This window comes from Streptomyces sp. NPDC002835 (assembly GCF_053591995.1).
In genome coordinates this window covers 115,343-170,624 of record NZ_JBSFUW010000007.1, presented here as the reverse complement: position 1 = coordinate 170,624, position 55,282 = coordinate 115,343, and the positions used below count along the sequence as shown (strand labels likewise).

Genomic DNA, 55,282 nt, shown 5'->3' with positions numbered 1-55,282 from the left:
AGCCCCGCCACCAGCGGCGCGATCTCACGGGTGTTGAAGTACGCCGACAGGAACGCCACGAAGTTCGACGTGCCGAGCTGGTTGAGCGCCGCGTACCCCTGCAGACCGACCTCGGTGCCGGTGAAGAACGACAGGAACGCGATCACCCCGACGGTGCCGCCGACGACGGCCAGCGCGCCCCGGCCGAAACTCACCTCGGCCAGCAGCCGCAGCGTCTCCTTCTTGTAGCGGCGCAGCGTACGGCCGGTCCAGGCCAGCGAACGGCCGTAGAAGACCAGCTGCCTGCCCAGCTCCTCCAGTTGCGGAGGCAGCAGGCGGTTCATCAGCGGCATGCGCTCAGCCCCTCTGCGGAACGATCTGGAAGTACACGGCGGTCATCACGAAGTTCGTCACGAACAGCAACATGAAGGTGATGACCACCGACTGGTTCACCGCGTCGCCGACCCCCTTCGGACCGCCCTTCGCGGTCAGCCCCTTGTACGAGGCGACGATCGCGGCGATCCCGCCGAACACCAGGGCCTTCAGCTCCGCCGCCCACAGGTCGGAGAGCTGGGCGAGCGTGGTGAACGAGGCGAGATAGGCGCCGGGGGTGCCGTTCTGCAGCACCACGTTGAAGAAGTAGCCGCCCGCCACGCCGACGACCGAGACCAGGCCGTTGAGCAGCACCGCCACCAGCATCGTGGCCAGCACCCGCGGCACGACGAGCCGGTGGATCGGGTCGATGCCCAGCACCTGCATCGCGTCGATCTCCTCACGGATCTTGCGCGCGCCGAGATCCGCGCAGATCGCCGTACCGCCCGCCCCCGCGATCAGCAGCGCCGTCACGATCGGCGACGCCTCCCGCAGCACCGCGAGCACCGACGCCGCACCCGAGAACGACTGCGCGCCCAACTGCCGGGTGAGACTGCCGATCTGCAACGCGATCACCGCTCCGAACGGGATCGACACCAGCGCCGTCGGCAGGATCGTCACACTCGCCACGAACCACGCCTGCTGGATGAACTCCCGCAGCTGGAACGGCCGCTTGGGGATGGTGCGCAGCACGTCCAGCGCCATGGCGAACAGGCTGCCCGAGTGCCGCAGTGCCCCGGTCGGTGACAGGCTCATGCGCCGGCCACCTTTCCGCGTACCCGCCGCAGCCGCTCACGGTCGGCGATCGCCTCCCAGCGGGGCGGCCGTTCGACGCCCTTGGTCGGCAGCAGCCGCGGCGTCAGCTCGGTCACGGCCGGAGCCGCCTCCTCGCCCGGCCCGAGCTGCTCCAGCTCCTGCTCGATCTGCGCGGCGTCCTTCTCCTCCGCCATCCCGATCGGCCCCTGCATCCGCCCGTTCAGGAACTGCCGCACCACCGGCTCCTCGCTGGTCAGCAGCTGCTCACGCGGCCCGAACATCACCAGCTCCCGCCGGAACAGCAGCCCGATGTTGTCCGGCACCTGCCGGGCGGAGGCGATGTCGTGTGTGACGATCAGGAACGTGGCGTCGATCTGCGCGTTGAGATCGACGATCAGCTGGTTCAGATACGCCACCCGGACCGGGTCGAGCCCGGAGTCCGGCTCATCGAACAGGATGATCTCCGGGTCGAGCACCAGCGCGCGGGCGAGCCCGGCGCGCTTGCGCATACCGCCGGATATCTCACCGGGCAGCTTGTCCTCCGCGCCGATGAGCCCCACCATGTCCATCTTCTCGAGCACGATCCGCCGGACCTCGCTCTCCGGCTTGCGGGTGTGCTCGCGCAGCGGAAACGCGATGTTGTCGTACAGGTTCATCGACCCGAACAGCGCGCCGTCCTGGAACAGCACGCCGAAGAGTTTCCGCACGTCGTAGAGCTCGTGCTCGCGCAGGCTGGTGATGTCCTGCCCCGCGATCCGTATCGACCCGCGCTCGGGCCGCAGCAGCCCCACGAGCGTCTTCAGGAACACGGACTTCCCGGTGCCGGAGGGCCCGAGCATGACGGACACCTCGCCCGCGGGCAGGGTCAGGGACACGTCCTGCCAGATGACCTGGTGCCCGAAGGACTTGGTGAGCCCTTCCACACAGATCTCGACACCCATCCGGTACACCCTTCGTCCGTGGTCCGTGGAGCGGTCCGACATCTGCTCTACGGGGAGGGGCGGGGGGTCCGTCGCGACGGAACGAAGTTTTTTTGCGGGGAGGTTTCGGGGATGGGTCACGCCTGCGGCGGGCTGTTCCCCACCCCGCCCCTTCTCCGTAACCGGGCTCCGCCCGGACCCGCGCCTCAAACGCCGGCGGGGCTGGGGTTGCGAGCCGGCGGGGCTTGGGTGGCAACCGGTCTTGTCGGGGCTCCGCCCCGAACCCCGCGCCTCAAACGCCGGCGAGGCTGAAGTTGCCCGAGCCGGCGGAGCCGGATGTGCCCGGCTCGGGCTCGTTGCCGCGCAGCGGCATTTCCAGCCCGGCCTGGGGGTCCCTCCCACGGCCGCCAGGCCGTAGGGGGAGATTGAGGCCACCGCGCGGAGCGCGGTACCGGGCCCGGGCGGAGCCCGGCCCGCCCACCTGGCGGCACGGGGCCCAGGGCGGAGGCCCCCCACCTGCCGCCCGGAGGGCGGTAGCGGGTCCGGGCGGAGCCCGGTTTCGGGAAGGGGCGGGTAGGGGACAACCCCCCGCCGCGCGCTACGGCAGCGCCGGCGCCCCCGTAGCCGACGGCAGCGCATCCGGCAGCACCCCGGACGGCGTCGGAACCGCCACGGACGGAACGGACGGAACCGACGGCACCGGCAGCGACGGCGTCGGCAACGCGGGCACCAAGTCCTCCGTCACCTCGCCCACCGGCGTGGACAGCGGCAGCGCCGGCAGCGACGGCAGCGGCAGACCGCGCCGGCCGGCCGGCCGGTGGGCGCTCGGCCCCTCGTCCGGGGCGGCGGGCGCCGCGGACGGAGCGGCCACGCCCGACGACGGCCCACGGCCCGGCGCCGGCGCGGGCGGCGACTCGCCCGCGTCCGTGACGGCCGGCGACGGCCGCGTCGTCGGCCCCTCGCCGTCGTGCGCGTACGGCAGGACGAAGCCGGCCACCACCAGTGTCGCCGCCGTCGACGCGAGCGCGACGGCCTGCGCGTTGCCGCCGCCGCCCGGCCGGCCACGGCCGCAGAGCCACAGCGCGAGCCCCAGCGTGGCGGCGAGCGAGTTGCGCAGTGTGCGGCGGGCGCGGGCGAGCAGGGACTCGACGGTGCGGTAGCTCAGGCCCATCTTCGAGGCGACCTGCCCGACGTCCAGGTCCTCGGACTTCAGCCACAGGGCCTCCGCCTGCCGGGCGGGCAGCTCCGAGCTGCGCACGGCGAGCCACCGCGCCTCCGCCCGGTCGCAGACGGCCTCGTCCACGGGGACCGGCCCCGGGGGATGCAGCCGGGGGCTGGTGCGGACCTGGGCCTCCCGGTTGACCTGGCGGTGGCGGTCCACGCACAGCCGCATCGTCACGGTCGTCAGCCACGCGCCGAGCCGGTCGTCGTCGAGGTGGGGGTGCTCCGCGGCGCGCAGCATCGCCTCGTGCACGGCGTCCTCGGCGTCCTCGGGGGTCATCGAGCGGCGGCGGGCCACCTTGAGCAGGTCCTCCCGGTGGCTCCAGGCACGCTGCCAGCGTTCCTGGGACTCCTGCCCCGGCCGCCCACCGGGCTGGGCAGGCTGCATCTCCGTAGCCATGAGGGCCCCCTCGCTCGCGCACCCGCCGGCTGACGTCCCTGTCCGGCGGGTGGCGACATTACCGCCCGGTATCCGGGCTTGTGGAGGGGGCTGCGGCCATCGAGTCCGTTCCGTTGCTGGTCAGTCCGCCGGAGCCGGGCAATTCCACGTCCGGGAGCGGCACGGAGGGCACGGAGGGCAGCCCCGCCTCCGCCGGCCCCGGCTCGTCGGCCGGCGCACCGGTCGGCCGGGCCGACGCGGACGGAGAGGCGGCCGGTGACGGGTCCGGGGAGGCCGGGGGAGCGGGCCGGGGCCTCGCCGTACGCGCGGGCCGTGGCTCGGGCGCGGCCGTCGCGGCGGGCGCGGCCGTGGGCGTCCGTGCGTACGAACCGCCCTGGTCGGGGACCACCCGGTGCCCGCCGAGGTAGTACGCGTACCAGGCCAGTACGGTCCGCAGATACGCGGTGGAGTGGTTGTAGCCGAGGACTGCCCGCTCCAGGTCGCCCGGCTCCGCCAGGTTCCGCCCGCCCGCGCACAGGTAGCGTCCGGCGGCGAGCGCCGCGTCGAAGACGTTCTGCGGGTCGGACCGGCCGTCGCCGTTGCCGTCCGCGCCCCAGGCCGCCCAGGTGCCGGGGATGAACTGCATCGGCCCGACGGCCCGGTCGTAGCCGGTGTCCCCGTCGTACGCCCCGCCGTCGCTGTCCCGTATGAGCGCGAAACCGTTGCCGTCGAGCCGTGGGCCGAGTATCGGCGGGCGGGCGGTGCCGTCGGCGGTGACCCGGCCGCCGCGGGCCTGCCCGGACTCGACCTGCCCGATCGCGGCGAGCAGCTCGCGGCGCAGACCGCAGCCGGGAACGCCGTCCGCGAGTGCCGTCTCGGCCGCCCGGTACGCGGCGAACACGGTCGCCGGGATCGTCCCGGCCACCGCCCCCGCCGCCGCGCCGGGCGCCGCCTCGACCACCCCGGCGGTCACGCCGGGCGACGTCCGCAGCGGCGGGAGTTCGGTGCGGTACGGGCTGTCGCCGGAGACGCTGGGCCCCGGCGGCAGCGGGGGCCGCTGCCCTGCCGTGGCGACGGTGGCCCCCGGCCCCTGCGAGGCGGTGAGCGCCGCCATGGCCGCGGTGACGACCGCGGTCGTCCTGACCCCTCTGCGCGTACGTCCTGTCATGATGCAGTCCCCTCCCTGTGCCGCCGGCCCCGACGGAACGGGGGACCGGCGCGGCGTCCGTCGTCTGCTCTACGCGGCACCACCGCGGATCCGTCGCGGCGTGGCGTGCGTCTTTCGTCCGGGCCGGCGGCACAGGGCGCGGGCCGGGGCCGGGGGGACAGGACCTAACGTGGAGGCATGGTGCGTCTGAGAGTGGAGTTCACGACCGAGCCGTTCGATCTGGACGAGCCGCCGCCGCACGCCGTGGCGGTGCGCGAGGTCGTGCAGGCGGCGGAGCTGGACGCGGTGGACGTCGGTCCGTTCGGCAACACGGCCGAGGGCGGCGCCGAGCAGGTGCTCGGCACGGTGGACGCGCTGCTGCGCAAGGCGTTGGAGAACGGCGCGACCCGGGTCTCCCTGCAGGTCAACGTGGTGGAGGGCGAGGGATGACCGCCCTGGACCACGCCCTCGCGCAGGCCGTGAAACCGCTGGTCGACGCCATGGGCGGGGTGCTGCTCGAGCCCGGTGAGGCCGCGGCGGACGACGTCATACTGAGCTGGGAGGGCGAGGAGGTCCTCGCCGTACGTCTCCCGCAGCTCGCGGACTCCCTGGACCACATCCTGGCGGCACTGGAGCGGCAGCACGGCAGGCCGCTGGCGGAGCTCGACCGCCGGACCAAGCAGTCGATCGTCAGGACGCTGGAGTCGCGGGGCGCGTTCTCCGTGCGGCACGGCGTGGAGACGGTGGCGGGCGCGCTCGGCGTCAGCCGCTTCACCGTCTACAACTACCTGAACCGTGAGAAGAGCCCGTCGGAGGGCTGACGTCCGGGACGGTCCCGCTCAGTGGCAGCACAAGGAGCCGGCCCCGACGGTTGTCGGGGCCGGCGCCTTGTGTGTGCCCGACCGGCGTGTCAGGGAGCGCCGGGCGCGGCCGCGTCGGCGGCGGGCAGACCGCTCGTCGCGGACAGGTCCCCCGCGGCCGGGATGTCGGCCAGGCCGGGCAGGCCGCCGAGGCCGGGAAGCACACCGGCCGCCGGAGACTGCACGGCGGGCAGCTCCCCGGTCGCCGGCAGCTCACCCGTCGCCGGCAGGTTCGTCGTTGGGCAGCTCGCCCGCGGCGGGAAGGCCGCCGGCGATGTCGTCGAGCATGGCGTGGACCGAGCCGAGGGTGCCGTCGACCTTGCCGAGGAGGCTTGCCAGCAGGTTGTCGAGGGCGGTGTCGAGGCCGCCGAGCGGGTCGTCCACCGCGGCGGAGGCGGCTTGCGCGGTGGCGGCGGGGCCGCGGCCTGCGCGGGGGCGGCGAGGGCGACGACGCCCAGGCCGAGGAGGGCGCTTGCCGCCGTACAGGCGGTGCAGCGGCGAACACTTTTCATCTGATGCTCCTGCAAATCCGACATCGTTGTCGGGGGTACGGGGAACCGTAGGCGACGCTCCCGTCGAATACGGACGTTTCCGAAGCTGAGCGCTGCCGTGCGGCGCGGCCCGGTGTGCTGCTGCAACGGTGGCGACGGCTCGACCGGGCCCGCGGCGCGGCCGGCGCGGCCTCGTCTCCCCGCCGTCAGTATTTGTAACCCCAAGTTTTCAACAAAGTGTTGACGTCGCGTTGCCGGAGGGCGTTAGCTATCCGCAGCCCGTCCGACGCACCGCGATGAACAAGCCACGGAGGCTCCCGTGACTTCACTTCCGAACCCGGGTCTCGCCCGGTTCAACGCCTCCGAGGACAGTGCGGCCCTGGCCGCCCTGCACGAGGTTTGTGCCAGTTCGGCATGGGGGAGCAAACTGCTCGCCCAGCGACCGTACGCCGACACCGAGGCCCTCTTCCGGGCCAGCGACGCCGCCACGGCGGAGCTGACCGCGGAGGATCTGGCCGAGGCGATGGCCGGTCACCCGCCGATCGGCCGGCCGAAGCCCGGAGACCCGACCTCCTCCCGCGAACAGAGCGGGATGGCCGGCGCCTCCGAAGCGCTGAAGGCCGAAATGCTCGAGCTGAACCTTGCCTACCAGGACAAGTTCGGCCATGTCTTCCTGATCTGCGCCACCGGCCGCACCGGGGAGCAGATGCGGGACGCCCTCCGCGAGCGGATCGACAACTCGCCCGACCGGGAGCGGGAGATCGTCCGCACCGAACTGGGCAAGATCAACCGCATCCGTCTGACCCGTCTCGTAGAGCAGGAGATGACCGCATGAGCACGGCAACCACCGCCTCGGTGTCCACGCACATCCTGGACACCAGCGCCGGCCGCCCCGCGGAGGGCGTCGCCGTCTCGCTGTCGGCCCGCAGCGGCCACGAGGCGCCGTGGGCGCCGCTCGGCGGCTCCGCCACCGACGCGGACGGGCGGTGCAAGGACCTCCCGGCACTGCCGGAAGGCACGACACACGTACGTCTCGACTTCGAGACCGAGGCGTACTTCACGCGTTCAATCACCACAGTGAAGCAAGCCGATGCGCAGCAGGACGCCCCCGCGAATCGGGACAGCGGTGCATCCGGTGTGTTCTTCCCGGAGGTGGCGATCACCTTCGCCGTCGTGCCGGGCGAGCACTACCACGTACCGCTGCTGCTCAACCCGTTCGGCTACTCCGTTTACCGAGGGAGCTAGCAGACATGCCCACGATTCTCGGCCAGAACCAGTACGGCAAAGCAGAGAACCGAGTCGTCAAGATCACGCGGGACGGCGACACCCACCACATCAAGGACCTGAACGTCTCCGTCGCCCTCTCCGGCGACATGGACGACGTGCACTACTCCGGCTCCAACGCCAACGTCCTGCCGACCGACACCACCAAGAACACGGTGTACGCGTTCGCCAAGGAGTACGGCATCGAGTCCGCCGAGCAGTTCGGCATCCACCTCGCCCGCCACTTCGTGACGAGCCAGGAGCCGATCCACCGGGCGCGCATCCGCATCGAGGAGTACGCCTGGGAGCGCATCGCGACCTCCGACGGCAACTCGAAGTTCATCGGAGCCGACGAGGTCAAGCACTCCTTCGTCCGCAAGGGCCAGGAGACCCGCACCACCCAGATCACCTACGACGGTGAGCAGTGGGAGGTCGTCTCCGGTCTGAAGGACCTGACCGTGATGAACTCGACCAACTCCGAGTTCTGGGGCTACGTCAAGGACCGGTACACGACCCTCAAAGAGGCGTACGACCGCATCCTGGCCACCCAGGTCGCCGCCCAGTGGCGCTACAACTGGACCTCGGACGAGGACCGGATGCCGAACTGGGAGAAGTCCTACGACCAGGCCAGGAAGCACATGCTCCAGGCCTTCGCGGAGACGTACTCCCTGTCGCTGCAGCAGACCCTCTACCAGATGGGTTCGCGCATCATCAACAGCCGGAGCGAGATCGACGAGATCCGTTTCTCGCTGCCGAACAAGCACCACTTCCTGGTGGACCTGGAGCCGTTCGGACTCAAGAACGACAACGAGGTCTACTTCGCCGCCGACCGCCCGTACGGCCTGATCGAGGCCACCGTGCTGCGGGACGGCGTCGAGCCGAGGATCCCGGTCGACATGACCAACCTCTGACGCGGGACCGGCCGCCCCCGCCCGCCCGCAGCAGGGTGGGGGGCCGGCCGGAACAGGAGGACTCGCATGGCACGACGGCTCGCACCCGGCGGCGCGGACACCGCGCCCGCCGCGCCCGGCCCCGACGCGAGTCCTCCCGCCCGGGCACGGACTTCGCCGGGCCCCGGAATCAGCGCCACAGCGCCCTCAGCGGTGCCGCCCGACCTGTTCTTCCACCCCCTCGGCACCCGCAGCCGCCCGGCCGCGGCACTCAAATCCTCCTAGGGTCCTGCCGTGCCCACATCGCCGCTCACAGAAGAAGGAAGCACCATGGCACCTCCGGCAGCTCACGACGGCGCTCCCGAGCGCATCGTCATCGAGAACTGTGCGATCGCCACCGTCGACGCCGACGACACCGAATACGCCTCCGGGCACGTCGTCGTCGCCGGCAACAGGATCGAGTCCGTCGGCGCGGGCAGGGCGCCGGACGGCCTGGAGGGCGTCGTACGCCGCGTCGACGGCACCGGCCACCTCGTCACCCCCGGCCTGGTCAACACCCACCACCACTTCTACCAGTGGATCACCCGCGGGCTCGCGACCGACCACAACCTCTTCAACTGGCTGGTGGCGCTCTACCCGACCTGGGCGCGCATCGACGAACCGATGGTCCGTGCCGCAGCGCAGGGCTCGCTCGCGATGATGGCCCGCGGCGGTGTCACCACCGCCATGGACCACCACTACGTCTTCCCGCGCGGCTCCGGCGACCTGTCCGGCGCGATCATCGGCGCCGCCCGCGAGACGGGCGTCCGGTTCACCCTCGCCCGCGGCTCCATGGACCGCGGCACGTCGGACGGCGGACTGCCGCCGGACTTCGCCGTCGAGTCCCTCGAAGGCGCGCTGGCCGGCACCGAGGCGACGATCGACGAGCACCACGACGCCTCCTTCGACGCCATGACCCAGATCGCGGTCGCGCCCTGCTCCCCGTTCTCCGTCAGCACCGAACTGATGCGCCAGGGCGCGGAACTGGCCCGGCGCAAGGGTGTACGGCTGCACACCCACGGCTCGGAGACCGTCGAGGAGGAGCAGTTCTGCAAGGAGCTCTTCGGGATGGGCCCGACCGACTACTTCGAGTCGACGGGCTGGCTCGGTTCCGACGTGTGGATGGCGCACTGCGTCCACATGAACGACTCCGACATCGCGGCCTTCGCCCGTACCGGCACCGGCGTGGCGCACTGCCCCTCCTCCAACGCGCGGCTGGCCGCCGGGATCGCCCGCGTACCCGACATGCTGAAGTCCGGCGTGCCGGTGGGCCTCGGCGTCGACGGCACCGCCTCCAACGAGTCCGGCGAGCTGCACACCGAGCTGCGCAACGCCCTGCTGATCAACCGGCTCGGCGCCCACCGCGAGGCGGCGCTGAACGCCCGTCAGGCGCTACGGCTCGGCACCTACGGCGGGGCGCAGGTCCTCGGCCGCGCCGACCAGATCGGATCCCTCGAGCCGGGCAAGCTCGCCGACCTGGTGCTGTGGAAGCTGGACACGCTCGCCCACTCCTCCATCGCCGACCCGGTGGTCGCCCTCGTCTTCGGCGCGGCGGCCCCGGTCTCACTCTCCCTCGTCGACGGCACCCCCGTCGTCGAGGCGGGCCACCTCACCACGGTGGACGAGGACGCCATCGCCCGCTCCACGCGGGACGAGGCGCAGCGCCTGGCGCGGATCGCCGCCCAGGGCTGACCCAAGGTAGTCCGGTCGAGGGGGACGGCCCTCGGCCGGCGGCCGTGAACCCGAGCGGGGTCCACGGCAGCCGTCGCCGGGAGGTGCGTGCGGAAGCACGTACGCACCTCCCGGTGGTGGTGACACGTGCCCACCCCGGCACACGGCACCACCCGCACCACCGGTTCGGGCGATCCGGTACGTGCATCTGCACCACCCGCACCACCTCCTTGACAGCACATGTCACCGATGACGTGTAACCCGACCGGAGGCACCGCCGTGGCCGCGCAATCACCGACCGCCGATGCACCTGAAGAAATCGACCGCAAGCACCCGGTCGACGAGACCCTTCCGCCCTTCAAGATGTTCACCAGCGGCCTCCAGCATGTGGCCGCCATGTACGCGGGTGTGGTGGCCCCGCCGATGATCGTGGGGCCCGCCGTCGGCCTCGACGCCAAGGACACCGCGTTCCTGATGGGCGCCAGCCTGTTCACCGCCGGTATAGCCACCCTGCTCCAGACGATCGGCTTCTGGCGCGTCGGCGCCCGGCTGCCGTTCGTCAACGGCGTCTCCTTCGCCGGCGTGACCCCGATGGTCGCCATCGGCAGGGACCGCGGCTACGACGGCATCGCCGTCATCTTCGGCGCCATCATCGTCGCCAGTGTGCTGGGGTTCATCCTCACCCCGTACTTCTCCAGACTGGTCCGCTTCTTCCCGCCCGTCGTCACCGGCACGGTCATCACCCTCATCGGTGTGTCGCTGCTGCCGGTCGCCTTCAACTGGTCCCAGGGCGGCAACTCCACCGCGGACGACTACGGATCCATGCAGAACATCGGCATGGCGGCCCTGACGCTCGTGATCGTGCTCGTGCTGCGCAAAGTGCTGCGCGGCTTCCTCCAGCAGATCGCCATCCTGCTCGGCCTCGTCATCGGCACGATCATCGCCATTCCGCTGGGCATGACCAGCATGGACGCGATGTCGGACGCCGGGATCGTCGGCTTCCCCACGCCGTTCCACTTCGGCGCGCCGCAGTTCGAGCTCGCCGCGATCATCTCGATGTGCATCGTGATGCTGGTCTGCATGACCGAGTCCACCGCCGACATGCTGGCGCTCGGCCGGATCGTCGACCGCCCGGCGGACGAGCGGGTCATCGAGGGCGGCCTGCGCGCCGACACCCTCGGCAGTGCCATCAGCCCGCTGTTCAACGGCTTCATGTGCAGCGCCTTCGCCCAGAACATCGGCCTGGTGGCGATGACGAAGGTGCGCAGCCGGTTCGTCGTCGCCGCGGGCGGCGGCATCCTGATCCTGCTCGGTCTGTTCCCGGTCGCGGCGTCCGTGATCGCGCTCGTACCGCTGCCGGTCCTCGGCGGCGCGGGCATCGTGCTGTTCGGCTCGGTCGCCGCGAGCGGCATCCAGACGCTGGCCACGGCCGCGCTGGAGAAGGGGGAGAACGCGCTGATCGTGGCCGCGGCCGTCGGTATCGGTCTGATCCCGATCGCGGCGCCGCAGTTCTACCACGCCTTCCCCGAGGACCTGCTCGTCGTCCTCGACTCGGGCATCTCCACCGGCTGCATCGTGGCGATCCTGCTGAACCTCGCCTTCAACCACTTCGGCGGGAAGGGCAGTGCGCACGAGGAGAAGCCGGCGGAGGGGACCGGGAACGGGTCCGCGGTCGCCGAGCCGGCTGCCGCCGTGCACTGAGCCCGCGCGCATCGGTTGGCGCCGATGTGCCGACGCCGGGTGGAGCCGTCCCAGGACGGCTCCACCCGGCGTCGTTGTGCTGCGGGCGGGGGAAGGACCGGTCAGGTGTTGTTGGCGAGTGCCAGCAGCCGGGTCATGGAGCCGTTGAACTTGTTGCGGTCCACGTCTCCCGCGACGCCGCTGACCCGGCCGGTCGCGGTGTACTGCCAGAAGGTCCAGGTGGGGAAGCCGCTGGGGATGGTGGGGCTGCTGACGCCCCAGTGGGCGACCCACAGGGGCGCCTTGTAGTGCATCCCGGTCCACCGGTCGGTGCAGGTGTTCCACCAGCTGGCGGTCGTGTATATGACGACGTCGCGGCTGGTGCGGGCCTTGTACGTGTTGTAGAAGTCGTTGATCCAGGTGCGCATCTGGGTCGTCGACAGGCCGTAGCACATCGCGCCGGACGGGTTGTGCTCGATGTCGAGGACGCCGGGCAGCGTCTTGTTGTCGCGGGACCAGGCGCCGCCGTTGGAGGCGAAGAAGTTGGCCTGGGTCGCACCGTTCGAGTAGTTGGGGCGGGCGAAGTGGTACGCCCCGCGGATCACGTCGGCGTAGTACGCGTTGGTGTAGTTCGCGCCGAAGCGGGAGTCCTTGAAGCTGGTGCCCTCGGTGGCCTTGATGTAGGCGAAGTCGATCCCGGCGCTCTTCACCGAGTTCCAGTTGATCGAGCCCTGCCAGTGCGAGACGTCGATCCCCTGGACGCCGCTGGTGTCCAGGGGCGAGAGGAGACCGCCGTCCTTCGAGGCGTGGGGCTGCTCGAGGCGGGTTCCCGAACCCATCCACGCCTGGCCGGGCTTGACCGGCTTGTCCACGGGCGGCGGCGCCGCGGCGGCGGGTCCGGTGGTCGTGAGGAGCAGGGCACCGGCCGAGACCAGGGTGCCGATGAGGGTGGCGGCCTTCGATCTTCCGCGACGTGCTGATCCGGCTCGTGACACAGGCATGACTGCCTCCTGCAGGTGGGGGATCGGCGGGCGGGCGTGAGCCGCACGACTTCACCGGGGGACGTGAAGTCATGGACACGTCACATGAGTAGGCCAGTGTGGACGACCGGGCGTAAAGAGGCGGCAGGAAGTCCCTAAGGACCAGACCTGTGGCGGTTCGGCGGAGCTGCGGAAACGCGCGGACCTCGCGGCAACTTTCAGAGGCGCCGCCCGGAACTTTCTACTCGCGTAGCACTCGGGGTGGTCCGGTCACCGACCGGGCCACGCCATCAGATTGCTGAACAGCTCCGCCTGCTCGATCGCGTCTTCCAGCGCATGGTGCGTGTGCCGCCGCGCCGACAGCAGCTCCCGCGGCATCGTCCCCTTCGACACCGCACGCAGCGGCAGCCGGGCCTTCGTCGCGTACAGCGTCTTCATGTCCAGGCAGCCCGAGTGCCCGAACGGGCTCGAGCCGGTGAACCGCATCTGGTACCAGTACAGGAACATCCAGTCGTACGGCGCCGGATAGCCGCACATCACCGGCTGCGCACCCCCGTGCGCCTCCCGCAGCCCCTCCACCCACACGGCGAACTCCGCCATGGCGAGGGCCGGATCGCACCCCCCGGCCGTCAGGCGCTCGCGGTCGAGACCGCTCACGGCGAGCGCCTTAGGGTCGAAGTCGTCGGAGACCGGCCGCAGTTCACGGTAGAACGTGTGCTTCTCCGGGTCGCACGGCTCATACCCGGCACCGTCCTGGCGGCCGGCCACCGCCGCGCCGAAACTGAGCATCGAGTACGGGCCGGGGACCGGCCCGTCGGCCTCGATGTCGACGGAGATGTAGAGACTGGGCTTCACGCGGTGCGTCATGGTCCGGAGCATCGCATCGACACCGGCCCGGACTCACTCGTATTTCCGGGCGCGGTACGTCGTCCGTCACCGTGCCGCGCCCGGAGGAGCCGCGCTTCGTCAGTCGCCGGGCCGCCAGTCCGGGCGGCGGCCGCTGAGGCCGATCACACGGTCCAGCAGCGGCGCGTCGTCCGGGACGGGCACCGGGGGGCCGAAGATCCCGTCGCGCAGGGAGTCGTCGTCGGACGGGCGCACGATCTCGTACGAGACCGCCGCGCTCGCCTCACCGGGGTCGTACTCCTGACCCGTCGACCGCGCCAGGTCCCAGCCGTGGATCACCAGCTCGTTGAGCGCGACGCGGCCCGCGGCCGCAGCGGGCAGGTCCACGCCGCCGGCGCGGGTCATGCCCTCCCACGCCTCCGGCCGGCGCCACGCCTCGGCGACCTCGGCCAGGTGTACCGGGAGCGTGGTGCGCCAGGCGTCGTCCAGGACCGGGAGCGCCGAGTCGGGACTGGTGTCGGTCGTCGGCCCGAAATCCTTGCGGGCCGCGTCACGGAAGGCGAGTGACAGCCCGTCGAGGTGGGCCAGCAGCTCCCGCACGGCGTACTTCGGGCAGGGTGTCGGGTCGCCCAGCTGCTCGTCGCGGACGGCGGCGAGCAGCCCGGTCACGGCGCGGGCGGCGGGGGTGAGGTCGGGCAGGGGTGTGCTGTCGGAAGTGTCCATGCAGGGGTGACCGGCCGCCGCGCCGAAACTCATCGCCGTCGGCGGAACCCATCGCCGGACGGGGCCGCCGCGAGCGCCCGGGGCGGAGGCGCACCGGGCCACCGCGTACAGGGTGGGCGGACGCCGCCCGCGGCGGTGAAGCGGACCGTGACGTCACCGACGGCCGTTCTCGGGCTCATCGCTCCCCCGATCGGGCTAACCCGGGGCCCGGAAGGATCACCGGCGCCGCCCGCCCTCATACGCTCCACAGGTGACTCGTACCAACGCCCTGAACACCGGCCGCGACGCATTCCTCACCTGGGCGACCCAGGAGAGAGACGCCGCCCTGCCCGCGCGCCTCACCGACGCCGTGCTGACGATGCTCGCGCTGCGCGGCGCCGACCGCAGGGCCGGGGTTCCTGAACCGACGCCACAGCTGCTGCGCCAGGTCCTGCACGAGGACCTCCCGCAGCTGCTGTGCGCCGGGGAGGACGAGCTGGACGCCGTACCGGACGTGCTCACCGCACTCGCCGACCGCGTCCGGGCCGCGGGCCGCCTCAACGCCAAGCGGCACGCGCGGCTGCTCGCCGCCGTCGAGGACGCCGTCCCCGGCTTCCGCCGCGCCGTGGCCGACCCGGCGAACCTGACCTGGCACCGCTGGTACGCGTCGCTGCTGATCGCCGACGGCGTCGACGCGGACGACGCCGCCGCCGTACGCGCCTGGCTCGACGCCCACGAGAGCACGCCGCACGCCGACCGGCCCGCCCTGCCCGAGCCGCTGCACCGCTCCGACGTGGCCGAGCGGACGTTCACCGTACGCACCGGCCTCGACGAAGCGCTGCTCGCCGCCTTCGCCCGCGACACCGCGGAGGAGTCCCCGGCCGGCCCGCTGCTGCCCACGCCGCCGCTGGACGCCGACCGCCCCGACGACGCGCTCGCGCGGGAACTGGACGCCGTCGCCGACGAGTTGCTCGACCGGTGGACCGCGGCCGGTCTCACGGAGGCGTTCGCCACGCGGCACGCCGCGCTCGCCCCCGGGCCGGAGGCGATGCCGCACGTCGCGCTCGCCGACCGGATGCTGGACGAGCACCTCGACTACTACGGCGACTCCTCCGTACCGCTGCCGCCCCCGCCCGCCGTACCGGAGCCCGACGAGATCCGGGACCTGCTGCACGCCGCCCCGCTGCCCGCGGCGCTCGCCGCCGGTACCTTCGACGACGAGCTGGCCGAAGTCGCGGAACGCTGCGGCCTGCCCGGCCCCGCCACCGCCGTGTGGACCGACGGCACCCCGCAGGAACTCCTCGAACTGGCCGCCGACATCCTGGCGGCGCAGGCCGAACGGCTGCCCCTGGTCACCGGCCCCCAGGACGCGTACTCGTTCGACGCCGCGCACATCCTCTACTCGCTCTACGAACGCGGCGGCACCCCCGACTCCGTCGCCCGCAAGGTCTGCGACGCGAAGGCCGACGGCGTACCGCCCGAACTGGAGGACGCGCCCGCCCCCGTCCCCGGCAGCGCCCCGGACGCCTACGAGACCCCGTCGCCGCAGGAGCTGTCCGTCCTGCTCGGGATGCCCGGCCGTACGGATGCCGACCGTGCCGAGATCGACGCCCCCGCCCGCGGTCTGGCGGCACTGGTCGACCAACTCGCCGCCACCGGCTGCGTGTTCCGAACCGGCGACACGTACGGGCTCACCCCGCTCGGCGCCGCCGTCATGCGCCATGTGATCACCGCCGGCCATGTGGCCGCGCCCGACCGGGCCACCGTCACCGGTTGGGACGCGGCTCAGACCGTCGCCGCGACCCGCCACTGGCCCACCCGGCTCGCCGCCGCCGCGCTCGCCGCCTGGGCGGCGAGCCGCGGCTCCACGGACGCGGCCTGGGCCGAACTGCTCGACGCGGTCTCCGCGGCCAAGGCCGACGACGTCAACGCCGCCCGTACGTCCGAGTCGTTCGCCCGCCTCGACCTCGCGGCCGTCCCCACTACGGCGCTCCGCGCGGCGCTCACCGACCCGGTGACCGGCGCCGCCGCCCGCAGGCTGCTCCTTGCCCGGGGGGAGTCCGTCCCCGAGGACGCCGTTCCGCTCACCGCCCGGGCCACGGTGCTCGTGGAAGAACTGGACGGGCGCTGGATCGACGACATGCTCACCCATGTGCAGCGCCGCGACGACGCGGGCGACACCGGCATCCCCCGGCCGACCGACATCGCGCCCACGACCCTGCTGCCCGCCTTCGACACGGCGGCCGCCGCGTGGCCGGGCGGCGCCGTCGCCCTCACCGACGCCCTCGCGGAGGCCGACCCCGGCACCTCGTACCGCATCCTCGACACCCTGCACGCCCACCACCCGGACCGCACGGTCGCGGACGCCGCCGCCCATGCGCGCAAGTCGGCGCGGCGCGCCCTGTCCCGGCGGCGCGACTGACGTCCGGGGCGGAGCGGGGTTCAGCGTCGGCGGCTGCGGCGGCCGAGAAGCCTGGCCTGCTCGCTCTTCAGCCGGGTGAAGCGGTCCCGGGTGTACTCCCGCAGCTCCCGGCCGGGAAAGCGGATCACCGACAGGTGCTCCCCGTGGTCGCCCTCCGCCCAGCGGGCCGCCGTTATCTCGTAACCGGAGACATGGGCGCACAGTTCGAGGAGGACCGGCGGCATTTCCTCCTCGATGAGCAGGTCGGCCTTGGTGACCACCACGTCCCGCATCGCCCGGATGTTGGGGATGAACACCGTCGTGGCCCAGGTCCGCCACCGGGCCAGCTCCTCGTCGGTGGGCGGCGTGTCGTGATGGAACGGATCACGGCCGTCCGGGCGTGCGTACGTGGCGGCGAAGGTGTCGTAGACCCGGCTGTTGGCTTCCATCAGGGCGAACAACGGCCCGTAGAACTCGCTCAGTTGGAGGTTGACCCGCGCCAGCCGTGCCTGCCGTTGCGCCAGCCGCAGTCCGTTGAGATAGGTCGCCAGATAGCCGGCGAACGCCAGCGCGACGGTCACGATCACTGTGGCCATGGCAGCCGATCGTAGGCCACGGCCAACGGTCCGGGTCGGCCCGGTCAGCCGTCCAGCAGGGCCGCGGCCTGCTCGCGGGCCTCGCGGAGCCAGTCGGCGCGCTGCCCGTCCGTAGAGTCGCCGACCGTGCGGAACACGACCCGGCGGACGTCCGCGACCCCGACGTACGGCAGTACGCACGCCGCCCAGACGCGCTGCAGCGGGTCGCCGAACTCGCCGCGCTCACGTTCGGCAGGCGTGTCCGAGGTGTTCAGCACGAGCGCCCGCCCGGCCCGGAGCAGCCCGACGGGCTCACCGTCCGCGGTGCCGAGCTTGTACGCCACACCGGGCACGAACACCCGCTGCAGCCACCCGGCGAGGACGGCCGGCGGCATGCCCCACCAGTTGGGATGGACGAAGACGAGGGCGTCGAGCGTCGTCACCTCGGCGCGGTGGAGGGCCACTTGGGGATCGACGGCCTCCGCCGCCGCCTGGACCGTCTCCGTCTCACCGGCGGTCAGCCCGGGCGGGAAGCCCTCGGCACACAGATCGTGCGCGAGCACCTCGCAGCCGTGCTGCCGCAGTTCGTCGACGACGGTGTCGTAGAGCGCGTGGTTGAAACTGCCGTGTCGCGGATGCGCGACGTATACGCCGATGCGCAAGTGCGTCAACTCCCCGGAATCGCCGCGGGCCGGGCCCGTACCCGGGGCCGGCCGCCCGGCCGTCGGACTTGAGATGGTCAGTCGCCTGTGGAGAAGGCGTCCATGAGGGTATCGATCCCTGGCACCCCGGTGCGGCCCGTGTCGTCCGACGCGCCTGAGAGGCGGGCCGAATACAGCGCAGGCCGCCTGCCGTTGCCCGTGAGACCGGCATACTCCGCCTCATGTCACACAACGGATTCCCGCCCACCACAGCACCCCGTGCGCTGCGCGACCCCGCGTTCCTCGCGCACCGGATCGGCGCCGTGCGTACGGCCCCGGCGGTGCGGCCGCTCAACGACTGGGTCGCCGGTCTGCGCGAGCGCCTGGGCCGTGCGGAGTCCGTGCCGTGGTTCGATCCCGCCTCCGGCGGCACCGAGGCGCGGAGCCTGTTCCTGCTGGAGGCGCCCGGCCGGATGGCCGTGGGCGGCGAAGCGGGGCTGAGGCGCACCGGGAGCGGCATCATCTCCATCGACAACAACGACCCGACGGCGAACAACTGTTGGACCCTGCGCAACGAGGCCGGGCTGCCGTATCGGCACTCCGTGTACTGGAACATCGTGCCGTGGTACCTGGGCACCGCTGATCGGATCGCCGCGGCGGGGCGTACGGAGATACAGCGGGCCGCGCCGTTTCTCCATGAGGTGGTCTCGATGCTGCCCGAGCTGGAAGTCGTCGTTCCGATGGGCCGGAGCGCCCAGGCGGGCTGGGACGCCTACGCCGCCCGTTACGGGCCGGCGGTCCGCACCCTGCCGACCTGGCATCCCAGCCCCCGCGGCCTCGCGTCCCGGCCGGCCTCACGCGGGGAGATCCTGGAGGCCATGCGGGAAGTCGCCGCGCTCGCGGGGTGAAGGGCGCCGCCGGTCAGGGCGTGCCCGGCGGACCCGGGGACGGGGCCGCTCGATAAATGCCTCGACATCGGGGTGGTGATCGGAGACGCTGCGCGCGATGAACAGAATCGACGACACGCCCCCCGCGTGGGACGAGCGCACCCAGCTCACCACGTTTCTCGACTACGCACGCGACACCGCCCGCGCCAAGTGCGACGGCGTCTCCGAGGAGAACGCCCGCAAGGCGCTTCTGCCGGGCTCGCCGCTGATGACCATGAGCGGGTTGATCAACCACCTGCGCTGGGTCGAGTACTACTGGTTCCAAGTGGTCTTCCTCGGCGAGGAGGACAGTGGCCCCTGGACCGAGGAGGACCCCGATCGCGAGATGCGTATCGCCGTCGACTTCCCGCTCACGCAGTTGCTCGACGAGTACGCCGAACAGAGCGCCCGCTACCGCGAACTGGTAGCCGGGAACAGCCTGGACAAGCAGGCCCAGCGAGCCGTCCGCGACGGCCTTCACGTCGATCTGCGCTGGATCATCCTCCACCTCACCGAGGAGACAGCCCGCCACAACGGCCACCTGGACATCCTGCGCGAGATGCTCGACGGCACGACGGGCGACTAGATGAATGAGTCCGATGTCTTCAGTGGTCGTACGCGATCAGCGAGCGTTTGACCGTTGCTCCGGTGTGCCAGTTGTGCCAGATCGCGGTGGCCGGGGCGAGCAGGCGTTGGGCGGTGCGGGCGAAGACTCCGGCCGGGGTTCTGCCGCCGTGCTGTTCCAGGCTGAGCTGGCCCTTGAGGGTGTCGATGACGGCCTCGATCCACTGGCGGACACGAGCGATCTTGCCGAAGCGGAGCCGGTTCGTCCTCGCGGTCCGGCCGCACCAGGTGAGCGCCGAGCCGGTCGGTGACGAAGGCTTCGAACTCCCGGTCGGCGAAGCCCTTGTCGGCCAGGATCGCCTGCCCGGCCCGGGTCAGGTGGTGGTCGCGTTCCAGCAGAGCGGCCATCAGGGGCCTTCGCCCAGCTGGGGAGCTTCATCGCGTACAAGGCCCGCAAGGCCGGGGTGCCGGTGGTGTATGTCGACCCGGCGTACACCTCCCGTACCTGCGCCGAGTGCGGGCACACAGACAAGGCGAACCGGGTGTCCCAAGCCCGGTTCGCGTGCCGGTCCCGCGGGGGCATCGAGCTGACCTCGCCGGAGGTCGCCGAGCGGCTGTCGATCGCGGGGACTCCGGCCGAGTGCGCGGAAAGGATCCGTACCCAGATCGCGCCCAGTGGTGTGAACCATGTGATCTGTGCCGTCACGGACCGGGACATGGTGCGGACGTTCACCGGCAGGGAGCTGGACGGGGTGGCGGACGTGAACGAGCAACTGCGCCTGATCAGCGAGCAGATCATGCCGGCGGTCTGAGGGCGGGTGCCGGGCCGCCGCGGTGGCCCGGCACCGTCAGCAACGAACTGACTGCTCGTCGGGCCCCCGCACGAGCCTGCGCCGCCCCCGGTCAGAGGCCCAGCGGCCGGTAGTCCATGTCCCGCCACAGCGCCCGGGTGTCCGGCAGCGGCGGTCGCTGCCCGGTGTCGGCCGGGGCCCAGACGTGGACCCGGCCGGTGCCGGTCCTGGCCAGGGGCTGCCAGCCCGGGGCGCCCGTCGCCGCGAAGGCGGCCCACGCCGCGACCATACTCCGGGCCAGTTGGTGGTCGGCGGGGGAGGGCGGGCCGCCGATGAGGAACTCGACGGCGGGCAGGGTGTGGTTGCCGAACGCGAAGGGCACATCGGCGCAGTGCCAGGCCCGCACCTCGCCGCCGGGCCCGGTGCGCCGCCGGTCGAAGCGGGACAGGTACGCGAGTCCGCCCGCCCGGGCCTGCGCCTCGGCGAGCCGGCTGCTGTACTCGGCGAACTGCAGGTCGCCGAAGACCGCGAGGTGGATGTCGGAGACGGGAGCGTCCGGCATGAGTTCGCGGTAGCCGGCGAGCAGGCCCTCGGGCAGCCCGAAGTCGGCGGCGAACCGCTCGAGCGCGGCCGGCGTGGTGATCTCGGCGCTGCTGCCGACGGCGTCCATCAGCCAGAACTCCTGCGTGGTGTGGCACACCAGCAGGTCCACGTCCGCCGCGGCGCCCGCCGCCACCGCGGCCAGTGGTTCCCCGGGCAGGACGTCGCCGTCGACGACCGGCCCGTAGATCACCGGGTCGTAGTGCAGATACCCGGACTCCGGGTCGCGGCGGAAGGCGTCCACGACCTCGTCGGAGGCGGCGACCAGCGCCTCGGGCGACGCCGCGGCCAGCGCGGCGGCCGTCGCGGACACGCCCGCCGCCGCGGCGACCCGCGCCGTGATGTCCCGGGCGAGCGCGGCCGAGAAGCACGGGCCCACCGCGCTGTGCGCGATCACGCGGCGGAACAGGCCCTTCGCCCGGTCCATCACCATCAGGCACGCGACGGACGTCGCCCCCGCGGACTGCCCGGCCACCGTGACGCTCCCGGGGTCGCCCCCGAACGCCCCGATGTTGTCGCGCACCCAGCGCAGCGCCGCGACCTGGTCGAGCAGTCCGCGGTTGGCCGGCGCCGACGGAACATGGCCGAACCCCTCGAACCCGAGCCGGTAGTTGACCGTCACCACGACCACGCGGCCGTCACGGGCCAGGACGGCGCCGTCGAAGTCGGGCTGCGCCGAGGAACCGAAGGTGTACGCGCCGCCGTGGAGCCAGACCAGCACGGGCAGCCCGGACGCGTCCGCCAGGGCCCAGACGTTGAGCGTCAGCACGTCCTCGTCGCCCGGGGACCACGCGGGTGCCCCCGGCAGCTCCGCCGACTGCGGCGCGACGGGCCCGAAGCGGGTGCACTGCCGTACCTCCCGCCGGGGCTCGGCCGGCAGCGGCTCGCGGAACCGCGCGGCCCCGAACGGCGGCGCGGCGTACGGCACTCCGAGCACCGCCACCACGTCACCGTCTGCCGCCGGGCGGCCACGCACCGGGCCGTCCTTCGTCCGGAAGACATCCACGGTCGCTGCTCCCCATCCCCGTACGTTCGCCGCCCCGCAGGGCGCACTCCGGCGGTGATCATGTCAGCGCACCGTCCCGCTACGCCATCGAGATAGCCGCCCCGCACGGCATGGGGGAGTGGGAACAAAGCGTCCCGGCCCGTCGTTCCGGCGATCATGACGACCACGACCGAAGTGCTGCGCCTCACCGCCTTCTCCCGGGACCCGGACGGCGGCAACCCCGCCGGTGTCGTCCTCGACGCCGAGGGGCTCGACGACGCCCGGATGCTCGCCATCGCCGCGGACCTCGGATACAGCGAGACCGCGTTCCTGACCGCACCGCCCGCCGGGCTCGGGGGCGAGGCCGGGAGGGCGTTCACCATCCGGTACTTCAGCCCCAGGGCGGAGGTGCCGTTCTGCGGGCACGCCACCGTCGCCACCGCCGTCGCCCTCGGCGAGCGCATCGGGACCGGCGACCTCGTCTTCGCGACGCGCGCCGGGACGGTGCCGGTGACCGTGACGGAGCAGGACGGGGAGCTGCGGGCGACGCTGACCACGGTCGAGCCGTACAGCGAGCCCGTCGCGGACGCGGACCTCACCGAGGCGCTGGCCGCGCTCGACTGGCCGGCCGCCGATCTGGACCCGGCGCTGCCGCCCCGTATCGCCTTCGCCGGCGCACGGCACCTGGTGCTCGGCGCCGCGACCCGCGCACGGCTCGCGGACCTGGCGTACGACTTCGACCGCCTCGAAGCGCTGATGCGGCGGCTGGACCTGACCACGGTGCAGTTGGTGTGGCGGGAGTCGGAGAGCGTCTTCCACGTACGCGACCCGTTCCCCGTCGGCGGTGTGGTCGAGGACCCGGCCACGGGAGCGGCGGCGGGCGCGTTCGGCGCCTACGCCCGCGAGATCGGCCTGGTCCCCGCGACGGCGGTGCTCACCCTCCACCAGGGCGCGGACATGGGCCGCCCGGGCGTGCTGACGGTGGAACTCCGCGAGGACGACCGGCGCGTACGGGTCACGGGCACGGCCGCCCGTATCGTCTGACCCCCGCCCGGGCCCGCCCCGGAGCGGGCCTAGGCTGCCCGCCATGACCGGTGACGCCCTGGACCTTGACCTTGTGATCTTCGACTGCGACGGCGTGCTCGTCGACAGCGAGCGGATATGCGTCGAAGTGGACGCGCTGATCATGGCGGACCTCGGGCTCTCGTTCACCGAGGCCGAGATCGTCGACCTGTTCGTGGGTTCCTCCGCCGAGGTCTACACGGCCGTGGTGGAGGAGCGCCTCGGGCGGCGGCTGGAGCAGGGCTGGCAGCGGAAGTACGAGCATCTCTACGACGACGCCTTCGCCGGCCGGCTGACGGCCGTCGACGGTGTCACCGACGCCCTCGCGGGCCTCACCGCACCCGTGTGCGTCGCGTCCAACGGGGACCACGACGGCATCCGCCGGAGTCTGCGGATCACGGCGCTGAGTGACCACTTCGAGGACCGGATCTTCAGCGCCGCGGACGTGGCCAGGGGCAAGCCCGCCCCGGATCTCTTCCTGCACGCCGCCCGTGCGATGGGCGCCGACCCCGCGCGGTGCGCGGTGGTCGAGGACAGCGCGTACGGGATCCGGGCCGCGCAGGCCGCCGGTATGCGGGCCTTCGGCTACAGCGGCGGCCTGACGCCGGCCGCACGCCTGGCGGGCCGGGGCACCGTCGTCTTCGACGACATGCGCGACCTGCCGGCCCTGCTGGCCGGGGGCTAGAACGACGTCTCGCGGACGCTCGCCCGGTCCGAGGGCTCGGTCGTCGCCGTGATCTCCGAGCGGTGGCGGGCGGCCGAGAAGGTGGCCGTCAGGGTTTCGGGCGAGGTCTGGGAGGTGCTGACGGTGAAGCCCTGGCTGGGGACCGCGGAGATGAGGCACACCCCGCCGCTGCCGTAGCGCACGGTCGCCTTGCCGCCCTGCGAGGAGATGGTGTGCACGCCGGAGCCGCCCTCCTCGCAGCCGCGCCCGTCGGCGGACGGCTGGGCGGGCGTCTCCTTCGGGGGCGGCGGGGTCGTACGGGCCGCCGGTGTCGGCGTCGCGGTGCGCGGCTTCTCGGCCGTTCTCGACGGGGTCGGCGACGGTGTGCGCACGCTCGGGGTGGGCCGGGGGCTGGGGGAGGGCGAGGGTGCGGCGGCGGGGGAGGACGACTGCGCGGAGGCCATGAAGTCCTCCAGTGCCGACTGCGCGACCGGCGCCGTCGGCCTGGTCGAACCCACCACGAAATGGACCGTGATCATCACGGCCGTGACGCTGGCCGCGGTGCACGACAGCCAGATGAGCAGATAGCGCGGAAGGCGGGACACGACACCATACTGACGGACCGGCTAACGTGCCTGCTCATGGCCTCCGTACTTGTCGTCGAGGACGACCCTGTGATCCGGGCCGCGCTCATCGAGGTCCTCACCGGACACGGGTACGCGGTGAAGACCGCCCACCAGGGCTTCGAGGCGCTGCGCGAAGTCACCCAGAGCCCGCCCGACATCGTGGTGCTCGACCTCGGGCTGCCCGACATCGACGGGCTCGACGTGCTGCGGATGATGCGAGGTATCTCACGGGTCCCGGTCCTCGTCGCCACCGCGCGGGACGACGACACGGAGATCATCAGGCTGCTCAACGCCGGCGCCGACGACTACATGGTCAAGCCGTTCTCCGGCGGCCAGCTCGCGGCCCGGCTCGCCGCCGTGCTGCGCCGCTCCGGGCCGTCCGACGCCCTGGACAGCGGGGACCGGCGGTCCGTCGTGCAGGTCGGCGAGCTCAGGATCGATCCGACGGCCCGCACTGCGCACCTCGCCGGACGCGAGCTCGCGCTGACACGGCGCGAATTCGACCTGCTCGCCTACCTCGCGGCCCACGCCGACCAGGTCATGTCCCGCAAGCGCATCCTCGCGGAGGTGTGGCAGCAGCCCTATCTGGAGGACCAGACCGTGGACGTCCATCTCTCCGCCCTGCGCAGGAAGCTCGGCGAAAAGGCATCGGATCCCCGCTATCTGCACACTGTGCGCGGTATCGGGATAAAACTGGTCACTTCGCCCTCATGAGACGCGCACTCGCCGGGATCGCGCTGGCCGTGACGTCGATGATCGCGCTGTCCTTCCTCATCCCGCTCGCCCTGCTGGTCCGCGAACAGGCGCGCGACCGGGTCACCACCGCCGCCGAGCAGCGGGCCGCCGCCCTGTCCCCGGTCCTCGCCCTCACCACGCGGCGGGCCGACGTCCACCAGGCGGTCGCCGAGCTCGACTCCGGCGACCAGCTGGCCGTACGCCTCCCCGACGGCGGTTTCGTCGGCACCCCGCACGCCCCCAGGTCGGCGCTCGACCGCGCGGTACGGAAGCGGGAGACGCTCGTCATGGACACGGCGGAGGGATGGATCTACCTCCAGCCCGTCGTACTGCCGGAGGACCGGGTCGCGGTCGTCGAGGCGTACGTGCCCGCCGCGGACCTGACCCGCGGTGTGTGGGCGTCCTGGGGCGTGATGTCGCTGCTGGCCGTCGGGCTGGTGGGCGGTTCCGTGCTCGTCGCCGACCGGCTGGGCGCCCGGGTGGTGCGCTCCTCCCAGGGCCTGAAGCGCGCCTCGCTGGCGCTCGGGTCGGGCGACCTCGACGTACGGGTGGAGCCGGACGGGCCGCCCGAACTCCAGGACGCCGGCGCCGCGTTCAACACCATGGCCGACCGGGTCGTGGAACTGCTCGCCATCGAACGGGAGATGGTCGCCGACCTCTCGCACCGGCTGCGCACCCCGCTGACCGCGCTCTACCTCGAGGCCGACCTCATGGGCCCGACGCCGGGCGCCCGCCGGATCACCCGGGCCGTGTCGCAGCTGGAGGCCGAACTCGACTCCATCATCACCGCGGCCCGCACCCCGCTCGCGGCGGGCCCCGCCGCGGGCCGGCCGCCGGGGCGGCCCTGCGAGGTGGCGGAGGTCGTCGCGATGCGGCTGGACTTCTGGTCGGTGCTCGCCGCGCAGCAGGACCGTATCTGCGAGCGCTCCTTCACCCCGCGCCGCACCCCCGTGCGATTCCCCGAGGACGACCTGGCCGCGGTGGTGGACGCCCTGATCGGCAACGTCTTCCGCCACACCCCGCAGGGCACCGCCTTCGCCGTACGGGTGGAACGCCGCGACCGGCATGTGCTGCTGACCGTGGACGACGCCGGTCCCGGCGTCGCCGACCCCGAGGCGGCGCTCACCCGAGGCGTCAGCGTGGGCGGCGCGGGTGGCACGGGCCTCGGTCTGGACATCGTGGCGCGGGCGGCGCGGGCCGCCGACGGAGAGCTGGAGATCGGCCGCTCGCCGATGGGTGGAGCGCGGGTGCGGGTGTCGTTCGGGCTGGTGTGACCGACGCCCGCCGAAAATGACCTTCCTCGGCACCGACGCCCGTGACCTGCGGTGACCGCCGGTATCCTTCGGCGGTGCCCGATGTCAAGAGGCGTGACACTCACGAATGTCTAACGAATCACAGACTTTTGAGCCCTCGTGATGTCAGAGTGGCCCAAGAGGCTGGAGTTACTGACCAGTTGGACCAGTTCTGTGTTGCCCGAAAGCCGTTCCGGACGGCTGTGCCGGAAAGCGGGGGGAGGGGTACGTGACGCGTCGATGCGCGAGAGCCGATACGGCCGCCACAGCGAACCCGGGCGTCAGAGCGCTCAGACCCTGAACGCCGCACCCCAGCCCCGCTGAACGGCCCCGAGGAGAGGCAGACCCCTTTCCCGGCCCGTTTCCCGGACCCGTTCCCGGCTTCCTTCCCGGACCCATTCCCGGACCCTTGCCGCGCCCGCCGGACCCCGTGCGGGCGCACCCCGACGGCGGCGCACCGGCGGCCCACCCCGTAGACCGCCCGCACAGCGTGAATCCCGACCCGGCGTGAAAGCGGCCCGGCTGACCGCCGGGCGCGTGACCCCGGCCCGGCCCGAACCGACCCCCGGCCCCGGCCGCCGTGCCGCGCCGCACCAACAGGCGCTCGCCCCCGCACACCCACCGGGGGCGACGGCGGCACCGCCGCCTCTCCCGCGCACACGTCTCCTCGAAGCACCGGCCCCAACCACGGTCGCTGCTCCCGCGGCATGCTCCGCCTCCGAGTGATCCGTCGACATTCCGCACCCCCCACCGCACTCCGCGGCTCCGACATGACGACCCCCCACCGCGCGCCCCGGGCGCGCTGGAGGAACCCCCATGCACATGCTCACCAACAACGCCCGCGCCTTCCGGCACCGCGCCGCGGCCCGCGCCGACGAGTTCGGCCGCCTCGCCGAAGGCCAGTCCCCGCAGGCCCTGTTCATCACCTGCTCCGACTCGCGGGTGATCCCCTCACTCATCACGGACGCCCGACCCGGAGAGCTCTTCGAGCTCCGCACGGCGGGCGGCATCATCCCCGAACACGCCCCCGGCCGGCACTCCGGCGAGGCGGCCACCGTCGAGTACGCCGTCGAGGTCCTCGGCGTCACCGACATCGTCGTCTGCGGCCATTCCCACTGCGGGGCCGTCGGCGCGATGGTGCGGCGCGAGGACCTGTCCGCCGTGCCGGCCGTCCGCGGCTGGCTGGCGAGCGCCTCGCCCCCACCCCTGTTCGTCGACTCCACCGGCCCCGCCGTCACCGAGGCCGTCCAGCACCATGTGGTGCGCCAGCTGCGGCGGTTGCGCGACTACCCCTGCGTCGCCCGGCGGACCGACGAAGGCCGGCTGAGTCTGCACGGCTGGTTCTACGAGATCGACACCGGCTCCGTGCTCGTCCACCGCCCCTACGACGGCACGTTCCTTCCGCTGTGAGTACCACCGGCACCCGCGAACGCGGGAACCGCGGACGCCACCGGCGAGCAGAGCCGCAGCGCGCCGAGCGCGCCTCGGCCGCGACGCTGAGATCCGACCTCACCGCGTCCGTCGTCGTCTTCCTGGTCGCCCTGCCGCTGTGCGTGGGCGTGGCCGTCGCCTCCGGCGTCCCGGCCGAACTCGGCCTGGTCACCGGCATCGTCGGCGGGCTCGTCACCGGACTGCTGCCCGGCAGCAGCCTCCAGGTCAGCGGGCCGGCGGCGGGGCTGACCGTCCTCGTGCTGGAGGCCGTCACGGAGTTCGGCCTCGGCGCCCTGGGCGTCTTCGTCCTCGCGGCGGGGCTGCTCCAACTGCTCATGGGCGCGCTGCGGCTGGGCCGCTGGTTCCGCGCCATCTCCGTCGCCGTGGTGGAGGGGATGCTCGCGGGCATCGGTCTCGTACTCATCGCCGGCCAGCTCTACGCCCTGGCCGACGCGAAGGCGCCCGGCTCCGGTCCGGCCAACCTGGCGGGTCTGCCCGGCCTGGCCGCCGACACGGCCGCCTCGCCCGCGGCGCTGACCGCGTTCGCGCTCGGTGCGGCGACCGTCGCGCTGATGGCCCTGTGGAAGCACCTGCCGCCGACGATCCGGGTGGTGCCGGCGCCGCTGGCGGCCGTCGTGCTCACCACGTCCGCCGTGGCGCTGTTACGGCTGCCGGTGGAGCGGGTCGACGTACAGGGGCTGCTCGGTGTGATCCGGCCGCCGTCCACCGACGACCTGGGCGCGATCGTCGACGTCGGCCTGGTCGGGGCGATCGGCACGGTGGTCGCCGTGACGCTGATCGCGTCGGCGGAGAGTCTGTTCAGCGCGGCCGCCGTCGACCGGCTGCACAGCGGACCCGGCACCGACTACGACAAGGAGCTGATGGCGCAGGGCGCGGGCAACACCCTGTGCGGGGCGCTCGGCGCGCTGCCGATGACCGCGGTCATCGTGCGCAGCGCGGCCAACGTCCAGGCCGGCGCCCGGACCAAGGCGTCCCGCGTCCTGCACGGCGTGTGGCTGCTGGTCTTCGCGGCGCTGGCGCCGGCCGCGCTCGGGCTGATCCCGGTCGCCTCGCTCGCGGGCATCCTGGTCTTCTCCGGCTGGAAGCTCATCCCGCTGAAGGAGCTCGGGCCGCTGTGGCGCGAGCACCGCGGGGAGGCCGTGATCCTGGTGACGACCGCGGTCGCCATCATCGCGACCAGCATGTTCGAGGGGGTGCTGGCCGGGCTGCTGCTCGCCGTCGCCAAGACGGCGTGGGAGACGTCGCACGTCCAGGTGGACGTGGACGAGGGCCCGGACCGGGAGGGGCCCGTCACCGTGGTGCTCTCCGGGAACGCGACCTTCCTCCGGCTGCCCCGGATTCTCGACTCCCTGGAGAAGCTGCCGAAGGACCGGCACGTCGAGCTCGACCTGCGTGGCCTCAAGCACCTGGACCACGCGTGCAGCACGGCCCTGGTCACCTGGGCCGACCGGCACAACCAGGAGGAGGGGGCCGCCCGGGTGCTGATGCCCGCCGCCTGACGGCGCCGTGCCCGGCCCGTACGGCCGCCGTGACCGGCGGGCCCGAGGGTCGGGCCGGTCCGGTTCGATCCGGTTCGATCTACTTCGATCTGGTTCGGGGCGCGGCGGGCTTATCGGCCGGCGCCGAAGTTCTGGGTCCACCACGGGCCGCCGTCCCCGAAGTGGACTCCGACGCCGAGCTCCTTGAACGAGCAGTTGAGTATGTTCGCGCGATGCCCCGGGCTGTTCATCCAGGACTCCATGACGGACGCTGCGTCGGCCTGCCCCCGGGCTATGTTCTCGCCCAGCGTGGACCACTCGTAACCGGCGGCCTCGACCCGGGTGGTCATCGTGGAGCCGTCTGGTCCGGTGTGGGACATCACGCCGCTGCGGGCCATGACGTCGCTGTAGTCGTCGGCGGCCCGGGTCAGCTCGGCGTTGGAGGTGACCGGCGAGCAGCCCGCCGAGGCCCGCTCCCGGTTGACCAGCGTGAGGACCTGGGCCTCGGGGCCGTCGGCGTCGGAGCCGCCAGAGCCCCCCGACCCGCCTGAGGTACCGGACCCGCCGGAGCCCGACCCCGATCCGGAGCCGCCCGTACTGTCACCGCCGCTCGGCGCGGTCGTCGTCGTCCGGGCCTTGGTGCTGGGCGTGGCCGTGGGGCTCGGCTTCGGCTTCGGCTTGGCCCTGGGCTTCGCGGAGGCGGTGACACGCGTGCTCGGCGACGCGCTCGTGCTCGGGGTGGGCGTGGGGGTGGTGAGCGGCGACGCACCTGCGGTCGCGGCGCCCTCGTCGGAAGGCTCGGCGGCGCCCGCGGCGGCGTTGGTCTCCACCCGGCCCGACGTGTCGTCCCAGCCGCCGGTGGCCAGCGTCACCCCGGCTCCGGCGGTGACGGTGAGCACGCCGAGAGCCAGCACGGCGCTCCGGGCCCGCACTCCGCCCTTGGGGCGGGCATGGGAACGGGCGGTGGGGCGGGCGGCTCGACGAGAACCCATGCGTACGACACCTCGGAAGGAAGACGGCTGAGCGTTCGTGATCCCGGTGGGCGTCGTTGCGTCCACCGGGATCACGGTGGGGGGTTGCCGGAGATCGTAATGGGGTTCGGTGCGTGTGTGACCTCATCCAGGGGCTTCTTCAAGAAGCCATAAGGAAGCCATGAGGTCCGGCCAAGGAAGCCTTGTGGAGGACGGGCGAGCTGTGGGATACAGGTCTGGACCAATCCTCGTCGTCCGTACGCGGAGGCCCGACCGTGCAACGTCCCCCCACGCCTGCCGCACTCGTCGTGCTGGCCTGCTCCGCCGTCCTGCTCGCCGCCTGCGCAACCGAGGAGCCCCGGGACGACAAGCCGCCCTCGCCCCCCGCCGGCGTCACCGCGCAGGCCGGCAGCGCCACCTCCGTGCACGTCATGTGGGAGAGGTCCGCCGACAACAAGGAGGTCACCAGCTACGAGGTCTACCGCGCGGGGACCAAGGTCACATCCCTGCCGGGCACCAAGCGCATGGTGGACATCGAGGGCCTGGCGCCGCGGACCGCGTACAGCTTCACGGTACGGGCGCGGGACGCCGCCGGGAACCTGTCCGGACCCAGCGCCTCCGCATCCGTCACCACACCGTCCGCCACGCCGGACGACAACCGGGCCCCGACCCGGCCGGGGCGGGTCGAGGGCCGTACGGACAGCGGTACGTCGGTGACGCTGACCTGGCGGCCGGCCACCGACGACACCGGCGTCACCTCGTACGACATCTACCAGGAGGACTCCCGCATCCACAGCGTGCCCGGCACGCGCACCGGCGCACGCGTCACCGGCCTGCGGCCGGGAACGGTCTACAGCTTCACCGTACGGGCCCGGGACGCCGCCGAGAACTCGTCGCCGGACAGCAACTCCGTGGACCTGACCACCCATTCGGCACCGGGCGACGACAGCCCGAACACGGCGCCGACCGATCTGGAGGCGGCCGTCCGCAAGGGCAGCATCGAGCTCCGCTGGACCCCGCCCGAGACCGGCGCCCCCGTCAAGGAGCACCAGCTCCACTTGAACGGCAAACCGGCCACCACGATCGTCTGGGGCGCCCAGCCGCCCACCGGGACGGCCACGTACACCATGACCGTCACCGACGAACCCGGCACCCGCTACAGCATCAAGCTCCGGGCCAAACTGCCCGACGGCACATGGGGCGACTTCTCGGCGCAGCGCACGGTGGTGGTCCGTTAGGGCGTTCGTCCGCCCGTCCGTCCGGGCTTGTGGCCTTGCGGTTTGCGGTCTTGCGGGTGGACCGGGCGGCGCCCGGCTAGGCGCCCGTGACGCCGTCGACGGCTTCGCGTATCAGGTCCGCGTGACCGTTGTGACGGGCGTACTCCTCGATCATGTGGATCAGGATCCAGCGCAGAGACACACTGTCCTCGCCGAGGACGGCGGCGTTCTCCTCCGACAGCCTGCCGGGAGCGTCGAGCGGCGCGTCGGCGATCAGCTCGCGGCTGCGTTCCACCTCCGTCCGCCAGGTCGCCAGCGCCTCCTCGAGGGTCCGGTCCGGGTCGAGGGTGAAACCGGACCCGCCGTGGTTCCCGAACAGCAGCGGCACGTCCTCGCCGGCGAACACGCGGCTGAACCAGTTCCGCTCGATCTCCGCCAGGTGCTGGACCAGGCCGATCATCGTCATCGACGAGGGCGCCACGGCCGTCCTGCGCGCCTGCGTGTCGTCGAGGCCCGCGCACTTCAGCGCCAAAGTGGACCGGTGGAAGTCCAACCAGGCCGTCAGCATGGTGCGTTCGTCGGCGTGCGCGGGCGGGACCGGGCGTCCGTCGGGTGTGGTCGTCATGTACGGCACCTTGGCACACGCCACTGACACCGGTCCCGGCCACGTGGGCACGGCGTTCCGGCCGCCTCGTATGCTGCGCGGATGAGCGATCAGAGGATGAACGCGCCCGCGGCGGGCGCAGTCGGGGACGCGGCCGGGGCCGGGGTGCCCGCTCCCGGTGGGCAGCGCACGGGAAGGAGCGCCGGGGCGTCCGTACTCGCCACGCTCTGGGTGCTGCTGCTCGCCTGGGGGCTCGCCGCCGGCAACACCGGACTCGCCTACGTCACGCTGGGCATGGACTTCATCCCGATCGCGGCGGGCGTGCTCGGCTGCCTGGTCTTCGTGATCGTGCTGCGGCTGCTCCACAGGGCGTGGTGGCTCGCCGTCCTCTCCGTGGTCCCCGCGCTCTTCATCCTCGTCGGGTCCGTCCAGTACGCCCCCGAGGCGGCGCTCGACCGACGTGGCGTCCGCGAGACCGTCACGATCACCGCGGACAGCGCGACGGGAACGGCGAGCGAGAACCACCGGTTCACACTGGTCGGGCCGGGCGGCGAACTCGACGAGACCCTCGAGTACCGGGGGAGCAACCCCGGCTACCGGGTGGGCGACCGCATCGAGATCCTCCGCGACCCGGAAGGCGCCGTCCCGCTGGAGGACGCCGCGGACGTCGACCCCGAAGGCAGGCTCGGCGGCCTCGTCACGGGAGTCGCCGCATGGACGGGCATGACGCTGCTCGCGGGCTGGCGCGGCCATGTGCGCCGACGGGAGAACCGCCGGGCGTGGAGCGGCACGATCTAGGAAGGCACGGGCGACGGGGACCCCGTGCGGGACAGGGACTTGGGGACGGCGCCGTCGCAGCCCAGGACGACCACGACCGGCACCGTGGCGGAACCCGCCGTGTCCGGCCCGCCGTCGCCGGAAAGCCGGGCCGTGGCCGTCCAGTTGCCCTTGCGGATGCGGAGACGGCCGTTCTCCCCGTCGCCGGGCTCGGACCGCCAGCCGTGGTCCGATCGCGCCCGGGCGAAACCGGCCCTCAGCGCGGGGTCCGCCGTCGCCGGGTCGTACTCGCCGCGCAACCACTCGTGACACTCGAGCGAGATCAGCTCCTGCGGTGCCCGCTCCAGCGTGATGCCCTCGGCCTTCAGTACAGAGGTCAGATCCGAGACCACGTCCTCCACGGGCAGCGGCGGACCCGAATAGCGCGGCGGCAGCGGCCCCTTGTCCTCCAGGAGCAGCGCGCCGCAGCCGGTCGCCGTCACCGTCAGCGCGGCCACCGCCACCAACCCCGCCAGCCCTCTTCGCAGCCGCACGTTCCGTCCGCCCCCTCTGTACCGATCCTGGCCGGCCAGTCTCCCACCCCGCCGGACGACGGCGTACGGCGGCAGGGCCGGAGCTGCCGCCGAGTTCGTCCTCATTGTCAGACCTCTGCGATGGTGAATGTCTGCCGGACGGTGGGCGAAGCCGTCTGTATCGGCGCATGGGGGCAACGGTGGCAGGTCGGGACAACGGCTGGGCAGGCATGGACTGGCGGGGGTGGCAGGACCACGCTGACATCCGGCGGCGCCTCGACCAGGGCGCGGACCCGGAACGGTGGGGCGAGGGACGGGCCTTGCACCGGGCTGCGGTGTCCGGCTCGCCGGAAGTCGTCTCGGAACTGGCCGTACGCGTCGCGGACGTCGACGCGCTGGACGAGGGGAGGACCGCCCTGTGGGAAGCCGTCGTCGCGGGCCGCCCGGACAACGCGCGCGCTCTCGCCGAGGCCGGAGCCGACCCATGGCGGCCGCTGATGGGCGGCTGGTCGGCCGGGCGGCTCAGCCTGGCCGGACCGACGCCGGATCTGTTCGCCGTGCCGGACGGGGAGCGCGGGCTGACGCAGACGGAGCGTGCGACGGCCCAGGAGGGCAGAAGGCTCGTCGCCGCACTGGGAGACCTCCACTACGACGGCACGGGCCTGGCCTGCGTGGCCGGTATCGACGCCGAGGAAGCGATACGGCGCCTGGAGGCGACGCCCGCGCGCGGTGTGGAGCTGGACGATCTCCTGGCGGACCCGTACGGGTACGACATGGAGGAGAGCCTCCGGATCATCGGAGTGACGACCGTGCCGGGCGGCTGCGTCGTCACCCAGCCGTGGGGGTACGCACCGGAGATGCCGGGCGTGCTGACCCGGCTGTCCGCCGGCACCGTCTGCTACGGCCTGTACGCCAACCCCAAGAGCGGCAACCAGGGCAGCATCGCCTGCGACGGCGTCATCGAGGGCTCGGACCTCCACCCGGGCGGTGCGCCGGAGGTCGGCGACACCCCGGAGGAGGTGCTGGCCTCGTACGTCTGCGACGACGCGGTGGCCTACTCCTGCGCCTACGCGGGCCTGCGCCTCACCGACCCCCGCCCCGTCGTCGGCCCGCCCGACATCTGGGCCACACTCCCGAGGCGCGACCACTGGATCTGTTGACGGGGTGCGCGGGGTCCGGTGCGGGCGCCTCTGCCGTGCCGCGACGGTCGACGGGATGAGGCCGGCCGGATTCGAACCGGCGTCCTCCCACATGCGGTGAAGGCGCGACAACCACTGCGCTACGGGCCCCGTCCCGGCCCTCATCGTACGAGCCGCCCATGCTCCGGCGCCTCCGATTTCTCCGCCCACCTGAACACGGCGCTACGAACAGACTGGAACACCGGCCCGGCCGGCGCCCCGGAGACGCAGGACGTACGAGGGTGGGTCGGCACCTGGAGCGCGTCGTCACGCGGTCCAGGTTGCCGCCCTGGATCCACGAAGATCTTCGCGAGTACCAACTCCCCAGTCAATCCTAGGGTTTGCTTGAAGCAGCCCAAGGAATACCTTGGCACCCTGATGACTCTCGATGATCTGCGCGTCTTCGTCGCCGTATGCCGCGCCGGCAGCCTCAGCGCCGTCGCCAGGGAACTGTCCTGCACCCAGTCCGCCGTCAGCCAGCATGTGAGACGGCTCGAGCGGGAGGTCGGGACCGACCTGATGGAGCGGCAGCCGCGCGGCGTCGTGCCCACCCGGGCCGGCCGGCTCCTGCAGGCAGCCGCGGCCGACGGCATCGCCGGCCTCGACGCCGCACTGCGACGCCTCGCGGACCTCGTCCATGGCGACGGTGGCTCGGTACGCATCACCACCGGCGCCACGACCGTCCGTCACTTCATGTCGGCGGCGGTCGTCGAGTTCAGGCACCGGCATCCCGAGGTCAGCCTGGAATTCCAGACGGAGAACTCCAGCCGCAGTTGCTTCGACGCGCTCGCGGCACACGACCTGGACCTGGCGTGGGTCACCATCGGCGCTCCCGTGCGCGGAATCGAGCAGCGCCCGGTGATCGACCTGCCCTGGGTGCTCGCCGTCCACGTGGACGACCCGCTCGCCACCCGGAGCCGAATCGAACCGCGGGACCTCGCGGGCATCCGCCACATCCGGCTGCCCGAGAACTCCACCTCGCGCGCCCGGCTCGACGCCGCCTTCGCCGAATGGGGCGTCCACGTCACGTCGGACACCGGCGTCGCCGACTGGGACACCGCCATCCTGCTCGTCGAATTCGGCCTCGGCCACGCCGTAGTCCCCGCCCTGCCCGGATGGCGCGGCCCCGCCCACCCTTCGCTGCGCTTCGTCCCGATCCCGGACCTGCCGGCCCTGTCGGCGGGCTGGGCAGTCCGGAAATGGAACGCGTTGGCACCGCCGGCCCGCGTATTCGCCGACCTGGTCGCCGCCAGAAGCGGCCAGGGGCTGGACGGCGAGCCGGACGGCGCCCCGTCGCCGGTCGTCCCGCCGGCCAGAGGATCCGGCTAGAGGATCACGTGCGGCAGGAAGCGGGCGTACCCGTCGGTGACCGGCCCCGCCGACTCCCGGATGCCGAGACCGGCGGCCTCGTTCTCGACGACCCAGGCGCCCAGCACCACCCGGTTGCCGTCGAAGTCGGGCAGCGGTGCCAACTCCTGGTAGCAGCAGGGCTCTTCGCGTGCCAGGGGAGCGTCACCCGGCGCGTGCAGGGTGACCCCGGCCCCCTCGCGGCCCAGGAGCGGCTTGGCCACCCAGCCCGGGCCTTCGGCCAGTTCGCGGGGGCCGTCGAGGTAGGCGGGGAGCAGATTCGGGTGGCTCGGGTAGAGCTCCCACAGGATCGCCAGCACCGCCTTGTTCGACAGCAGCATCTTCCAGGCGGGTTCGATCCAGCAGGTGGTGCCGGTGCCGCCGCCGTTGTCCAGGGTGTCGAGGACGTGGGGCCCGAAGTGGTCGGTGACCAGCCACTCCCACGGGTAGAGCTTGAAGCAGCTGCGGATGAAGCGCAGCCGCTCGTCCACGAAGCGGCCGCTGATCCGGTCCCAGCCGATGCGTTCGACCGACAGCGCCTCGGTCGGTATGCCCGCCTGCTCCGCGGTCTCCCGCAGATACGCGACGGTCATCAGGTCCTCGCCGCACTCGTCGCCGTCGGTGTGCACGAAGTGCACCGGACCGGGCGGCAGGAGCGGGGCCTGGCGCCGCCACGCGTCGACGAGGCGTTCGTGGAGCGAGTTCCACTGGTCGGCGCCGGGGAAGCGCTCCTCCATCCAGAACCACTGCGGGCTCGCCGCCTCGACCAGAGAGGTCGGGGTGTCGGCGTTGTACTCCAGCATCTTCGCGGGCCCGGTGCCGTCGTAGTGCAGGTCGAAACGCCCGTAGATCGACGGCAGTTCGTCGCGCCGCTCCCAGGACTCGGCGACGTGGGCGACCAGACGCGGGTCGGTGACGCCCAGCTCGGCGAAACGGTTCTTCTCGACGATGTGCGCCGCCGCGGCCAGCGACATGGCGTGCAGTTCCTCGACGACCTCCTCAAGTGCCTCGACCTCGGGCAGGCTGAACTCGTAGTACGCGCTCTCGTCCCAGTACGGGCGCAGCGATCCGTCGGGATGACGGGTCAGCGGATAGATGCAGCCCTGCTCCTCGACGGTGTGCTGCCAGCCGGGACGGGGCTCGATGGTGCGGCGTCGCACGGCGGATCACCCGCCTCCCGAACCGGACTTGCCGAAGCCGCCTCTGCTCACGGCGGACTTGTTGAAGCTGCCGCCGGAGACCTTGCCGTCGCTGACCGTGCCGCCGTAGTAGTACTTGCCGCCGCCTCCCCCGCCGCCCGAGCCGCTGTCGTTCTTCTTGCACTTGTAGTCGGGCAGTACGTCGTACGACACGGGGTCGACACAGCGCTTGTCCGGGTCGGAGCCGCATGCCGCGAGCGTCGCCGCGAGCAGCCCCATGCCGCCGATCACCACCGTGCCTGACCTCAACCTTCGCCGCGCCATGGCCCGGCACCCCCGTTCTCCGTTGTCTCGAACACCAGCAAGATTCTGCCTGACGGGCACTCGAACCGCCCTGCCCGGCCCCGGCAGGCTCCGGTCCGACACGCTGCGCACGTCCGGCAGCACTGCCCGGGGTGCGGGGACCGAGCCCGTACGGTCCGGTCCCCGCACCCACGGCCCGTCGGGCTGCGGGAGAACCGGGGCTGAGCTGCCCTGCGCTTCGGCAGTTGGGCGGTGTGTTCAGGAACCCGCCGGGGGCGGGAGCGGCCACGCCCCGGAGTGGCCGGGCGGGAGCGTCAGGTCACGACGGACGGCCGCGTAGTACCTCTCGCGCGCGGTGCGCTGGCGCTGGAGCATCGCCGACCACTTCTCCCGGTCGACGGTCCGGTCGCGCAGGACGCCTCCATGTCCATCACCGTGACGACCCACTCGCGAGCCCTGTCCACCACGTCCGGGCTGCCGAGCATCAACAGGGCCTCCCCGGCCGGATCCCGGGCGTCCGTGGCCTCGGCCAGGTGAGTTGCCGCCTCCTCGGGCGACATCGGGTGCGGGTGGGGGTCGTTGCCGAGATGGGCGGCGATCCGGTAGGCCAGGGTGACGCTCTTCTTCAGCGACCTGGCGTAGTCGCCGTAGACCGTCAGCCGCCGTTCCTCCCAACGGGCGACCTGCTCACGGCGGAACCGGGCCGCGTCGCCCCGGGTGATCGCCAAGTACGAACCGAGGGCGCCGACCACCACGCCGATCAGGGCCGGAAGTTGTTGTATGAACGTGGACATGGCCACACGGTATAGCGGGGACGTCGACTCGACAGGCCGGCGTCCGGCCCTGGGGTCAGCGGTCGCGGACAGCGGACCGCGGACGGCGTCTAGCGGTGAGAAGTCCCGGTCGCGTCGGCCATGTCGACCACGTCGGAGCCTTCGCGGCGGATCCGCTCGGTCCCCCAGGCGCCGAGCGGTGCGAGCGCCTGGTTGAGCGTGTGCCCGTGCTCGGTCAGGGAGTACTCGACCCGCGGCGGCACCTCGGCGTACACCTCCCGGTGCACGAGGCCGTCCGCCTCCATCTCCCGAAGATGCTGAGTCAGCATCTTTTCGCTGACGCCCGGCAGACCGCGGCGGAGCTCGGCGAAGCGGCGGACGTCATGGGTGTCGAGCTCCCAGAGGATCAGCCCCTTCCACTTGCCGCTCACCACGTCGAGCGCGGCGTCGATGCCGCAGATGTAGGGCCCGCACCTCGGTGCCTTCGCCATCACTCATCGCCCCTTACGAAAAGGTAAGTACCGCAGTAAATAGTGGGTACTACCGAGAATAGTCGCAGTCTCCGACCATGGGGGAGTGAACGAACGACAGAACCACAACACCACGCATAGCGGCGCTGTCACCGTGATCGGGCTCGGCCCGATGGGACAGGCCATGACCCGGACTCTCCTCAACGAAGGCCACCCGGTCACCGTCTGGAACCGCACCGCCGCCCGGGCCGACGGCGTCGTCGCCGACGGAGCGACGCTCGCGGCAACGCCCCGCGAGGCGGTCGAGGCGAGCGACCTGGTCATCCTCAGCCTCACCGACTACCAGGCGATGTACGACATCCTCGACGGCGCCACCGGATCGCTCGCCGGCCGGACGCTCGTCAACCTGAGCTCGGACACTCCCGACCGCAGCCGCGAGGCGGCGGCCTGGGCAGCAGACCACGGCGCCGCGTTCCTCACCGGCGGCGTCATGGCGCCGGCGCCCATGGTCGGCACGGAGGCGTCCTACGTCTACTACAGCGGCCCGAAGGAGGTCATGGAGCGCCACCGGGCGGCGTTGACACCGCTCGGCGCACCCAAGTACCTCGGCGAGGACCCGGGCCTCGCACAGATGATGTACCAGGCCAACCTCGTGGTGTTCCTCACCACCCTGTCCGGACTGATGCACGCCACCGCGATGCTCGGCCACGCGGGGATGAAGGCCCAGGAGGCGATACCGGAGCTGATCGCCCTCACCGACTCGATCGGCGAGATGCTGCGGGCCGGCGAAGAGACCCCGGGCGCCGCACTCGACGCCGGAGAGCACCCCGGCGACCTCAGCACGGTCACCATGATGGGCGCGACGGCCGACCACATCGTCGAAACCAGCAGGTCTCTCGGCCTCGACCTCGCTCTGCCACTGGCCGTCCAGGCGCACTACCGGCGCGCGATCGACGACGGAAACGGCGGCGACAACTGGACCCGCATCATCGACGGTATCCGAGCACCACGCTGAACACTGCGGTCGCACCGAGGAGTACGCCGGAGGCGTGCTGGAGCCGGGCATGTGCCTGACCGTCGAGCCGGGCCTGTACTTCCAGGCGGACGACCTGACGGTGCCCGAGGAGTGGCGCGGCATCGGCGTCCGCATCGAGGACGACCTCGTCGTCACGGACGACGGCAACGAGAACCTGTCGGCGGGCCTGCCACGCGCCGCGGACGAGGTCGAGACGTGGATGGCGCGCTTCGCGGGCTGAACGTCGGCGGTGGCGTCATCGACGTGCCGTCTCGGGCGAGGGCACCTCGTCCGAGAGCTGCGGGACGTGCTCGGCCGGACCGGGCAGTCACCGGCGGCGGCTCGACCGGGGCCGGAGGACGGCACCTGCCGGTATGTGTACCAACTGACGGCGGTGCGGGCGCAGCCACTCTCCGGCAGGAGCAGGTACATCGCCGACGAGACGAGGGCACAGCTGTGCGACGTACCAGGGGAACAGGCCAGTGGACAAGGCCCGGACGGCCGAGGCCCTTGAAGAGGCTGCCGACATAAAGCCGTACCGCCGAAGACAGCGAGGTGAGAGAGCACGGGAAGCCGGCCGCGCCCATGGGCAGTCCGCCGCCGGGTCGCGTGAGGAAGTCGACGGCGAAGACGGCGAACGTCGAGGAGCAGCGGCATGCGGCACCACGGGGTTGCCGGAGCTCTTGGCGAGCACCTGGCCTGCGGCGTCGGTCGGGCCGCGATGGACCCCTCACGGCGGTGACACGCGGTCACGCCGTTCGCAGCACCGGTTGGAGGAACTGGCTGGGGTTTCCGTGCCAGAAGATGTCCAGGCTGTCACGGGCCCTCGTCGCGGCGACGAACAGCAGCGAACGGGCCCGCTGCATCTCTCTGCGGTGGCGCAGGGCGTCGACCGACTGCAACCGCAGGATGTCCGAACGCGGCACGAGTCCCTGCGACGCACCGGCGATGATCATCCGCTGGTATTCGAGCCCCTTGAAACGGAACATCGTGCCGATGTGCACCCCCTCGTCGCCCCGGGGTCCGTCCGGGCCGATCTCGACGGCGGGGATGTCGAACTGCCTCAGCGAATAGGCTGTTTCCTGCGCCATGGCGTTCGTGGGGACGCAGATGCCGATCTGCTCCAGCGGGATGTCGTCCCACGCGGCGATCAGCGCCGCGATGCCCTCCCGCTCTGCCTCCCAGTCGACATGCGGATGCAGGGCGGGCAGGCCGCCGCTCAGCACGGACCGATAGCCCGCCAGGTTCTCCTCGTTGCCGTCGAGGTCGTCGAATGCCTCGCCGCTCAGTACGCCCAGCGCGGAGCCCAGGATCTGTCGCGTCGTGCGGTAGCTGAGCGACAACTTGGCACTGCGACCACGGATGTTGACACCGAGGCTGCCGAGAGTGACCTGGCTGCTGTAGATCCGCTGGTGGGTGTCGCCGACGAGGAAGATGTCGTTGCGGTCCCGGCGGACCATCGCCCGGAGCATCTTCCAGTGGCCGGGCTGCAGGTCCTGCGCCTCGTCGACCACGATGTGCCGGTAGCGGGGGCGGAGCCGGCCTGCGGAACTGTCTTGAAGGTGGATGTTGTCCAGGCCGCCCGCTTCTTCCCGCTGCCGCTCGACGGCGTCCATGCGCTGCTCACGCTCGATCTCCAGCCGCGCCGCCCGTTCGGCGACCTGCGCCCAGGTCTGCCGTCCGAGCCCGTCGAGACGCTGGGCGAACCGCTCGGTCAGTTGCCAGATCTCGGCACGCTCCGGCCGGGTGACGTTGCGTCCGCGGCCGGCCCTGCGGGCCCGGAAGTAGTCCGTGCGGGAGGTCACGGCCTGCCCCAGGATCACCTGCGTCCACTCGTCGTGCAGGAACTCCGCGTCCCAACCCGTCTCGTCCACCTCGTCGAGCATGGCCCGCCACTCGCGCAGGGCCTGGTTGTCGTCGATGGTCTGCTTGCTGCTGCCCGGCTCGGCCTCGCGCACCACGCGCAGCGCCAGCTGGTCGACATGGCTGATCTCGACGCGCGCCAGCAGCTCCTCGCCGCCCAGCTCCAGCAGCCTGGTTCGCAGGTCCGCGGCGAGGTTCTTGTTGTACGTGGTCAGCAGCACCGGCTTCGTACGCCCCGGCGGCAGTGTGGAGACCAGATGCTTCACGCGGTGGAGCGCCACGATCGTCTTGCCGGTGCCCGGACCGCCGCCGACGCGTGCCGGTCCGGAGTAGTCACGCTCCACGAGCTTGGCCTGTGTCGGATGCAGGAAGACCTTCCAGCGCCCGAAGTTGCCGCCTTCCAGCGCCTCGCGCAGCGCCTCGTCCGTGGTCGTGACCATGGTCGCCGGGCGCTCTGCGGCGGCCTGGAAGTCCTCGGTGTCGACCGGCTCGGGGGCCGCGACGGGGGCCGTGATCTGGTCTAGGACCTCGTCGTAGGACTTGCCGTCGAAGAGGGAGAGCAGCACCTCGCCGGTGAGCTGCGGGGCGTACTCGATGAGGCCGAGCAGCTGCTCCTCGGTGGTGAGGGTCCGCACCACCGGCAGCAGAGGCCGCGCCACACCGAGGTCGGTCAGTTGCTCGTCGGTGAAGTGGGCGAACAGCGGCGCGGACACCGGTGGCTGCTCCACCGGGGCTGGCGCAGGGGCGGGAGCGGGGACCTGCACCTTGGGTGCCTGAGGCGCTTCGGGCGGCAGGAGCCGCCGGACGACGCTCTCCTCGACGACCTGAAGGTCGACGTACTCGAGTCCACCGGTGACCGGGTTCACGCCGTACGCGAGCCGGTCGAGGTTCGCGTACACCTCTCTACGGTGCTTGACCGAGACGATCAGCCAGTCGTCGTCGGCGAGCCGCAGCAGCAGCGCCCGGTAGTCGTCGCTGATCCGGGCCGACCACAGCCGGGTATGGCCGGACAGCTGCTTGAGCCGCAGCCCCGAAGAGCCCGGGTTCGCCTTGAATTTGTGCTGGAAGTCGTAGATCGCGCCCTTGACGGTGCGCGGGAGCCTCAGGATCTCCTTGTCGGCCTTGTCCAGCAGCCGCAGAGTCACGTTCGCCGCGCTCATCAGTGGGTGTCCCCCCGCATCGTCTCGTCGTGCTGTTCCCGTATGGCGAGCCGGTCGGCCAGCTCCTTCGCCGTCCACGCCCCGGCCGGCCGGACCTCCCAGCCCGCTTTGGCGAAGGCGCGGTCCCGGTCCTCGGCTTCCGCGTCCGGTTCACCGTCGACCGGCCGGTGCGCGAGCACGACACCGGCTTTCGCGTCGGGCCAGGCCAGTTCGGCCATCCAGCCGCGGTCGTCGAGCTCGTAGCCGTCGTGCGGGGCGGGGACGCCGAGCGAGGCGAGAGCGACCGCCAGCAGTTCCAGCCCCGGCTCGTCCGGGTCCAACAGCTCCAGCACCGCGTCCCAGCCGCCGTCCCTGGCGGTGCCCGCCGCGTCCGCCCCGTCCCCGGCGTCCCGCCTCTTCACCGGCGCGAGCACCGGCTCCACCGGCGCCGCCACCAGCGGCGGCCTGCCGCCACTGACTTCGGTGGTGGTCCCGGCTGCGGACTTCTCCGCAGACTCGTCGACGAGCGTCACGCGCGTCGACTCCAGCCAGCCCACGCCGCCCGCGACCGAGAACTCCAGCGCGGAGAAGCCGTCCAGCAGTCCGGTCGTCAACTGGGCGCTGTCACCCCCGCCGTGCTCGAGGAACTGCAGCAGATTGCTCCAGTAGAGCCAAGCCCTCCAGCGCCGCTTGTGCCGCTCCTCGTCCGCCATGGCAGCTTCGCTGTCGTCGAGAATCGTGATCGCCGACCACACGGGCGGCATGGACCTGGCGTCCGCGACGGCAACCACACCGCAGCCCGAGGCGTCCGTCGCGGCCATCAGCCGCACCTTGCCGGGCTGCGCCTTGGGCGCCCGGCCACGAAGTGCGGCCTCGATCTGCTCACCGACCGACTCGGCGGCAACGACCGCGGCCTGCGGCCGCGTGCCCGTCAGGCCCGCCACGGCGGCCTCGGCGCGCGCCGTCCAGCCGTCGGCGTCCGGTGCGCGCAGATAGGCGATCAGCTGCTCTGCCGGATTGACCCACACGGTCTCGGCCAGCTCGCCGGGCAGACCGCTGTGCACCTTGTCGTAGTAGGCACGGGCCTGAACGAGCGCCTCCTCGCCGTACGGCCGCCACACCGGATCGGACGGCCCGGTGGGGGAGTAGCCCGTGTCTCGGACGCGGGTGCGCCACTCCTTCACGTCGTAGTACGTCAGCTGGAAGACCCGCACGCCGTCCGCCCGCAGCCGCGCCCGCTTGGCCGCGTCGTCGGCCAGCCGATTGTGCTTGGTGCTCGCGTGGAACTCGAAGCCGTCGAGATACAGGGCGAGACGCCGGCCGGGAGCGTCGAGCCGCTCGAACAGCACGTCGGGGCGGGTGCCGTCGAGGACCCGCTGCTGGGACACCCGCCACCGCCGGGTCCCGCCGTCGGAGCCGGTGAGCCGCAGGTCGAGGGAGTACGTCCCGGCGGCTGTGGTGTACGCGTCGGCGGCGGCCCTGGCCTCGGCCTGTCCGGCCCACTCCTTCAGCGTCTCGACGAACATGATCTCGAGGTCGGACTCGGCCTGCCGCTCCAGCGGGATCTGCTGGGTCGTGGGTACGCGGGTGGTCCGCCAGGCCTCGCCCTCCTTGCCGAGCAGCTCGTCGAGCATCTGACGGACCTCGTTGCGGCTGACCTTGTCGTAGTCGCCGGCCGGCACCCGGCGCAGCAGGCAGCGGTGGCAGCCGTCCTGCCCCTTCTCGCGGCAGGTGCAGCCGTCGATGACCTCGCGGGCCTTCAGCAGCACCTCGCGGAAGCCGTCGGCCGAGGCGAGCCGGTGCAGGTAGCCGGTGCCGCCGGGCAGCCGGTCGTAGACGACGAGGAAGCGCCGGGTCCAGTCCGAGTCGCCGCCGTCCGGCATCGACGCGGCGGCGATGTCGATGTGGTCCGGGTCGCCGCCGTACCGAGCGGCTATGCCCGCGAACAGTGCTGCCGTGAACGAGGCGAGCCGTTCGTGGGCGCGGGCGACCGACGCCGGCAGCAGGATGCGCACCGCTTCCGTGGTCAGCTCGTGCGCCAGCAGCAGTGGAACGTCCCGTCCCTTGCCCTGCTCCTCGCCGCCCGAACTCTTGGTCCGGCGGCGCGGGCACCACAGCAGATGGTGGGCGCTGGCACGGGTGCTCGCGGCGAGCGAGTCGGTCAGCGCCTCCTGCGGCTGGTCGGCGACCGGCCGCCCGTCGGCGGTCGCCCCGCCGCAACTGGTGCACACGTAGAAGGGGTTGATGCGTACGTCGTCACCGGCGAGCGGCACCGTGCTGGAGCCGTCCTGACGGTCGGCGCCCAGATTCAGGGTGCGGATCACCGCCCGCCGTGTGAAGTCGACGCCGAACGTGGCCGTCTCGTGCCGCCACGAGCCCGGCGCCAGATGAGCCGGGTCGATGTCGACGGTGGTGAGCATCGCGTACCGGCGGCGGTCGCGCTCGTCCTTGTCGTCCCTTACGCGGGCGTCGTCGCGCTTGTCGCGGGCGATGACCCGCTTCGGTTCCAGCACGTACTGCACACAGCCCGCGTCGGCGATCTCACGGCCGCCGCAGCGGGGACACGGTGAGGCGTCCGCCTGGGCGTTGTCGGAACGGACGTAACCACAGGCGGGGCACAGCCGCCACACCTGCCAGGCACGGCGCTCGGGGCTGCCGATGTCGAGGGCACGCACCTGGTGGCGGTAGCCGTTGACGTAGAAGCTGCTGCCGGGCGCGAGTTCCGCGAGGGCGAGGCGGCGGGAGCGCTCGTAGTCGCGGACCTCGCTGCGGTACGTCTTGCGCCGGGCCTCACCCTGCCGGCCGCCTTCCTCCCGCTGTTCGCTCTCCTCCGCCTCGCCCTGGTTCTCCTCGGTCCAGTAGAGGGTGGCCTCCAACTGCGTGGTGGTGTCGGTGAGGCTGTAGTTGGGCAGCAGGCCGAGCTCCACCAGGGCGCCGTGCGCGCTCGAACGGCTCAGCTCCCGCAGCAGGTCGCCGGTCGTGCGCCGCTCGGCGAGCAACTCGCGGTGCTCACGGTCCTGTTCGGGATCACTGCGGACCAGGCCCTCCATCGCCGTGTCGATGGCGGCGATACGGCGCCTCAGCTCCTCGCGCCGGCCCGTCCAGTCCTCCTCTGCCTCTTGCAGGGCGCGCACGATGCCGCCGGTCGCGTACGCCCGCAACTCGTCGGCGGCGTACGCCGTGACGCCTGCGTCGTCCCCTTTGTCCCCATCGCCCGGGAACAGCCCGAGGAACTCCTCCACCAGGCGCCCACCGTGCGTGACAGCCGCGTCCGCCAGGTCCTGGCACCAGCCGGTGGTGCCGAACAGGGCGGACACGAGCCTCGGCACCGGCATCAGCCGCTCGCCGTCGGCGGTGGTGAGCCCGCCGCGGGCGGCGAGGTCGAGCAGATGCGCCGTGTACTGGCGGCGCAGGATCTCGACCGCGGACAGGTAGCAGCCGGGCGGCACGATGTCGCCCGCGATCATTTTGCGCGGGTCCTCGAGGTAGTACAGGTCGCGGGCCCTGCGCCCGCCGAACGCGACGATCAGCGCGTTGCCCGTGCGGCGCCCGGCTCGGCCCGCGCGCTGCACGTAGTTCGCCGGGCCCTTCGGCAGAGAGCCGAGCAGCACCGCCGACAGGTCGCCGATGTCGATGCCGAGCTCCAGCGTGGGCGTGCAGGACAGCACGTTCGGGTCGGTGTAGTGCGTGCCCGCGCGGAACGTGCGCTCGACACGCTCCCGTTCCGGCCGGGTCAGCATGCCGGTGTGCTCGGCGGTGACGACGCGGAAGGTGCCTCCGGTCAGATACAGCCGCCGGTAGTAGTCGTCCTTGAAGTCACGGGCGCGCGACGACCCGAAACCGCTGGAGCCGATGCTGCTGCGCATGTCGGCACCGGTCGAGGACGGGTCGCTGAGCGGGGCGCGCAGCATGCCCTGGCACCGGTAGCGCGGGCAGGGGTGGCCGTACCAGCGCGTCCGCCGCTCGGGCGGTACCACCTGCTGCCAGCCGCAGTCCATGCAGCTGACGAACGCCTTGTTGGCCGCCTCGTCGTCCAGCAGCCGCACCTCGATGTGCCCCGGCTGCAGCCCGTACACCCGGGTCGTACGGTCGGCTGCCGTACGGACCGACAGTGCCTGCTCGTCCACCAGAACGGGCAGCAGCCTGCGCAGGAATTCGGTCGCACCCGCCGCGTCCAGCCCGAGGCAGCGCCGTGTCCAGTCCTGGTACCAGCCCAGCCGGCCGGTCACCGAGTCGAACGCCGACCGGTCCTTCTGCCCGTCGAGCAGGAACCGCGGCGCGGCCATTCCTTCGGGGAACGCCGGCATCCCGTCCGGCCGGCCGCCCCAGATCTTGAACCGGGCCACACCCGCGTCCTTGATCCATGGCTCCAGCCACCGGTGCCGCAGCCCACCGCGGAGCCGGACGCGCTCCAACAAGCCGCGCACATAGGCCAGATACCGCTCCTGCGTCGGCATCCCACTGCCCACCAGCAGTTGCCCGGGCAGGGACAGGTGCAGGTCGCGGGCGAGCGCCGTGATCCGCTCCGGCTCGTCGATGACGACCTCGGCGGCCGCCGTACGCGTCAGCTCCAGCGTGCGGCCCTGGCGCGAACGCAGGCCGAACTCCATCACCGTGGCGAACGCCAGCCGCTCCCCGATCAGCTTCCAGGTACGGGCGTCACCCGTGCCCCGCCCGGACAACAGCCTGTCCACGCCCGGCTCGTCGTGCAGGTCCGGCGGTACGACGGCGGCGAGCGCCTGCGGATCGTCCACGGAGTCGAGGACGTTGCCGATCAGGTCGTTGAGTGCGGTCGGCGCACCCGACTCGTCCAGGTTGTGCGCCAGGAGGGAGCGCAGTGAGAACTTGTACGACGCGTTCGCCACATACCCGGCCCGGTGTGCCGCGTCCTGCGTCGAGTCGTTGAACAGCAGCGTCTTGCGCTCCTCCGGCACGAGCGCGATGTCGCCGCCGGTGAACAACTGCGTGACCGTCGCGGAGGCGAGTGCGGCGAGCGCGGTACCGAGGAAGCGAATGCCGTTGTCCGTGTTGCAGGCGGGGCAGCGGTCGTCGAGCGCCGCCTTGTCCGCCGACTTCTTGTCCGTGATCGCCAGCGCGAACCAGGCGTCCTGAAGCTCTTGCGCGTCCTGCACCACGGGCAGCCGGTAGGTGCCCTGAGCGCCGTCCAGCACGACCACGGACAGCGGGTCGGCGCCGCCCGACCTCGGCTTCGCACCGGTGAGCGCGTTGAGTGCATCCTCCGCCTCCGCCCGGGTGGCTGCGACGAAGTAGCGGATACGCCGCTTGTCACGGCCGAGTCCGGCCCGCCACACCTTGTCCTGCGCCATCACGAGCTGCTGCGGATCGGCCTCCGGCGACAGCGCCGCCCAGCCGGAGCGCCCGCAGTTGCGGCAGTACACCGCGGGCAGCGAGGCCACGGCCGGACGCGGGGCCGTGTCCGTGCCCGGCATCGGCTGCGGGCGGCGAGCGTCCGAGGGCACGCCCCCCGAGTCTTCGCCGTCGGCCCCCGCCACCGGCCCGACCGCCAGCGCCGCACGCCGGGCGGCGGTCCGGTCGTCCTCGTACCACCGGAACTCCGGTACCGGCCCCACACCGCGGAGCACCCGGCTCACCGGACGCACCCACAGATGTGCCTCGATGTGCAGCAGCGGTCGCGGCCGCTTCTCGTCCGACTCGGGGTCCCGCGCCGCCGACAGCAGGGCCACGAACCGCGACAGTGCCTGCAACGCCAGCCGCGGGTTCTCCCTGGCGGTGCGCCCCCAGGCATATCCGAAGCCGCCCAGCCGCTCACGCAGCTCCCACTCGCCGAGCGGGTCGCCGCCCAGCAGCTGGAGCACCTTGTGCGTGAAGTCGTGCCGCTTGAGCATCCTGCCGATCTGGAACGCGCTCAGCCCGCGTCGCTCCAGCAGTCGCTCCGCCAGCCCGTCCAGGTCCAGCAGATCCGGACGCGCCTCCACACCGGGACCGCCGGACGCCTCGATGACCTCCTTGGGGTCGGGCGGCTCCGGGAGCTCGTAGTCCACCTCGCCGGCGAACTGCTCGGCGGTCATCCGCTCCTCGCCGACCACCGCGTCCGGCGTGAACTCCACCCCGAACACCTGCGCCGCGACGCTGAGAATCCCTTCCCCGGCTCCGCCCGGCCTGCCCTCGCCGAGGGTCGCCGAGGTAGCCACCGGACAGATCCCGCCCAGCGGACGCCCCTCGGCGCTGCCCTGTCCGGTCGCCGCCGCGAGCCTGCGCAGCAGCATCGCCACGTCGGTGCCCTGCGCGCCGTCGTAGGTGTGGAACTCGTCCAGCACCACGTACGCGATCTCGGCGTCCTGCCACAGCGGCAGGTCCTCACCGCGCTGCAGCAGCAGGTCGAGCATCTTGTAGTTGGTGATCAGCACGTCGGGCGGGCTGACCCGCATCTCCTCGCGCCGGGTCATCACCCGCCGGAAGTCGGTGTCCGGCCGGTCCCCGATGTAGAGCCCGGCGGTCACCTGCGCCAGCTCCGGCTGGGACAGGTACTCCCCGATCCGCCCCGCCTGATCGGTGGCCAGCGCGTTCATCGGATACAGCAACACGGCCTTCACGCCGCGCCGCCCGAGCGCCTTCTGCCGGCGGCAGTGGTCCAGCACCGGCACCAGGAACGACTCGGTCTTGCCCGAGCCCGTCCCGGTCGTGATCAGCGTCGGCCGGGCGGGCCCGTGCAGGGTGCTCAGCCGCTCCCACGCCTTCGCCTGGTGCCGGTACGGGGCGAAGCCCGGCACCCAGTCCAGATGCCGCTGCCACCCGTCGGCGGCCGTGTGGAACGGCGTCCGGATCCGCAGGTACGGCCCCCGGAAGATCCCGTTCTCCGGGTCGCCCAGGAACCGCTCCAGAGCCAGCCGGGTGTCCTCCTCGGCGAGCGCGTACGTCGTCGTGAGGTACTGGGTGAGACTGCCCCGCAGCTGCGCGGCGGCCAACGTCGGCCTCACGTGGTGCCCCCTCGGTCCTGCGGCATGCGGGTGAACTGGATCAACCGTATACGCGACCTCGGACAACGTGACCCGTATCCCCGATGACGGGATATCGCCACTGGCCTGAAACGCGCCCTTTCGCCCCGAAGTGTCTGCCCCTCACCCTGCGAACAGGTGCGATACCGAGCCATGGCCGTGGGGGAGCCGCGATGGTCGAGCCGCTGTACGTACCCGTCCTGCCGATGCGGCGCTCCGCCGTGACCGCCTATGGGCAACTGCACCCGCAGGTGCGCCGCCACATCGCGCCCCTGTGGACCGTCCCGCCGCACACCGGCCCCGAGCGCGCACGCGGCACTCCGGCACCCCCGCACCCGGGCCCTGACGACATCGGACGAGCACTGCACCGATGGCTCACGCCCAGGGCCGACCACCTCATCGAGGTGACCGCCGGGCTGCCCGGCTGGCTCGACGCCGCCCACGTCGAAGGCGAGGTCCACGGTGCCGCGGTCGCGCTGCGGAACCTCGCCACCCGCAGCGGGCTCACCCTCGTCACGGGACCGGAACGCCACCCGGCGCTCCAGCGCTACACGGCGGACCTGGCCTTCGCCGGCGGCCGTGGCCTCGGCGTACGGGTCCTCGTGGACGAACCGCCCGACGAGCCGTGCACCTCGCAGATGCTGGACCTCGTCTCCCGGCTGTGCAAGCCGCCGGCACAGCTCGACCTGCTCCTGGACGTCGGAGCGGTGAACGACCCCGCCGAGGCGGGCAAGCGGTCCCTCATGGCCCTTGACCTGCTGGGCACCCTGATGCCCTGGCGCAGCGTGACCCTGCTGTCGGGCGCGTTCCCCGATCACGACCCGGCCCACGACCCGGCGCTCTTCACCCCGCCCCGGCTCGACCAGGCTCTCCACGCGCAACTCCGCGCCGCACGGCCTCGGCAGCGAGTCCACTACGGCGACTACTCGGTCGAGCACGTCCGCAGTGCGAATCGGCCCGCCGACTCCGGCCGGTACGGACCCCCGTGGAGCCTGTTGCGCTACACGCTCCCTGACCGCTTCCTCGTCGCCAGGGCACCCACCCGCGGCCCCGAACGCGCCGACCGGGTCCGGTCGACGGTCCGCCGCATCGTCGAGCACGAGTCGTACCGCCGCGAGAGGTCGGCCCACCGCGGAGCCGCCGAGGACTGGCTCGAGTCCTGCGCATACGGCGCCGGACCGGTCGGGACGGGCACCCCCGAGATCTGGACGCGGATCGGCCATGCCCAGCACCTCACGCATGTCGCCCGACGTCTGCTGGACGGTGACAGCGCCTGAGCGGCGTCCGCCTCACGGCAGGTCGACGACCGCCCACACCGTCTTGCCCGGCGCGGCGCTGCGCGGCGAGACACCCCAGTCGGCAGCAAGCGCCTCAACGAGCACGAGCCCCCGCCCCGACTCCGCGCCTCCCGAATCCGGCCGCGTCCCTCTGGCGGGCCGCTTCTCCGTGCGAGTGTCGGTGACGTCGACCCGCAGCCGCGCCGGCGAGGCGGCGAGCCGCAGATGGAAGTCCCGCCCCGGCACGTGCCCGTGACGCACGGCGTTCGCCACCAGTTCGGCGGCGATCAGGGTCATGGTCTCGTTGGCGGCCGAGTCGTACGGATGCCCCCAGTCGTGCAGCCGGTGCGACACCAGCCGCCGCGCGAGCCGCGCCCCGCGGGGCGTCGAGGTGAACTGCATCGTGAACTCGTGGGTGATATCCGGGTCGTGCACAAGCCCTGCGGGCGGAACGGTCATTGGCCTCATGCCGATCAACCCTGCTGCCGCGAAAGCCCCGTTGACCAGCCCGGACGCGCGGACGTCCGGGTGGTGTACGCGGACTCGCCAGCTGTGTACCCGAGCGGCCCTACTCGTGGTGAGACCATCGCGTACATGTTCGTGACCGACGGGGGAGCCGACGCGTTGATGCAGCATGGTGAGAAACCACCGGCATCGAGGCAGCGACGCAGGAGCCGACGGCCTTCGGGCGACGTGTGCCGATGCGCCGCTGTGTGTTCGCGACGGCCTGGTCTCTCGTGGCCACGAGGGTGACGGCCCTCCCAGGGGGCTCTGAACCTGCCGACATGGTCAGCCTGTGCGCACCGGCTACATGGTGTGGATCCATGACTCGAAGGCTGTCAGTTGCTCGCCCACCGATCCCAAAGAGGACGGGCTCCGCTCGTACTGTTCCGAGAGCGCCGCCTCGTAGACCTTGTATGCCTTCGGAGCTTCCTTGCCTGCGAGGTCGATGGCCGCGAGCGCACGCAGAGCATCATCGGTGCGTCCGCTTTCCGTGCTGCCGACAAGAGAAGGGCACAACTCCTCGGAGATATAGTCGCAGAGTTCCATGAGCTGTCGTCCCGCGCGCGTCGCCCGGTCTCGGACGGCGTCGATGTGAGCATTGTGAAGGTGCTCCTCGAGTTCGGATGCGTCGTCATCGTCGCACCAGATCCTTCGCAACGACTCCTCTGTCGACTTCAGTTCCTGGTCCGAATCGCCCAGCAGCTCATCCAGGCTGAGGACAGGGTGACTTGTCTCCGTAGGCGCGACCTCGGGCAGCGAGTCGAGCGCATCGGGTTGCGGAAGGGGTGAGCCGTCACGAAGTGCCACCAGCAGCATGGCCTGACGCAGGACGGGGAGGAGACGGTCGGCGTCAGTCACGCCGCGAATCTCGTACGCGGAGCGTTCGACTGCCGGATAGTCGTTGTCTGCGACGTACCCGTCGATGTCGAAACTGAGCTCAGAGAGCAGTGAAGAGATCGCGCGGATCTCGTCGAGCAGAACCTCGGCGGCGTCCCACAGGCGATCAGCTACCTCGTGCGCTTCGCCCGCTTCACGTACTTTGCGCTCAAGTTCAGTAGCCAGTCTGATCAGTTCGCTCATGCTGCGGCCCTCCCCGTAGTGTGCGCCGACCCGGTCCTGATGGGGGTCACTACGAGATTACGAGCCTCTTCCAGGTGTGCTGACCTGGGTGGCCTTGTAGGGAATGATCGGCGCCGCCCCGCAAGCACCGGGGAGCGCCGCCGAGGCAATGATCCGGGTTCCCGCCCCGGGCGGCACGCACCTCGCCATGATTGGTGCATGCAAAAGCTCGAGGCGCACGAAATGCCCCTGCACAAGGTCTTCAGCAGCGACTACGACTTCCATGTCCCGGACTACCAGCGTCCTTACGCCTGGGAAGAGGAACAGGCGGTCCAACTGCTGACGGACCTCGTCGAGGCACTCGACCGTGGGACGGACGAGCCGTACTTCCTCGGATCGATCGTCCTTGTCAAGGAAGGACAGACGGCATCGAGAGCCGACGTGATCGACGGTCAGCAGCGGCTCACTACCCTGACCATCCTGCTGTCGGTGCTGCGCGACCTCACCGACGACCCTCAGCTGAGCCTCGACCTGGACACGTTGGTGAGCGAACCGGGCTCCAAGATCCTGGGCCTGGCGAGGAGGCCGCGCCTCACCCTGCGCCCGCGTGACGCGGGGTTCTTCAGGCAGTACGTGCAGACGAAGGGGGCCATCAATACGCTGCTCGCGCTCAACGCCGAGATGCTGGCCACGGACGCGCAGAAGGCTGTCCTCCGAAACGCCGCCGCTCTGCACAGCAGGCTCGCCGACTGGTCGGAGAAGCGTCGGCTCGGGCTGGTGCAGATGCTCGGGGAGCGGACGTATCTGGTCGTCGTCAGTACTCCCGATCTCGACAGCGCCCATCGGATCTTCAGCGTGATGAACTCCCGAGGACTCGACCTGTCGCCCACGGACATCTTCAAGTCGAAGATCATCGGCGACCTGGGGTCGAAGGCGTCCGACGAGTGCGCCACTGCGTGGGAGGATGCGGAAGAAGCTCTGGGCCGGGAGGACTTCGCGGACCTCTTCCTCCACCTGCGCATGATCTACGCCAAGAAACGGGCCGAGCAGGAGCTGCTCAAGGAATTCCCGGAGCAGGTGCTCAGCCACTATCTGCCCGGCAGGGCTGAGACGTTCGTCAACGACGTCGTCCGTCCGTACGCCGATGCCTATGTTCAGGTACGCGATGCCGCCTATGAGGCCGCACAGGGAGCCGAGAAGGTCAACGCCTGGTTCAGACGGCTCCAGCAGGTCGACAACAACGACTGGAGGCCTGCCGCCCTATGGGCGCTGCGCAACCACGCGAATAGTCCCCAGTGGCTCGATCAGTTCCTCGGCGCCCTGGAAAGGCTGTCGGCCAGCATGTTCATCCGACGCGTCTACACCACACCCCGGGTCACACGCTATGCGGAGCTGCTGCGCCAGCTCGATGCGGGACACGGACTCGACTCGGAGGCACTCGAGTTGACGGACGCAGAGCAGGCAGAGACCCGCGCCAGGCTGAACGGCGACCTGTACCTTGTCGGAAAGATCCGGAAGTACGTGCTGCTCCGGCTCGACGAGCTGCTGGCCCAGGGACAGGGGGTTGCCTACGACCATCCCGTCATCACCGTTGAGCATGTTCTCCCGCAGAACCCGAAGCCCGACTCGCAGTGGATCGCTCTCTTCGACGACGATGAACGGGCCGAGTGGACGCACAAGCTGGCGAACCTGGTCCTTCTCAATCGGGCGAAGAACTCCGTGGCACAGAACTACGACTTCATTGTGAAGAAGGCCAAGTACTTCACCGGCCGCAGCGGTGTGGTGCCTTTCGCTCTGACCTCCCAAGTACTCCAGCACCTCGAGTGGACTCCTGACCTGCTCAGCGTGAGGCAGAAGCACCTCATGGAGCTGCTGAGCAACGAATGGCGTCTTTGAAATGCCTGCCGGCTGCGGTCGATCTCCCTGTGATCGGCGCTGTCCTGCACAGGAGCACGCAAGGGCCCGGCTGCTCGGTCACCCATCCGGGCGGCCATCGGTGGACAGAGGAGGAAGCGGGCACGGGAGGTCGCGCAGGAAGCGATGGGGGCAGCACACGACGGAGAAGGAGACGAGGTTCGTGGTCTTCGCGTAGTGCACCCAGACGGCGTCGACGCCGCGCCCGAGCGCGTCCGCCGCGTACGCGCTCTTCACTTCCAGGTCGATGTACGCCCGCCTGCCGTCCGGGCGTTCGAAGGGCGGGCTCGCCTCGTAGGTCTTCCGCAGCCAGTCCATGGCGTCGCTCAGATCCGTCCACGTCCGGTGCGTGGCGGCCTGGTCCCGGCGCATCAGCCAGTGGCCGACCTGCATGGGCGGCATCGTGCCGGTGAGGAACGCGCGTGTCTGCTCGTCGTGGGTCAGCTGTCCGGGGCGCCGCGCCCCTTCCTGCCCGTACGCCGTCCGCGTACCGGTCCAGGGGCCGAATCCGTGCCAGTGCCCTGACCAGCTCATGTGCGTCCTCCAGAGGGTGCGGGCCACCCGTGCTCGTGCCGGGCGGCCCGCTGTCGTGCCAGTACGGTCAAGGTCGGACGGTCAGATGCCCAGGGCCCGCCTCCTGGCCCAGCCGAGGGCGAAGTCGTCCAGCTCCGCCGCCGTGAAGCGCAGCTCCCTGCCGTTGCCGCCGGGCTTGCTGTCCCGCAGGGCGAACGCCGTCCCGGAGCCGGTGAGCGCGCCGACCTCGACGCAGGTCTCGTGCTCGCCGCCCTGGTTGCCACCGCAGTAGTTCTCGAACGGGCCGCCCTCGGAAGGAAGGCTGTAGAGGTCGTGCATGGGATAGTCCTCCTGATGCATCCGCTGTGCGGAGATGCGGTCTCCGCGCCGTCGTGCACACGCACCCCACCTGTGTCGTCTGCTGTCCAAGGGAGGCGACCGGGTGGGGAGTTCATCGACGAGTCACCGAGGCCGACCGTCACTGCGTCGGCGAGTATGGGCCGGTATCAGGGCGCCACGCCGGAGCAACACGACGGCCGTGAGAGCAATGACCCGAACGAGCGGGTGCCGTGCGTCGGTCCCCCTTCGACACGCCGAGAGCGCGCGGCCGGGAGCCGGCGCCGGGCGGCCCGGGGTGGCGGTCGTAGCTGCGGTGATCATTCGTCACGGTCAACACATTCGCGGTTGCGTACCGCTCTGACCAGCAGCAACCCGCCGACAGAGGCCCGGTGTACGAGCATCC

At 71.7% G+C, this 55,282-nt stretch carries 51 protein-coding genes, 1 tRNA gene and 4 pseudogenes (1 of these 56 only partly in view); 27 read left to right on the top strand and 29 right to left on the bottom strand.

The features are described 5' to 3' along the window. From ACWD01_RS10415 to ACWD01_RS10395, 5 genes are all read right to left on the bottom strand, one after another. On the bottom strand, positions 1-332 hold the start of the coding sequence (locus ACWD01_RS10415) for an MlaE family ABC transporter permease (protein WP_356897533.1). Its footprint begins 487 nt before the window's first position; 332 of the gene's 819 nt are visible here — the first part of the coding sequence; its start codon is at positions 330-332; the stop codon falls past the left edge of the window. A gap of 4 nt (positions 333-336) precedes the next feature. Continuing rightward, positions 337-1,107 carry an MlaE family ABC transporter permease gene (locus tag ACWD01_RS10410; RefSeq protein WP_451160132.1) on the bottom strand — a complete coding sequence of 257 codons (771 nt, stop codon included), beginning with the start codon at positions 1,105-1,107 and terminating at the stop codon, positions 337-339. Then, positions 1,104-2,048, bottom strand: a complete 945-nt coding sequence (locus ACWD01_RS10405; RefSeq protein WP_451160130.1) for an ABC transporter ATP-binding protein — start codon at positions 2,046-2,048, stop codon at positions 1,104-1,106. The genes ACWD01_RS10410 and ACWD01_RS10405 overlap by 4 nt, the downstream gene beginning before the upstream one ends. Before the next feature lie 577 nt (positions 2,049-2,625). After that, the gene (locus ACWD01_RS10400; protein WP_451160128.1) at positions 2,626-3,648 is read right to left on the bottom strand and encodes an RNA polymerase sigma factor; all 1,023 of its coding nucleotides are present in this window, start codon (positions 3,646-3,648) and stop codon (positions 2,626-2,628) included. Positions 3,649-3,706: 58 nt separating this feature from the next. Further along, positions 3,707-4,795: a lytic transglycosylase domain-containing protein gene (locus ACWD01_RS10395; RefSeq protein WP_451160126.1), complete on the bottom strand. Its 1,089-nt coding sequence runs from the start codon at positions 4,793-4,795 to the stop codon at positions 3,707-3,709. 180 nt (positions 4,796-4,975) lie between these two features. Between ACWD01_RS10395 and ACWD01_RS10390 the strand changes: the two genes are divergently transcribed. Both ACWD01_RS10390 and ACWD01_RS10385 read left to right on the top strand, forming a co-directional pair. Beyond that, the gene (locus ACWD01_RS10390; protein ID WP_451160294.1) at positions 4,976-5,224 is read left to right on the top strand and encodes a hypothetical protein; all 249 of its coding nucleotides are present in this window, start codon (positions 4,976-4,978) and stop codon (positions 5,222-5,224) included. Further along, the gene (locus ACWD01_RS10385; protein ID WP_451160124.1) at positions 5,221-5,595 is read left to right on the top strand and encodes a helix-turn-helix domain-containing protein; all 375 of its coding nucleotides are present in this window, start codon (positions 5,221-5,223) and stop codon (positions 5,593-5,595) included. The genes ACWD01_RS10390 and ACWD01_RS10385 overlap by 4 nt, the downstream gene beginning before the upstream one ends. 89 nt (positions 5,596-5,684) lie before the next feature. On the opposite strand, the gene ACWD01_RS10380 is transcribed toward ACWD01_RS10385, so the two are convergent. Then, entirely contained in the window at positions 5,685-5,819 is a 135-nt protein-coding gene (locus ACWD01_RS10380; RefSeq protein ID WP_451160122.1) for a hypothetical protein, read from the bottom strand. A 28-nt stretch (positions 5,820-5,847) separates the two neighbouring features. Next, positions 5,848-6,018: a hypothetical protein gene (locus ACWD01_RS10375; protein ID WP_451160120.1), complete on the bottom strand. Its 171-nt coding sequence runs from the start codon at positions 6,016-6,018 to the stop codon at positions 5,848-5,850. Positions 6,019-6,444: 426 nt separating this feature from the next. On the opposite strand from ACWD01_RS10375, the gene uraD reads away from it, so the two are divergent. The 6 genes from uraD to ACWD01_RS10345 all read left to right on the top strand — a co-directional run bounded on the left by uraD (position 6,445) and on the right by ACWD01_RS10345 (position 11,689). Beyond that, positions 6,445-6,960 carry a 2-oxo-4-hydroxy-4-carboxy-5-ureidoimidazoline decarboxylase gene (gene uraD / locus ACWD01_RS10370; protein WP_451160118.1) on the top strand — a complete coding sequence of 172 codons (516 nt, stop codon included), beginning with the start codon at positions 6,445-6,447 and terminating at the stop codon, positions 6,958-6,960. Then, the gene (uraH, locus tag ACWD01_RS10365) at positions 6,957-7,370 is read left to right on the top strand and encodes a hydroxyisourate hydrolase (protein WP_451160116.1); all 414 of its coding nucleotides are present in this window, start codon (positions 6,957-6,959) and stop codon (positions 7,368-7,370) included. The genes uraD and uraH overlap by 4 nt, the downstream gene beginning before the upstream one ends. Before the next feature lie 5 nt (positions 7,371-7,375). Further along, entirely contained in the window at positions 7,376-8,299 is a 924-nt protein-coding gene (gene pucL, locus ACWD01_RS10360) for a factor-independent urate hydroxylase (RefSeq protein WP_451160114.1), read from the top strand. 66 nt (positions 8,300-8,365) lie between these two features. After that, positions 8,366-8,563 (top strand): hypothetical protein, encoded by a 198-nt coding sequence (locus ACWD01_RS10355; protein ID WP_451160112.1) that lies wholly within the window; start codon positions 8,366-8,368, stop codon positions 8,561-8,563. Between the two features lie 45 nt (positions 8,564-8,608). After that, positions 8,609-10,009: an 8-oxoguanine deaminase gene (locus ACWD01_RS10350; protein ID WP_451160110.1), complete on the top strand. Its 1,401-nt coding sequence runs from the start codon at positions 8,609-8,611 to the stop codon at positions 10,007-10,009. Between the two features lie 228 nt (positions 10,010-10,237). Next, complete coding sequence (locus tag ACWD01_RS10345) at positions 10,238-11,689, top strand: nucleobase:cation symporter-2 family protein (protein WP_451160108.1); 1,452 nt, start codon at positions 10,238-10,240, stop codon at positions 11,687-11,689. Between the two features lie 101 nt (positions 11,690-11,790). Here the strand turns inward: ACWD01_RS10345 and ACWD01_RS10340 are convergent, their stop codons facing one another. The 3 genes from ACWD01_RS10340 to ACWD01_RS10330 form a co-directional block, all read right to left on the bottom strand. Continuing rightward, positions 11,791-12,669: a lysozyme gene (locus ACWD01_RS10340; protein WP_451160106.1), complete on the bottom strand. Its 879-nt coding sequence runs from the start codon at positions 12,667-12,669 to the stop codon at positions 11,791-11,793. Between the two features lie 249 nt (positions 12,670-12,918). Beyond that, positions 12,919-13,515 (bottom strand): exonuclease, encoded by a 597-nt coding sequence (locus ACWD01_RS10335; protein ID WP_451160104.1) that lies wholly within the window; start codon positions 13,513-13,515, stop codon positions 12,919-12,921. A 99-nt stretch (positions 13,516-13,614) separates the two neighbouring features. Continuing rightward, a complete protein-coding gene (locus tag ACWD01_RS10330) occupies positions 13,615-14,217 on the bottom strand; it encodes a TIGR03086 family metal-binding protein (protein WP_451160102.1) in 603 nt (200 codons plus the stop codon). Between the two features lie 250 nt (positions 14,218-14,467). Between ACWD01_RS10330 and ACWD01_RS10325 the strand changes: the two genes are divergently transcribed. Then, on the top strand, positions 14,468-16,618 hold the full coding sequence (locus tag ACWD01_RS10325; RefSeq protein ID WP_451160100.1) for a hypothetical protein: 2,151 nt from the start codon (positions 14,468-14,470) through the stop codon (positions 16,616-16,618). A 20-nt stretch (positions 16,619-16,638) separates the two neighbouring features. Here ACWD01_RS10325 and ACWD01_RS10320 read toward each other — a convergent pair whose 3' ends face one another. Together ACWD01_RS10320 and ACWD01_RS10315 are read right to left on the bottom strand one after the other, a co-directional pair. Next, entirely contained in the window at positions 16,639-17,193 is a 555-nt protein-coding gene (locus ACWD01_RS10320) for a hypothetical protein (RefSeq protein WP_451160098.1), read from the bottom strand. Positions 17,194-17,237: 44 nt separating this feature from the next. Beyond that, positions 17,238-17,834: an NAD(P)H-dependent oxidoreductase gene (locus ACWD01_RS10315; RefSeq protein ID WP_451160096.1), complete on the bottom strand. Its 597-nt coding sequence runs from the start codon at positions 17,832-17,834 to the stop codon at positions 17,238-17,240. Positions 17,835-18,055: 221 nt separating this feature from the next. On the opposite strand from ACWD01_RS10315, the gene ACWD01_RS10310 reads away from it, so the two are divergent. Further along, positions 18,056-18,721: a uracil-DNA glycosylase gene (locus ACWD01_RS10310; RefSeq protein WP_451160094.1), complete on the top strand. Its 666-nt coding sequence runs from the start codon at positions 18,056-18,058 to the stop codon at positions 18,719-18,721. Positions 18,722-18,818: 97 nt separating this feature from the next. Further along, positions 18,819-19,325 carry a DinB family protein gene (locus tag ACWD01_RS10305; protein ID WP_451160092.1) on the top strand — a complete coding sequence of 169 codons (507 nt, stop codon included), beginning with the start codon at positions 18,819-18,821 and terminating at the stop codon, positions 19,323-19,325. Positions 19,326-19,344: 19 nt separating this feature from the next. Here ACWD01_RS10305 and ACWD01_RS10300 read toward each other — a convergent pair. After that, positions 19,345-19,702 (bottom strand): annotated as a pseudogene (locus ACWD01_RS10300) (IS982 family transposase); the annotation flags it as partial. Between the two features lie 14 nt (positions 19,703-19,716). Between ACWD01_RS10300 and ACWD01_RS10295 the strand changes: the two are divergent. Then, positions 19,717-20,115 (top strand): annotated as a pseudogene (locus ACWD01_RS10295) (zinc ribbon domain-containing protein); the annotation flags it as partial. 91 nt (positions 20,116-20,206) lie between these two features. Here the strand turns inward: ACWD01_RS10295 and ACWD01_RS10290 are convergent. Next, positions 20,207-21,700: a carboxylesterase/lipase family protein gene (locus tag ACWD01_RS10290; RefSeq protein WP_451160090.1), complete on the bottom strand. Its 1,494-nt coding sequence runs from the start codon at positions 21,698-21,700 to the stop codon at positions 20,207-20,209. Positions 21,701-21,856: 156 nt separating this feature from the next. Between ACWD01_RS10290 and ACWD01_RS10285 the strand changes: the two genes are divergently transcribed. Together ACWD01_RS10285 and ACWD01_RS10280 are read left to right on the top strand one after the other, a co-directional pair. Then, positions 21,857-22,723 (top strand): PhzF family phenazine biosynthesis protein, encoded by an 867-nt coding sequence (locus ACWD01_RS10285; protein ID WP_451160088.1) that lies wholly within the window; start codon positions 21,857-21,859, stop codon positions 22,721-22,723. A 43-nt stretch (positions 22,724-22,766) separates the two neighbouring features. Beyond that, positions 22,767-23,426 carry an HAD family hydrolase gene (locus tag ACWD01_RS10280; protein WP_451160086.1) on the top strand — a complete coding sequence of 220 codons (660 nt, stop codon included), beginning with the start codon at positions 22,767-22,769 and terminating at the stop codon, positions 23,424-23,426. Here ACWD01_RS10280 and ACWD01_RS10275 read toward each other — a convergent pair. Continuing rightward, on the bottom strand, positions 23,423-23,644 hold the full coding sequence (locus ACWD01_RS10275) for a hypothetical protein (protein WP_451160084.1): 222 nt from the start codon (positions 23,642-23,644) through the stop codon (positions 23,423-23,425). The two genes, ACWD01_RS10280 and ACWD01_RS10275, sit on opposite strands and share 4 nt — an antisense overlap. On the opposite strand from ACWD01_RS10275, the gene ACWD01_RS10270 reads away from it, so the two are divergent. The 5 genes from ACWD01_RS10270 to ACWD01_RS10250 all read left to right on the top strand — a co-directional run bounded on the left by ACWD01_RS10270 (position 23,634) and on the right by ACWD01_RS10250 (position 29,009). Beyond that, positions 23,634-23,993 (top strand): hypothetical protein, encoded by a 360-nt coding sequence (locus ACWD01_RS10270; RefSeq protein WP_356897557.1) that lies wholly within the window; start codon positions 23,634-23,636, stop codon positions 23,991-23,993. The two genes, ACWD01_RS10275 and ACWD01_RS10270, sit on opposite strands and share 11 nt — an antisense overlap. Positions 23,994-24,046: 53 nt before the next feature. After that, entirely contained in the window at positions 24,047-24,745 is a 699-nt protein-coding gene (locus ACWD01_RS10265; protein WP_451160082.1) for a response regulator transcription factor, read from the top strand. After that, entirely contained in the window at positions 24,742-26,040 is a 1,299-nt protein-coding gene (locus ACWD01_RS10260) for an ATP-binding protein (RefSeq protein ID WP_451160080.1), read from the top strand. Before ACWD01_RS10265 ends, ACWD01_RS10260 begins: the two co-directional genes overlap by 4 nt. A gap of 834 nt (positions 26,041-26,874) precedes the next feature. Next, the gene (locus tag ACWD01_RS10255; RefSeq protein ID WP_451160078.1) at positions 26,875-27,468 is read left to right on the top strand and encodes a carbonic anhydrase; all 594 of its coding nucleotides are present in this window, start codon (positions 26,875-26,877) and stop codon (positions 27,466-27,468) included. Beyond that, positions 27,465-29,009 (top strand): SulP family inorganic anion transporter, encoded by a 1,545-nt coding sequence (locus ACWD01_RS10250; protein WP_451160076.1) that lies wholly within the window; start codon positions 27,465-27,467, stop codon positions 29,007-29,009. The genes ACWD01_RS10255 and ACWD01_RS10250 overlap by 4 nt, the downstream gene beginning before the upstream one ends. 110 nt (positions 29,010-29,119) lie before the next feature. On the opposite strand, the gene ACWD01_RS10245 is transcribed toward ACWD01_RS10250, so the two are convergent. Then, a complete protein-coding gene (locus ACWD01_RS10245) occupies positions 29,120-29,980 on the bottom strand; it encodes a CAP domain-containing protein (RefSeq protein ID WP_451160074.1) in 861 nt (286 codons plus the stop codon). A 254-nt stretch (positions 29,981-30,234) separates the two neighbouring features. On the opposite strand from ACWD01_RS10245, the gene ACWD01_RS10240 reads away from it, so the two are divergent. Next, complete coding sequence (locus ACWD01_RS10240; protein WP_451160072.1) at positions 30,235-31,197, top strand: fibronectin type III domain-containing protein; 963 nt, start codon at positions 30,235-30,237, stop codon at positions 31,195-31,197. A gap of 76 nt (positions 31,198-31,273) precedes the next feature. Here the strand turns inward: ACWD01_RS10240 and ACWD01_RS10235 are convergent, their stop codons facing one another. Then, positions 31,274-31,801: a DinB family protein gene (locus ACWD01_RS10235; protein WP_451160070.1), complete on the bottom strand. Its 528-nt coding sequence runs from the start codon at positions 31,799-31,801 to the stop codon at positions 31,274-31,276. Positions 31,802-31,882: 81 nt separating this feature from the next. Here ACWD01_RS10235 and ACWD01_RS10230 point away from each other — a divergent pair, with 81 nt between their 5' ends. Further along, positions 31,883-32,578 carry a hypothetical protein gene (locus tag ACWD01_RS10230; RefSeq protein WP_451160068.1) on the top strand — a complete coding sequence of 232 codons (696 nt, stop codon included), beginning with the start codon at positions 31,883-31,885 and terminating at the stop codon, positions 32,576-32,578. Here the strand turns inward: ACWD01_RS10230 and ACWD01_RS10225 are convergent. Beyond that, a complete protein-coding gene (locus ACWD01_RS10225) occupies positions 32,575-33,090 on the bottom strand; it encodes a hypothetical protein (RefSeq protein ID WP_451160066.1) in 516 nt (171 codons plus the stop codon). The genes ACWD01_RS10230 and ACWD01_RS10225 overlap by 4 nt on opposite strands. A 179-nt stretch (positions 33,091-33,269) precedes the next feature. Between ACWD01_RS10225 and ACWD01_RS10220 the strand changes: the two genes are divergently transcribed. Beyond that, positions 33,270-34,229 (top strand): ankyrin repeat domain-containing protein, encoded by a 960-nt coding sequence (locus ACWD01_RS10220; protein WP_451160064.1) that lies wholly within the window; start codon positions 33,270-33,272, stop codon positions 34,227-34,229. Positions 34,230-34,285: 56 nt separating this feature from the next. Here the strand turns inward: ACWD01_RS10220 and ACWD01_RS10215 are convergent. Continuing rightward, positions 34,286-34,359 (bottom strand) — tRNA-Ala (locus tag ACWD01_RS10215). A gap of 266 nt (positions 34,360-34,625) precedes the next feature. Here ACWD01_RS10215 and ACWD01_RS10210 point away from each other — a divergent pair. Then, entirely contained in the window at positions 34,626-35,576 is a 951-nt protein-coding gene (locus ACWD01_RS10210; RefSeq protein WP_451160062.1) for a LysR family transcriptional regulator, read from the top strand. On the opposite strand, the gene ACWD01_RS10205 is transcribed toward ACWD01_RS10210, so the two are convergent. The 4 genes and pseudogenes from ACWD01_RS10205 to ACWD01_RS10190 all read right to left on the bottom strand — a co-directional run bounded on the left by ACWD01_RS10205 (position 35,573) and on the right by ACWD01_RS10190 (position 38,300). Further along, complete coding sequence (locus ACWD01_RS10205) at positions 35,573-36,754, bottom strand: glutathionylspermidine synthase family protein (protein ID WP_451160060.1); 1,182 nt, start codon at positions 36,752-36,754, stop codon at positions 35,573-35,575. The two genes, ACWD01_RS10210 and ACWD01_RS10205, sit on opposite strands and share 4 nt — an antisense overlap. 6 nt (positions 36,755-36,760) lie before the next feature. Beyond that, a complete protein-coding gene (locus tag ACWD01_RS10200) occupies positions 36,761-37,057 on the bottom strand; it encodes a hypothetical protein (RefSeq protein ID WP_451160056.1) in 297 nt (98 codons plus the stop codon). 237 nt (positions 37,058-37,294) lie between these two features. Continuing rightward, positions 37,295-37,830, bottom strand: a pseudogene (locus ACWD01_RS10195) (hypothetical protein). Between the two features lie 89 nt (positions 37,831-37,919). Further along, a complete protein-coding gene (locus tag ACWD01_RS10190; protein ID WP_451160054.1) occupies positions 37,920-38,300 on the bottom strand; it encodes a winged helix-turn-helix transcriptional regulator in 381 nt (126 codons plus the stop codon). An 85-nt stretch (positions 38,301-38,385) separates the two neighbouring features. Between ACWD01_RS10190 and ACWD01_RS10185 the strand changes: the two genes are divergently transcribed. Together ACWD01_RS10185 and ACWD01_RS10180 are read left to right on the top strand one after the other, a co-directional pair. Next, entirely contained in the window at positions 38,386-39,294 is a 909-nt protein-coding gene (locus ACWD01_RS10185; RefSeq protein ID WP_451160052.1) for an NAD(P)-dependent oxidoreductase, read from the top strand. A 10-nt stretch (positions 39,295-39,304) separates the two neighbouring features. Continuing rightward, positions 39,305-39,535, top strand: a pseudogene (locus ACWD01_RS10180) (M24 family metallopeptidase); the annotation flags it as partial. Positions 39,536-40,043: 508 nt separating this feature from the next. Here ACWD01_RS10180 and ACWD01_RS10175 read toward each other — a convergent pair. Together ACWD01_RS10175 and ACWD01_RS10170 are read right to left on the bottom strand one after the other, a co-directional pair. Further along, entirely contained in the window at positions 40,044-42,317 is a 2,274-nt protein-coding gene (locus ACWD01_RS10175; RefSeq protein ID WP_451160050.1) for a UvrD-helicase domain-containing protein, read from the bottom strand. Next, entirely contained in the window at positions 42,317-49,255 is a 6,939-nt protein-coding gene (locus ACWD01_RS10170; protein ID WP_451160048.1) for a DEAD/DEAH box helicase, read from the bottom strand. The genes ACWD01_RS10175 and ACWD01_RS10170 overlap by 1 nt, the downstream gene beginning before the upstream one ends. A gap of 191 nt (positions 49,256-49,446) precedes the next feature. Between ACWD01_RS10170 and ACWD01_RS10165 the strand changes: the two genes are divergently transcribed. Next, positions 49,447-50,550: a beta family protein gene (locus ACWD01_RS10165; protein WP_451160046.1), complete on the top strand. Its 1,104-nt coding sequence runs from the start codon at positions 49,447-49,449 to the stop codon at positions 50,548-50,550. A 12-nt stretch (positions 50,551-50,562) separates the two neighbouring features. Here the strand turns inward: ACWD01_RS10165 and ACWD01_RS10160 are convergent, their stop codons facing one another. Beyond that, a complete protein-coding gene (locus tag ACWD01_RS10160) occupies positions 50,563-51,009 on the bottom strand; it encodes an ATP-binding protein (protein ID WP_451160044.1) in 447 nt (148 codons plus the stop codon). A gap of 348 nt (positions 51,010-51,357) precedes the next feature. Next, positions 51,358-52,134: a hypothetical protein gene (locus ACWD01_RS10155; RefSeq protein WP_451160043.1), complete on the bottom strand. Its 777-nt coding sequence runs from the start codon at positions 52,132-52,134 to the stop codon at positions 51,358-51,360. Between the two features lie 198 nt (positions 52,135-52,332). Here ACWD01_RS10155 and ACWD01_RS10150 point away from each other — a divergent pair, with 198 nt between their 5' ends. After that, positions 52,333-54,009 (top strand): DUF262 domain-containing protein, encoded by a 1,677-nt coding sequence (locus tag ACWD01_RS10150; protein WP_451160042.1) that lies wholly within the window; start codon positions 52,333-52,335, stop codon positions 54,007-54,009. 78 nt (positions 54,010-54,087) lie between these two features. On the opposite strand, the gene ACWD01_RS10145 is transcribed toward ACWD01_RS10150, so the two are convergent. After that, the gene (locus ACWD01_RS10145; protein WP_451160040.1) at positions 54,088-54,561 is read right to left on the bottom strand and encodes a hypothetical protein; all 474 of its coding nucleotides are present in this window, start codon (positions 54,559-54,561) and stop codon (positions 54,088-54,090) included. Positions 54,562-54,642: 81 nt separating this feature from the next. Continuing rightward, entirely contained in the window at positions 54,643-54,879 is a 237-nt protein-coding gene (locus ACWD01_RS10140) for a DUF397 domain-containing protein (RefSeq protein ID WP_451160038.1), read from the bottom strand. Positions 54,880-55,282: the final 403 nt, after the last annotated feature.

What these genes read in the sequence shown, in the direction of transcription:
- ACWD01_RS10355 (WP_451160112.1), top strand. Translation starts at nt 8,366, where the DNA reads ATGGCACGACGGCTCGCACCCGGCGGCGCGGACACCGCGCCCGCCGCG.
- ACWD01_RS10385 (WP_451160124.1), top strand. Translation starts at nt 5,221, where the DNA reads ATGACCGCCCTGGACCACGCCCTCGCGCAGGCCGTGAAACCGCTGGTC.
- ACWD01_RS10340 (WP_451160106.1), bottom strand. Translation starts at nt 12,669, where the DNA reads ATGCCTGTGTCACGAGCCGGATCAGCACGTCGCGGAAGATCGAAGGCC.
- ACWD01_RS10200 (WP_451160056.1), bottom strand. Translation starts at nt 37,057, where the DNA reads ATGGCGCGGCGAAGGTTGAGGTCAGGCACGGTGGTGATCGGCGGCATG.
- ACWD01_RS10330 (WP_451160102.1), bottom strand. Translation starts at nt 14,217, where the DNA reads ATGGACACTTCCGACAGCACACCCCTGCCCGACCTCACCCCCGCCGCC.
- ACWD01_RS10140 (WP_451160038.1), bottom strand. Translation starts at nt 54,879, where the DNA reads ATGCACGACCTCTACAGCCTTCCTTCCGAGGGCGGCCCGTTCGAGAAC.
- ACWD01_RS10150 (WP_451160042.1), top strand. Translation starts at nt 52,333, where the DNA reads ATGCAAAAGCTCGAGGCGCACGAAATGCCCCTGCACAAGGTCTTCAGC.
- ACWD01_RS10395 (WP_451160126.1), bottom strand. Translation starts at nt 4,795, where the DNA reads ATGACAGGACGTACGCGCAGAGGGGTCAGGACGACCGCGGTCGTCACC.
- ACWD01_RS10145 (WP_451160040.1), bottom strand. Translation starts at nt 54,561, where the DNA reads ATGAGCTGGTCAGGGCACTGGCACGGATTCGGCCCCTGGACCGGTACG.
- ACWD01_RS10165 (WP_451160046.1), top strand. Translation starts at nt 49,447, where the DNA reads ATGGTCGAGCCGCTGTACGTACCCGTCCTGCCGATGCGGCGCTCCGCC.
- ACWD01_RS10335 (WP_451160104.1), bottom strand. Translation starts at nt 13,515, where the DNA reads ATGACGCACCGCGTGAAGCCCAGTCTCTACATCTCCGTCGACATCGAG.
- ACWD01_RS10345 (WP_451160108.1), top strand. Translation starts at nt 10,238, where the DNA reads ATGACGTGTAACCCGACCGGAGGCACCGCCGTGGCCGCGCAATCACCG.
- ACWD01_RS10210 (WP_451160062.1), top strand. Translation starts at nt 34,626, where the DNA reads ATGACTCTCGATGATCTGCGCGTCTTCGTCGCCGTATGCCGCGCCGGC.
- ACWD01_RS10320 (WP_451160098.1), bottom strand. Translation starts at nt 17,193, where the DNA reads ATGGCCACAGTGATCGTGACCGTCGCGCTGGCGTTCGCCGGCTATCTG.
- ACWD01_RS10285 (WP_451160088.1), top strand. Translation starts at nt 21,857, where the DNA reads ATGACGACCACGACCGAAGTGCTGCGCCTCACCGCCTTCTCCCGGGAC.
- ACWD01_RS10305 (WP_451160092.1), top strand. Translation starts at nt 18,819, where the DNA reads ATGAACAGAATCGACGACACGCCCCCCGCGTGGGACGAGCGCACCCAG.
- ACWD01_RS10160 (WP_451160044.1), bottom strand. Translation starts at nt 51,009, where the DNA reads ATGACCGTTCCGCCCGCAGGGCTTGTGCACGACCCGGATATCACCCAC.
- ACWD01_RS10405 (WP_451160130.1), bottom strand. Translation starts at nt 2,048, where the DNA reads ATGGGTGTCGAGATCTGTGTGGAAGGGCTCACCAAGTCCTTCGGGCAC.
- ACWD01_RS10280 (WP_451160086.1), top strand. Translation starts at nt 22,767, where the DNA reads ATGACCGGTGACGCCCTGGACCTTGACCTTGTGATCTTCGACTGCGAC.
- ACWD01_RS10175 (WP_451160050.1), bottom strand. Translation starts at nt 42,317, where the DNA reads ATGAGCGCGGCGAACGTGACTCTGCGGCTGCTGGACAAGGCCGACAAG.
- ACWD01_RS10255 (WP_451160078.1), top strand. Translation starts at nt 26,875, where the DNA reads ATGCACATGCTCACCAACAACGCCCGCGCCTTCCGGCACCGCGCCGCG.
- ACWD01_RS10190 (WP_451160054.1), bottom strand. Translation starts at nt 38,300, where the DNA reads ATGGCGAAGGCACCGAGGTGCGGGCCCTACATCTGCGGCATCGACGCC.
- ACWD01_RS10400 (WP_451160128.1), bottom strand. Translation starts at nt 3,648, where the DNA reads ATGGCTACGGAGATGCAGCCTGCCCAGCCCGGTGGGCGGCCGGGGCAG.
- ACWD01_RS10235 (WP_451160070.1), bottom strand. Translation starts at nt 31,801, where the DNA reads ATGACGACCACACCCGACGGACGCCCGGTCCCGCCCGCGCACGCCGAC.
- ACWD01_RS10310 (WP_451160094.1), top strand. Translation starts at nt 18,056, where the DNA reads ATGTCACACAACGGATTCCCGCCCACCACAGCACCCCGTGCGCTGCGC.
- pucL (WP_451160114.1), top strand. Translation starts at nt 7,376, where the DNA reads ATGCCCACGATTCTCGGCCAGAACCAGTACGGCAAAGCAGAGAACCGA.
- ACWD01_RS10155 (WP_451160043.1), bottom strand. Translation starts at nt 52,134, where the DNA reads ATGAGCGAACTGATCAGACTGGCTACTGAACTTGAGCGCAAAGTACGT.
- ACWD01_RS10260 (WP_451160080.1), top strand. Translation starts at nt 24,742, where the DNA reads ATGAGACGCGCACTCGCCGGGATCGCGCTGGCCGTGACGTCGATGATC.
- ACWD01_RS10270 (WP_356897557.1), top strand. Translation starts at nt 23,634, where the DNA reads ATGGTGTGCACGCCGGAGCCGCCCTCCTCGCAGCCGCGCCCGTCGGCG.
- ACWD01_RS10245 (WP_451160074.1), bottom strand. Translation starts at nt 29,980, where the DNA reads ATGGGTTCTCGTCGAGCCGCCCGCCCCACCGCCCGTTCCCATGCCCGC.
- ACWD01_RS10350 (WP_451160110.1), top strand. Translation starts at nt 8,609, where the DNA reads ATGGCACCTCCGGCAGCTCACGACGGCGCTCCCGAGCGCATCGTCATC.
- ACWD01_RS10410 (WP_451160132.1), bottom strand. Translation starts at nt 1,107, where the DNA reads ATGAGCCTGTCACCGACCGGGGCACTGCGGCACTCGGGCAGCCTGTTC.
- uraH (WP_451160116.1), top strand. Translation starts at nt 6,957, where the DNA reads ATGAGCACGGCAACCACCGCCTCGGTGTCCACGCACATCCTGGACACC.
- ACWD01_RS10230 (WP_451160068.1), top strand. Translation starts at nt 31,883, where the DNA reads ATGAGCGATCAGAGGATGAACGCGCCCGCGGCGGGCGCAGTCGGGGAC.
- ACWD01_RS10265 (WP_451160082.1), top strand. Translation starts at nt 24,047, where the DNA reads ATGGCCTCCGTACTTGTCGTCGAGGACGACCCTGTGATCCGGGCCGCG.